Here is a 54,879-nt window from a genome sequence, read left to right on the forward strand (position 1 = left end):
ATGTCGGCAGCAGGGGTGGGGTCGGCGGTTGCTGGCGGTCGGCGCGCGTGACGCGAACCCCCTTATGGGGTGAGTCGACGCGCGCGAGGGGTGAGAAGCGCAGCGAGCCTGCGAGCGAGCATCGCAAGCGGTTGGGGAGGGCGAGGCCGTAATCACCGCCAGGGGTAGTGGTCTACTGCTGAACTACCGACGCAACGACGAACCCACTCACAGCCGACGCAACGACGAACCCCACTCACAGCAGACGCAACGACTAACTCCCGACCGAGAACCCAACCCCACGCTAATCCCACCGAACCCCATCACGCGCCTTTTTCAGCCGGCAGGAACACCCGAACCCGTGAACCGTCGCGCCGTCGCCGCCGGCCTGCTCGTCGCGCTCGCGCTCGCGGCGGCGTGGCTCTCCTCGCCCGACCTGCTGCTCTCGCGGCTCGCCTGGCTCACCGCGGACCCCCTCCGGTTCGCCGTCGCGCTCCTCCTGCTCGCGGCCGTCCGTCCGGTCCTCGCGTGGCCCACCTCCCTGCTCGCCGTGCTGGCCGGCTACGGCTACGGGCTCGCCGGAGCGCCGTTCGCGCTGCTGCTCATCACGCTCACCAGCGTCCCGCCGTACCTCCTCGCGCTCCGTGGCCGCGACGGCTGGGGCGAGGGACGCGCCTCGGTGCTGGCACGGCGGGCGGCCGAGGCCGGCGAACGCGCCGTCTCGGTGGCGGGCGGGTTCCGCTCGGTCGCCGCCTCCCGGCTCGTCCCGACGCCCTCCGACGCCGTCAGCGTCGCCGCCGGACTCGCCGGCGTCCGCCTCCGGCCGTTCCTCGCCGGCACGGCGGTCGGCGAGGTCCCCTGGGCCGTCGCCGGGACGGTCGCCGGTGCGTCCGCGGGACGGCTCGCGGCAGGCGGTGTGAGCGCGGTGTTCGACCCGCGGCTCGTCGTCGCCGCGGCGCTCGCGGGCCTGTTGCTGCTCGCGGGGCCGGCGTTCCGCCGTTACGCGTCCTCGCGGTCCTGACGCGCTGTTCCGTCCGGAGTCGAGTCCGCGTCGGCCGCACGCACCATCACGAGCGCATCGCCGTCGGGGTAGAACCCCGGCCGCTCGGCCGAGACGACGAAGCCGAGGCTCCGGTAGAGCGCGATCGCCGCCTCGTTCCCAGAGTCGACGAACAGCGTCACCGGACCGTCCGTCGCGGCGATCGCCCGGCTGAGGAGGCCCCGGGCGCGCCCCTCGCGCCGATGGTCCGGGTGGACGACCAGTTCGGCCAGGTGGACGCCGGCGGCGGTCGGCTCGCCGGTCGTGGCCGCCGCGGCCGACCCCGTCGGCCCATCGGGTCCGCCGCCTTCCCCGATCGACCCGGTTCCGACCGGCAGGAGGTAGCCCACCGGCACGTCCCCCCCGGCGGTGCTCACCAGCACTTGGCCGGTCATGAGCCCGTAGGCGAGGAGGCCGGGGCTCGGCTCCCGGAGGTGTCCCTGGAGCCCGCGGAGGAGGGGTTCGTCGGCCGGCGTCCCTTCCCGGATGTGGCCGCCGGGGGTCACACGAACGGGACGGCGAGCGCCACGCCGGCGAGGCCGCCGGCGAGCGTGGCGAGGAAGTTGACGGTCTGGTTCGTCAGCGACTCGCCCTCGACGGTCGCGCCGAGGACGCTGTCGACCGTCATGCCGACCACGCCAGCGAGGGTGACGACGACGAGCGCCGGGAGCGGGTCGCCCAGCGACATCAGCGACGCGGCGATGCCGCCGACGAGGGCCGCGCCCGCGAGCCCAGCCACCTCGCCCTGCCAGGTGATCGCGCCGTCGGTTCCCGGCTCGACGCGCTCGAAGGTCGTGACGAGCCGCGGGTCGTCGTACAGGCCGCCGAACTCCGAGGAGAGCGTGTCGGCCATGGCGGCCGCGACCGAGCCGGCGAAGGCGAACGCGAGCAGCGTCGGCGCGACGTCGGCCAGCGGGAGCGTCGGGTCGAGTAGCCGGTCGGCCGCGGCCGAGCCGACGACCGCGAACAGCGCGACGGCGGCGTTACCAAGCACGTTTCCGGTGCCGCGCGCGCCGTCGTTCTCCTCGGCGACGCCGCGGGCGCGCTTCTCCTCGTAGCGGTACTTCGTGGCGAGCGCGCCGACCGAGAAAAACGAGATGAGCACGGCGAACCAGCCGTAGCCGCCGAGCACGACCGAGAGCGCCGCGAGGAGGACGCCGGTGAGCATCCCCGGGACGGAGGCGGCATCGAGGGCGTAGGAGACCCAGCCGAGCGCGACGGCGAGCCCGAGCCCGACCGCGACGAGGCTCGCCGGCACGGTCCCGGTGAGCACGTGGAACAGCCAGAGGAGGAAGCCGACCGAGATCATCACGAGCGGGTCGTCGCGGCCGAAGAGGATCGAGCGCAGCAGGGCCGCGACGAGCGTGCCGACGGCCGCGAGGAAGGCGAACTCCGGAACGGCCCGGACGGCGAACTCGCCCGCGACGGCCGCGACGAACGCCTGGCCGGCGCTGCCCGCGAGCGTCCCGGCGGTCACGAACCCGACGACGAGGGCGAACTCGTCGGTCGTCCGCTCGCGGACGAGTTCCCGGCCGAGGTTCCCGAACGCGAGCGTGAGCACGGCGGCTGCGAAGACGGTGTCGGGCATCGGCGGGGCCGAGGGAAAGTCCACGGTCAGCACGCCGAGGCCGGCGGCCGCGAGCGCGAAGCCGGCGAGCCCGTTGAGCCGCCGGTCCTCGCGGTCGCCCGGCCGGGCGAACAGCTCGAAGAGGAAGCCGTCCTCGATGACGAAGACGGCGAGGACGGCGACGGCGGCGAAGGGCGCGGCGGCGGCCGGTCCGAGCACCGGGGCTGCGAGGACGAGCGTCCCGACGGCGGCGAACGCCCCGGCGCGCCGGAGTCGGTGAGTCACGTGGTGCGGTATCGCGGACGGCCACTTAACGGTCCCGACATGATACCCCCGGTACAGTCCCGCGCTGGGCCGTGCTTTCGGTGGTTCTCGTGCGGGCCTGTATTGCACCGACGACGCGGGAAGGCCGGGTGGACGGTGCACACGGGGAGCCGATGACCGACGCTGAATACGGGGAGACCTACCGGCTGGCGAGCGTGACCGCGAGCTTCGGAGGGCGAGCGGACGCGTGCGAGGGACGAGCGTCGCAGGCTCGCGAACGGAGCGAGCGAAGCGCACAGCGAGGCGCAGGAGCCGAACGATGCGGGGGCTTTCGGGGCGGTCGTCACGACTCCCGGGACAGTACTGAGTGCCCCATATCGACCGCCGATCGGCGCTCACCGGACGGAGCCCCGCGAACTCCCGCGACAGAATAGACTTTTCCCGAACCCGCAACCACACTGGACGTAGTGGGACTGTACGACCGGTACCTCGCGCTCCGCCACCGCCTCCACGACGAAGCCCCGCCGCGACACGTCGCGCTGGTCATCACCGAGCGCGACCTGCTCGAACAGGGTGCCTACGCGACGCTCGAGGACGTCCTCGGCTGGGCGTTCGAGTACGGCGCCGAGCGCGTCACCGTCTCCGTCTCGGTGCTCGACGAGGCGGTCGTGGACACGCTCGCCCGCGAACTCGCGGAGGTCGACTCGCCCCGGCGCGTCGCGGTCAGGACGCCCGAGGACACCGCCCGGGCCGACGCGCCGGTCCGGGTGAACATCGGCCTCGGCGGGAAGCGGGAGTTCGCCGCCGCTGTCCGGGAGATCGCCGAGGCCGTCGAGGCCGGGGACCTCTCGCCCGAGGACGTCGACGAGGCCGACATCGAGGAGCGACTGGTGTTCCCCGAGGAGCCCGACCTGGTGGTGAAGACGGGAGCGGAACGGCTCTCGGACTTCCTCATCTGGCAGTCGGTGTACTCGGAGCTCTATTTTACGGACGTGAACTGGCGCGACTTCCGGCTACGTGATTACCTGCGGGCGGTGCTGGACTACCAGAACCGGCAGCGACGGTTCGGGCGGTAGGTGGGAACAGCGCTGTTGGACACGTTCCGGCTCCCGACAGATGCGTCGTTGGCCCCGGTCGGAACGGCTCGAAAGCCCCCGGCCCCTTTCAGTCCCACCCCGTGGGACGGTCGGGTCGTCGCGGTGGCTCCCCACGCCTCCCCGGCGGGCGCGGCTCGCTCCCACGGGTCGCTCGCGATCGCGCCCGCCGCATCCCCCCGACCGTCAGCCGGGCGGCGTCACAGTGGACTACCCGCGGCGTGCGCACTCGGTAGTCAAGGTCGCGTCGCGTAGTTGGGAAACCGGCAGGGTGGGAACGGAAGGGGCCGCGGGGGCTTCCGAGACGTTCCGATTCCCCGCGAACGCTGAACGATCCAGTGCAGACGCAAACCGCGAGCCACGGAAACCGCAAGCGATAGCACGGCCACTACGAACGACGAGGGAGAAATGTCGTGGTTCGTCCTCGTCGTCGCCGGCCTGTTCGAGATCGCCTGGGCCATCGGCCTGGAGTACTCCGAGGGGCTCACAAAGCCGCTCCCGACCGCCGGAACCGCCCTCGCGCTCGTCGTCAGCATGGTGCTGCTCGCACAGGCCGTGCGGGACCTCCCCATCGGCACGGCCTACGCGGTCTGGACCGGCATCGGCGTGGTCGGGACCGCGACGCTCGGCATCGTGCTGTTCGACGAACCGGCGTCGCTCGCGCGCGTCTCGTTCATCATCGTCATCGTCGTCGGCGGCGTGGCGCTCCTCCTGTACCTCCTCCCGCCGCTCCTGCTCGTCGCCGGCGGCTACGCGTTCGTCCGCTCGGGCGGCATCGTAACCGCGATGGCCGTCAGCGGCGGGGCGAGCGTGGCGGCGGGGTACACACCGGTGATGATTCTCGGCGCGTTCCTCGTCACCACCTCCGCCAGCACGTCCGCCGGCATCAGGGTCGCCGCCTCCCCATCCGGTATCCTCGGCGTCGCGGCCGCGTTGGTGTACCCGCTGGTCTTCGGCGCGCTCGGCGGGATGCTGGCGAAGCGACGTCTCCAGACGGCTGATGAGACCGGAGCCACTCGGGAGTCCGCGTTCGACCGCCCCTGATCAGTCCGCCGTCTCGCCGCTCGACTCCAGGACCTCCTCCATCTCTGCCGCGTCGCCGCTCGGCAGCGTCTCGCGCAGCCGACCGGCGACCGCGCGGGCGGCCTCCGTCTCGGTCGCCGCGAGCGAGCGGACGAGCGCGACGGCGCGTTTCGTCCGGGCGCGCCGCCAGGACTCCTCGCGGGCCTCGTACGTCCGGATGCCACGCAGCAGGTCGACCTTGGAGAACTCCGGCCAGTACGGCGTACAGAAGAACACCGCAGCCTCGTTGCCGTTGGCGTGCCACGGCAGGAAGTTCGAGGTGCGCTCGTCGCCGCCGGTCCGGATGATGAGGTCGACGTCGCGAACCGGGCTGCGGTAGAGGCGCGACTCGACCTCCGCGACGTCGACGTCGCTCGCGGCGAGGGAGCCGTCGGCCACGTCCTCGGCGACCTCGTGGACCGCGCCGAGCAGTTCGTTCCGGCCGCCGTAGGCGAGCGCGATGTTGAGGGTGAAGCCCTCGTGGCCGACCGTCCGGGCCTCGGCGTAGTCCACCGCCTCGCGCACGCGCTCCGGGAGCATCCCGACGTCGCCGAGCGCGCGGACCCGCACCTCCTGCTCGTGGACGCGGTCGGCGTCGGCGAACTCCCGGAGTTTCCCCTCGAGCAGGTCGAAGAGGGGCTGGAGTTGCTCCTCCGGTCGCTCGAAGTTCTCCGTCGAGAACGCGTACAGGGTGAGCTCCTCGACGCCGAGTTCGGCACACCAGTCGAGCACGCGCTCGGTCGTGTCCGCGCCGGCCTGATAGCCCTCGGCGGTGTCCTCGCCCTGCTTGCGGGCGTACCGGCGGTTGCCGTCCTGGATGATGGCGACGTGTTTCGGCGCGCCGGAGATCTCGCGGCGGAGCAGCCCCTCGTACGCGCGCTCGAACGCGGTCCGGAGGCGGGCGGGGACGTTCACGCTGCCCTCACGTGATGCCCCGAAGGATATGTGTCTTTTGAGAACAGTCCGTGCGGTCGCCGCCCGTGGCCCGTCATCGGGCTAGCCAGGCAGCCGGGCGACCTTCGTTACGTCGCCGATAACACCCGCCCAACGTCCGCCCGCCGAGTCACTCGGTGCCGGCCGGGTCGGCGACCGATTCGACGACCTCGAGGTCGCCGGTGAGCTGACGGTGGACGTACGGCATGTCGATCCCTTCCGCGTCGAAGCGCTCCTTCACGGCCTGCACGTACGCCGAGCGCACGCCGACGAAGTCCGCGCGGTCCGGGTCCTCGATCCAGAAGCGCGACTGGAGGCCGACCGCCGAGTCGCCGAGTTCGGTCACGCGGACCGACGGCGCGGGGTCCTCGAGGACTCCCTCGGTGGCCTCGGCCTCCTCGATCAGGCAGTCGGTCGCGTGGTCGATGTCGTCGTCGTAGCCGATGCCGAAGACGAACGTCTGGCGGAGCGTGTCGGACGCGACCGGGTTCGTGACCGCGTTGTTCGCCAGTTCGCCGTTCGGCACGGTGATCCGCTCGTTGTCGAACGTCCGGATCCGCGAGACGCGGAGGTCGATGTCCTCGACCCGGCCCGCTGTGTCGTTCCACTCGATCCAGTCGCCCACCTCGAAGGGTCTGTCCTTGAGGATGAACACCCCGGCCACGAAGTTGCCGATGAGGTCCTGGGCGGCAAAGCCGACGGCGAGCGCGAGCGCGCCGCCGAGCGCGGCAAAGGCGGTCAGCGACGCGCCGGGGACGCCGACGCTGAACGCCACCGCGACCGCCGCGAACAGCACGAGTCCGCCCGCGACGCTGTCGGCGAGACCGAGCACGCCCTCGTCGAACCCGCGGGCCGACAGCGACCGTTTCACCAGCGGGACGAACGCGACCCTGCCGACGACGTAGACGACGACGAACGCGAGCACGAAGAACAGCGCCCGTCTGACGTACGCCTCGACGTTCGTGAACAGCGCCCCGGCGTCGAACCCCAGCTGCAGAACGAGCGTTTGCATCGGCCCCGGCTTCGCGCGGTCTTTTAAAGAAGCTGGCGGCGGCGCTGCCGGCGTCGACGGCGAGGGCGACGGTGGCAAGGGAAGCAGCGGCGGTGGAGTACGGCGGTGGAGACGGCGACGGTGACAGGCCGTTCCCAGTCGCTCACGGCGACAGCGGGCCGTCCCGCGAGGCCACGCCACGGAACCGCTCGCCGTGGACGTCCTCGCGGTCGAGCGCGCCGAAGAGTCGGCCGTGGAGCCAACCGAGGTCATCCCTCGGGCCGTCGCCACCCGTCGGGTCGGCGGCCTCCACGTCCCCGCGCCGGTGGCGATCCGGAAGGAAGCGGTCGTACACGGGGAGGCGTTCGTACAGCGGGACGCCGCCGGACTCGGCGATCTCCTCGAGTTCACGGAGCGCGGGCCACTCGTAGTCCGGGTTGATGTAGTCGTCCGTCACGGGCGAGACGCCGCCCAGGTCGTCGACGCCGCAGTCGAGCAGGTCGCGGACGGGCGCGAGGTTCGGGGGCGCTTGCACCGACACCGCCCCGGGCAGCGCGGCGCGGGCCATCGAAACGACGCGGCGCATCGTTTCGGTCGAGGGGGCGTCGTAGTCCGAACGCTCGTTCGGCACGACCGGCTGGACGATGACCTCCTGGACGTGGCCGTAGCGCTCGTGGAGCGCCCGAACGGCGAGCAGCGACTCGGCGCGGTCCCGCCACCCCTCGCCGATGCCGACGAGGATGCCGGTGGTGAACGGGACGCGCGCCTCGCCGGCCGCGCGGATGGTGGCGAGCCGCTGGCCGGGCGTCTTCCGGCGGGCGCCGGCGTGGGCGTCCACGTCGGCGGTCGTCTCCAGCATCACGCCCATCGAGACGTTCACGTCGCGGAGGCGCTCGAACTCCGCGCGGGTGAGGTCGCCCGGGTTCGAGTGCGGGAGCAGCCCCTCCTCCAGCGCGATCTCGCAGGCGCGGACGTGGTAGTCGACGATGGAGTCGTGGCCCCACTCCGCTAGCTGGTCGTGGATGGCCGCGTAGCGGTCGTCCGGTTTGTCGCCGAAGGTGAACAGCGCCTCGGTACAGCCGGCGTCCGCGCCGATGCGACACTGCTCGCGAACCTCCTCGGGGCTCATGAGGCTCGCCTCGCCGGGGACGTCGTAGTAGGTGCAGTAGGTGCAGGTGTACCGGCAGGCGGTGGTGAGCGGCAGGAAGACGTTCCGCGCGAACGTGAGCTCCGGGGCCGGGTCGACGTCTTCGGGCGTGACCGTGAGGAGGTCGTCGACCTCGTCGGAGTCGACCGTCACGTCGACGTCGTACCGTGCGGCGTCGGGGAACACGTTTCGGTGTGGCCGTCGGATCGTGAAAAAGGGACTCGGTCGCGGAGATGACGGGGACCGGAAGCCCGCCCGGCTCACGAGCACTCACCCGAGCGCCGCGGGGGCTTTCCAGGCGTGCGACACGACGGCAGACCAATCCACGAAATCGAGCGCCCGAGCCGCCTCCATCGAGAGAATCGGGCGACGTTCGAAACCCGACTCCACACAGTTTATCACCCGCTCGTCGCAACACTTGCCCATGAACTTCGATCTACCCGCCGAACACCGGATGATCCGGGACCAGGTTCGGGAGTTCTGCGAGGAGGAGATCGCCCCCATCGCCCAGGAGATCGAGGACGAGCACCGCTTCCCGGCCGAGGTGTTCGACCAGCTCGCCGACCTCGACATGCTCGGCGTCCCCATCGACGAGGCGTACGGCGGGCTCGGCGGCGACCAGCTCATGTACGCGCTCGTGACCGAGGAGCTCGGCCGCGTCTCGGGCGGCATCGGGCTCTCGTACGCCGCGCACGTCTCGCTCGCATCCAAGCCCATCGAGCTGTTCGGCACCGACGAGCAGAAGGAGCGCTGGCTTCGCCCGCTCGCCGAGGGCGAGTACCTCGGCTCGTGGGCGCTCACCGAACCCGGCTCGGGCTCGGACGCCTCGAACATGGAGACCACCGCCGAGAAGGAGGGCGACGAGTGGGTCATCGACGGCACCAAGCAGTTCATCACCAACGCGAACGTCGCCGGCTCCGTGCTCGTGAAGGCCGTCACCGACCCCGAGGCGGGCTACGACGGCATCTCGACGTTCATCGTGGACCCGGAGGCGGACGACGGGTTCGAGGTGACGACCGTGTGGGACAAGATGGGCCTCAACTGTTCGCCCACCTGCGAGATCCAGTTCGACGACGTCCGGCTGCCCGAGGACCGCCTGCTCGGCGAGGCGGGCGAGGGGTGGAAACAGACGATGAAGACGCTCGACGGCGGGCGCGTCTCCATCGCCGCGCTGTCGGTCGGGCTCGCGCAGGGGGCTTACGAGGCCGCCGAGTCCTACGCCGGCGAGCGCGAGCAGTTCGGCCAACCCATCTCGAAGTTCGACGCAATCCGCGACAAGCTGGTGGACATGCACCGCAAGACCGAGCGCGCCCGACTGTTGACCCACAAGTCCGCCAGCCTGTACGATCGGGGCGAGTCGGTCACCCGCGAGTCGGCGCTCGCCAAACTCGACGCCAGCGAGGCGGCCCGCGAGGTCGCCGAGGACGCCGTCCAGGTGCTGGGCGGCTACGGCTACACCACCGACTTCGCTCCCCAGCGATTCTACCGCGACGCGAAGCTGATGGAGATCGGCGAAGGCACGAGCGAGATCCAGCACGTGGTCATCGGCCGCGAACTCGGGCTCTGATCCGGGTCCCGTCGCCGGTCGACCGCTCGTCGTTCTCCCGTCCGTCGCCCGATCCGTCCCCGACGAGAACGTTATCAGCGGCGATACCGATGGGGGTAGCCTTTTCCCTCACCCGCGGTCCTGTCAGCCCGAACCGGGAATGGGAGTCGACATGGTCGCGTGGCTCGCCGCCGCATCCCTCCTCGCTGCGGTCGTCAGTCTCGCCGTCGTCCCGAGCGTTCACCGCGCGACGCGCGGCAGCCCCGGCTACGTCCGGACGCTGGCCACCGGCTCGCTCGTCGCCGCGGCCCTCTGGTCGGTCGCCCACTGCTTCGCGCTGACGGCCGACACCCTCGCCGCACAGGAGACGTGGGCCACCATCGGCATCGCGGTCGGCGCGCCGCTGGTCACCTGCTGGTTCGCGCTCGCCTACCGACTCTTCCGGCCCGAGGAGCGGCTCGGCCGCCGCGAGGTCGCGTTCCTCGCCGCCGAACCGCTGGTCACGGCGGTCGGCGTGCTGACCGGGACCGGCTGGTTCTTCGATGGCCGCCGGCTCCTCGGGCGGAGCGACGGGACCTTGCTCGTGCTGGAGCCGGGAGTCGGGCTCCACCTGCACACGCTCTACACCGCGGGGCTCGGGATCGCCGGGACGGCGCTGCTGGTCCGCAGCGCCGACCGGGGCGGGACCGGGACGCGGGGCCGCGTCGGCCTGCTGGTCGCCGGCGCGATCGTGCCGGGGCTCACCTGGAGCGTCTGGCTGCTGGGGCTGCCCGGCGCGCTGGCACCGGATTACACGCCCGTCGCGCTCGGCTTCTCGGCGGTCTGCATCCACGTCGCCACGAGACAGTACTGGCTGTTCGGTCCCCAGTCGGCCGCGCGAAACGCGGTGTTCGACGGGCTGCGGGACGCGGTCGTCGTGGTCGACGACCGGGGGACGCTCACCGACGCGAACCCGGCCGCGCGGGAGACGTTCGACGTGACCGACGCGGACCTGGGGCGGGACGCGGCGACCGTCCTCCCGAGCGACGTCCCGGTCGAACGGGACGGGGACGACGAGTTCGGCACCGTCAAACACCGTGTCGACGGGCGCTCCCGCTATCTGGAACCGCGCTGGCGGTCGCTCCCCTCGGCCGGCGGCGGGACGGTGATCTCCTTCCGGGACGTCACGGAACGGACGCAGGTCGAGCGCCGGTACCGCTCGTACGTCGAGCACAGCCACGACGTTGTGGTCGTCACGGACGCGGACGGCGTCCTCGAGTACGTCAGCCCGGCCATCGAACACGTCCTGGGGTACGAGCAGGACGCAGCCGCCGGGAAGTCGCTCACCGACTACATCCACCCCGACGACACGCAGGACGTCGCGGCGTCGCTCGCGGAGTCGCTCGACAGCCCCGGCGAGGGCGTCCGGGTGACGTTCCGCGCGCGCCACGCCGACGGCGGGTGGCGGACGCTGGAGGGCGTCGGCGTGAACGGCTTCGACGACCCCGACATCGGCGGGTTCCTCGTCACGCTCCGTGACACGACCACGAGGGACCGCTACGACCAGCGGCTGCGGGTGCTCACCCGGGTGCTCAGACACGACCTCCGGAACGAACTCAACGTGGTGATGGGCTACGCCAGTTCGCTCGCGGACGCCGACAGGGAGCCGGTGGCACACAAGGGGACCACCATCCGGCGCGCGGCAGAGCGGCTCGCGGACCTGGGCGAGCGCGTCCGCGGCGTCGACAGGACGCTCCGGGACGCCGACCACGGCGGTCGACCGCTGTACGTCGACGAGGTCGTCGAGGCCGTCGCGGACCTGGCCACCGACCGGCACCCCGCCGCGACGGTGACGACCGACTGCGAGGAGGGGGTCGCGGCCTACGCGGACGGGCTGCTCGCCACGGCGCTGTGGAACGTCGTCGAGAACGGCATCGTCCACAACGACGGGCCCTCGCCGACCGTCTCGGTCGCCGTCGACGCCGACGAACGCGCCGTCGAACTCGTCGTCCGCGACGACGGCCCCGGCATTCCCGCCGGCGAGCGCTCGGCAGTCGAAGCGGGCCACGAGACCCAGCTCGAACACGCGAGCGGGCTCGGGCTCTGGCTCGTCCGCTGGGTGCTCGACGGCGTCGACGGCGAGTTACGCTTCCCGGACACCGACGCCGGCGGCGCGGTGGTGTTGCGGCTCCGCGCGGCTGACCCGGCGGACGCCGACAGCGTCCGGATGCCGACGCCGGCCGAGTGGACGAAACCCGGCGCGCGCTCGCCGGCGGACGCTCCGATGGAGGGTCAGCGCGGCACCGACTGACCGACGAGCACCAGCGGCTCCCAGTCGCCCCGGTCGACGACGTCGGTCCCCGCGTCGAACGCACGTTCGTGGAGCGCCCGCAGCGCCGCGAGTTCGGCGTCGCCGCCGTCGATCGCGGCCCCGAACTCGGGCCACACCCGCGGCGGCACGAGCAGGTAGTGGACGTCGCCCTCGCGTGCGACGAGCGGGTCGTGCGAGAACGAGCGGCGGTACTCGAAGACGAGGTCGGTGACGCCGGGATACGTCGTCACGGACTCGTGGAGCCGGGCGGCGGCCGTTCGAACCGTCCCTCCGTCGAGGCCGCGTTCGGCGGCGACCGCGGGAACGTGTCTCGCCAGCACCGACGGCACCGTCGGGCCGTCCCCGACTCCTCCGTCGCCGTCATCGGCCCTCTCGGCGGCCTTACCGCCCTGGCTGTCCCCACAACGCTCCCCGTCCACGTCCGTCATGCCGGGTCGTTGCCGTCGCGCCGGCATGAAGCGTCCGGTGGGTCGAAGTACCCCGCCGGCAGACGGAAGGTATGAGCACGCGGGAGCGCCGGGGAGCCCCGGCCAGACTCGTCGTCGGCGAATGCATCGTCGACCTCCACCCGTCCGGGGCGGGGGGCGTCGGCGACGCGACGGCCTACACCCGTCGGGCCGGCGGTGCCCCGGCAAACGTCGCCGTGGGACTGGCACGCCTGGGCGCCACGCCGCTGTTCAGGACGCGACTCGGTGACGACGGCTTCGGTGCGTTCCTCGCGGACGCGCTCGCGACCGAGGGCGTTCCGGACGAACTCGTCGAACGCGACCCCGACGCGCCGACCGGCCTCGCGGTCGTCGGCCGCGACGACGCCGGCGACCGCTCGTTCTCGCTCTATCTCGAGGGAACGGCGAGCACGCGGTTCGAATCGGGCGTCCCAGCGAACTCGACGCTCGCGGGCGTCGACTGGGTCCACGTCGGCGGCGTCCTGCTGGCGTTCGAGCCGGCCCGTTCGGCGCTGTTCGACCTGCTCGACCGGGTCCCGCGGGACGCGACCGTCTCGGTCGACCCGAACGCCCGCCCGGGGCTCTGGACCGAGTTCGACTACGTCGACACGCTCGACCGGCTGCTGGGGGTCGCGGACGTCGTCGTCGCGTCGCCGGAGGACCTCCACCCCGCCGGTTTCGCCGGAGAGGGGCCGGAACTGGCGGCCGACGTCCTCGATGCCGGCCCGCACACGGCGCTCGTCACGCGTGGTGCCGAGGGGGCCTGCGGGTGCGCGACCGACGCCGCACCGTGGGGGCCCGCGGACGGTGAGCACGCAGGCTTCGCCGTCGACGTCGTCGACACGACCGGCGCGGGCGACGCGTTCACGGCGGGCGCGATCGAGGCGCTCTCGGGCGGTCGCTCGCTGGCCGAGACGCTCGCGTTCGCAAACGCCGTCGGCGCGGCGTCGACGACCGCGGAGGGCGCGATGGCCGCGCTGCCCGACCGCGACGCGGTCGACGCGATGCTGGCCGGGGACTGACGGGCGGCACCCGTCGACGGGCGACCGCCTCGCCACGTTCTTGCCGTCCGGGTCGGAACGGAACGCCATGCGCAGTCCCCACGAACGACGGACGCGGGCGGCGAGGGTCCGCCTCCGCGAGCGCGGCGACGACTGTCTGGTGCTGTTCCCGAGCACGAACCTCCTGTACCTCTCCGGGTTCGAGGAACAGCCGGGCGAGCGGCACCTGCTGCTGTTCGTTCCCGCGGCGGTGGACGGCGACGCCGACGCGGATGCCGCCGGGGCCGACGCGGCCGTCGCCGGGGCGGACGCGGACACCGCCGGGGTCGAAGCCGCCGACCTCGACGCGAGCGGCGCGACCCGCGACCCGGTCTTTCTCGTCCCCGAACTGTACGGCGAGCAGGTTCGCCGGGAGTCGTGGGTGCCCGACGTCCGGACGTGGGCCGACGACGAGGACCCGCGGGCGGCGGTCGCCGCGGTGCTCGCTGACCTCGGTGTGGATGACGGGCGCGTCCTCCTCGACGACACGATGCACGCCCGGTTCACGCTCGACCTCCGGGAAGCGCTCCCCGACGCCGAGTTCGGCCTGGCCTCCGAGGTGCTCTCGGAGCTCCGCGTCCGCAAGGACGACGCGGAACTCGACGCGATGGCCCGCGCGGGCGACGTCGCCGACGCCGTGATCGAGGACCTCAGGGCCCGCGACGGCGACGTGGTCGGCGACACCGAAGCCGAGTTGGCCGAGTACGTCGAGGACCGCCTCGCACACCACGGCGGGGCGGGCGTCTCCTTCGAGACCATCGTCGGCTCCGGGCCGAACGGTGCGATGCCACACCACGCCCACGGCGAGCGGGAGATCGGGGCCGGCGAGCCGGTCGTGCTCGACTTCGGGACGCGGGTCGACGGCTACCCCTCCGACCAGACCCGGACGCTCGTGTTCGGCGCCGACGAGGTGGAACCGAGCGCGACGGTCCGCGAGGTCCACGACGTCGTCCGCGAGGCACAGCGGGCGGGCGTCGACGCGGTCGAACCGGGCGTCACCGCGGGCGCGGTCGACGCGGCCGCCCGCGAGGTCATCGAGGACGCGGGCTACGGCGGGGAGTTCATCCACCGGACGGGCCACGGCGTCGGTCTCGACGTCCACGAGGAGCCGTACGTCGTCGCCGGCAGCGATCGGGAACTGGCCGAAGGGATGACCTTCAGCGTCGAACCCGGCGTCTACCTGCCCGACGAGTTCGGCGTGCGGATCGAGGACCTGGTGGTGGTGACCGAGGACGGGTGCGAACGGCTCAACCACACCGACCGCGGCTGGCGCCCCTGAGCCGACGCGGACGACTCCCGGCCGAGCGGTTTAGGCGAACCAAAACATATCAGTAATCAGAGTGTTTATTCGGGACGGGGACGTAGCTGAGCCATGGTCGCCCTCGAGTCGGTTCTGGTCGTCGCTGTCGCCGGGTTGGTGACGGCGCTGGCGACCGGACTCGGCGCCCTCCCGTTCTTCGTCGTCGAGGACCTCTCCGACAGGTGGAACGTCGCGCTGTGGGGGCTCGCCTCGGGGATCATGGTCGCGGCCTCCGTGTTCGGCCTCGTGTTCGAGGGGCTGGCGGAGGGGACGCCGTTCCGCGTCGGCGTCGGTGCCGTCGCGGGGGTCGCGCTCGTCGCGGTTGCCCGCGACGTGGTGATGGACGCCGACATCGACCCGAAGGAGTACGAGGAGGCGGACTTCAGGAAACTGGTGCTCATCCTCGGCGTGCTCACGGTCCACTCGTTCCCCGAGGGCGTCGCGGTCGGCGTCTCGTTCGCGGACCTGGGCCTGGACGGAGGGTTGCAGGTGCTGGGGCTCTCGGTGCCGCTGCTCGCGGTGGTCATGACGCTCGCCATCTCGATCCACAACGTCCCGGAGGGCGTCGCCGTGTCGATTCCGCTCCGGTCGATCGGGATCTCCCCGCCGCGGATGGTCTGGTGGGCCGTGTTCTCCAGCCTCCCGCAGCCGATCGGCGCGGTCATCGCGTTCGCGTTCGTCAGATACGCGCGAGCGTTCCTGCCGGCGGGCTTCGGCTTCGCCGCGGGCGCGATGGTGTACCTCGTGCTCTCGGAGTTCGTGCCGGAGGCGCTCGAGACCGGCGCGGACCTCCCGAGCGGCGGGAAGCGGGAACTGACCGCGGGCATCGTCGTCGGCGTCCTGGCCATGGTTCCGCTGCTGTGGATCTAGCGTAGGGCCGTGGCACCAGCACCCCTGTGTGAGAAAACGCTTCGTGGTTCAACTGCGGCCTGCACCAGCGTCAGTGCCGCGAGCGAGGGAGGCGAGACGAAGCCGCGCCGACTGCTGCTCGCGGCGTTTTGGCATGAACGGGTTTTGCGGGGGTTCGACGAGCGCGGGCCGGCGGAGCCGGCCCGCGTGAGGAGGACCCCCGTCAAAAGAGGTTCAGTGCGAGTGACCCATCGCGTCCTGGAGGCTCTGCCCGAAGCGCTCCTCGAACAGTTCCTCGGCCTTCGCGTTGATCTCCTCGACGTCGGCGGGCGTCTCGCCCTGCGAGTGGTGCGCGAGCGCGTGGGCCTGCTGTGCGAACGCCTGCAACACGACGTCGCTGATGACGCGGCTCGGCTCCTCGCCCTGTTCGGCCATCATGTCGACGAGCCCCGCGGGCAGGTCGACGGTGTCGGTGTCGCCGTCCGGTCCCTCGACGGTGTAGGTTTCCGAATCAACCATGGCTCGTTGCTGGCGTGCCGGACCTAAAGGTCCGTGGGTATCGTGCGTCGATTCTGCTGGGTTGAGTTGGTTCGACACCCGACCGGACGTCTCGGAAGCCCCCGCGGCGCTGCGGTCGCGCGCCTCGTTGCGCTTCTCGCACTCGCTCGCTTCGCTCGGTCGCGCTGCGGTGCGTACGTCGTCGGGCTTCCCGCAGCGCCACGGCCCCTTCCAGTCCCGCCCGTGGCCGGTCGTGCCCGTCGTCGCGGGCGAATGGCTGGTGAGCACGAGCCGTGGGAAGTCAGTAGCCGTCGCGGGCGAAAGTCTGGTGGGTGCGAACCATCGGAAGTCGGCAGTCGTCGCGGTCGGAGGACGGTCGTAACGAAGTCGAGAGGCCGGTCAGTCGTCGGCAGCGGCCGTTTCGCCCGCCTTCGCCTCGGCGCGTTCCAGTTCCTCGAGGTAGCCGTCGGCGTCGATTGCGGCCTCACAGCCCATGCCGGCGGCGGTGACCGCCTGCTGGTAGTGGAAGTCGACGACGTCGCCCGCGCCGAAGATGCCCTCGACGTCGGTCCGGGTCTGCCCGGCCCCCGTCCCGCCGACGGTCTTGATGTACCCCTCGGCGTCCAGTTCGACGCCCGTGTCCGCGAGGTAGTCGGTGTTGGGCGTGTGGCCGATTGCGTAAAAGGCCGCGCCGACCTCGAACTCCCACTCCTCCGTCTCGGGGTCGTCGAGGCGGTCGGTCGGGTAGCCCTCCGGGTGGCGGACGAGCGTGGCGGACTCGACGCCCTCCTCGCGGGTGCCATGGAGTTCCGTGACCTCCGTGTTCAGCATGAGTTCGACGTCGCCGTCCTCGACGTGCTCCATCAGGCGGTCGATCCAGTAGTCCTCCGCGCGGAACTCGTCGCGCCGGTGGGCCAGGTAGACGGTGTCGGCGAACTTCGTGAGGAAGACGGCCTCCTCGCAGGCCGCGTCGCCGCCGCCGACGACGAGCATGTCCTCGCCGCGGAAGAAGGCACCGTCGCAGGTCGCACACGTCGAGAGCCCGTAGCCCATCAGCTCGTCCTCGCCCGGAATCCCGAGCGTCCGTGCCGAGGCCCCGGAGGCGGCGATGACCGCGTCCGCCGTGTACACGTCACCGTTCGTCAGCTCGACCCTGAACGGGTGCGAGGAGTCGTCGACCGACGCCACGACGCCGTTCTTCACCTCGGCGCCGAAGCGCTTCGCCTGCTCCTTGGTCCGGTTGATGAACTCCGCGCCGTTGACGCCCTCGGGGAAGCCGGGGAAGTTCTCAACCTCGGAGGTGAGCGTGAGCTGTCCGCCCGGCTCGTCGCCCTCGAAGACGAGGGGCTCGTTGTTCGACCGCGCGGCGTAGATGGCCGCCGTGAGGCCCGCGGAGCCGGTTCCCGCGACGATCAGCTTCCTGTGTTCGACGATGTCGGCCGCATCACTCATTGCTCACGGGTACTCGCCTGGCCGGTTTGTAGGTTGTGCTGTCCGGCGCGCGACCCGCATGCCCGTCACCGTCTCACACGCCGATTCGCCCTCCGCCCGCCGCCGAGCCGTTCACCCCGCACGCCGCGAGAATCCGAACTCCCCACGGCCGTACGAGCGGGTGTCGGCAAACGACGGTCGAACGACCGTCCGCCCCGCGACGCTCGGCACGACCGGCCACGGGTGGGACTGGAAGGGGCCGCCTCGCTCGGCGAACCCCGGACCCGGTGAGGCGGGGGCTTCCGCGGTCGTCGCGGTGGCGGTAGTGGTGAGGTGCCGGGTAGCTGAAACAGCAAATGCACGAGACACGGATGAGAGCCGAAGCACTCACCACCCTCCCGATACCACACACGAACCAGAAACCGATGCCGGCCGAACTCGACGAGAAGACGACCCGATACGGCGATATGCTCGCCGACGCGCTCGCCGAGGCCGAGGTGTGCGTCCCGGAGGGGACGCCGCTCCACGAGGCGGCGGTCGAGTGCCGGGAGATGGCCCTGTCGTACCTCGAGGACGGCCGGCACTTCCGGGCGGCCGACGACCCGGTGAATGCGCTCGCCGCCTACTCGTACGGCTACGGCTGGCTGGACTGTGGCGTCCGGCTGGGATTGTTTTCGGTCCCCGAGGACACTGAACTGTTCACCACCTGACCGCCACCGGACCTTTCCTCCCCTGTCCCGTAACGCCGACCATGGCGACCCTGCACTTCGACGAGATCCTCGTCCCGACGGACGCGAGCGAGACCGCCGACGCGGCGCTGGACGCCGCGCTCTCGCTGGCCTCGCGGACCGGCGCGCGCGTCCACCTGCTCTCGGTGGTGAACCCCTACGTGCTCTCGAAGGTGACCGACGTCGGCGAGAGCCGGTCGGAGGTCGAGTCGATCGTCGCCGAGGCCGCCGAGCGCGCCCGGGATGCCGGCGTCGGCGTCGAAACCGCCGTCGCCGAGGGGGCCCCCCACGAGGAGGTCGGGGCGTACGTCGACGAGCACGGCATCGACGTCGTCGTGATGGGTACCCACGGCCGATCCGGCGTCGGGCGGGCGCTCATGGGCAGCGTCACCGAGAAGGTCGTGCGGACGGTCGACGTGCCGGTGCTCACGATCCACGAACCGATCCCCTCGTTCGAGCCGAGTCGGATGCTGCTCCCGACCGACGGGAGCGACCCGGCCACGGCGGCAGAGCGCGTCGCGCTGTCGCTGGCCGACGAGTACGACGCGACCTTGGAGGCGCTGAGCGTCGTCGACAGCCTCCAGCTCGCGGCCGCCTCGGACCCCGCCGCCGGCGGCGAGGGCATGGCTCAGGTGACCGACCTGCTGAAAGAACAGGCCGAAACCGCGGTCCAGAACGTGGCGGCCGACGGGACGTCCGCCGGCGTCAGCGTCGAGACGACCGTCGGGGAGGGCCGCCCGCACGAGCGCATCCTCGCCGCCGCCGAGGAGCACGACGCCGACGTCATCGTCGTCGGCACGCACGGACGGAGCGGCGTCCAGCGGTTCGTCCTGGGCAGCGTCGCCGAGAAGGTGCTGCGACTCGCGGATCGACCCGTGCTCGTCGTTCCGGCAGCGAACTCGGACGGGACCGCGGCGTGACGTCCTCGGGCGATCCGGCTACTCGAACCGGTAGGTCGGCCCGTCGTCGCCGTCCTCCACCGCGACCCCGAGCGCCTCGATGTCCTCCCGGAGCGCGTCGGCGCGCTCGTAGTTGCCCGCGGCCCGCTCCTCCTCGCGCACGTCGAGCACGAGTTCGACCAGGTCGCCGGCGAGGTCGACGTCGCCGTCCGCCTCGCGGCCGAGTTCGAGGCCGAACACGTCGCCGCCGAGTTCCTCGAACGTCTCGACTGCCCGTCGCAGCCCCCGGTAGTCGTAGCCGTCGGCCGCCTCGTCGGCGACGAGGTCGACCGCCTCGACGTGCCGGTTCACCGCCGAGGCGAGCTCCAGCAGCGCGTTCGAGGCCGTCCGCACGTCGAAGTCGTCGTTCATCGCCGCGGTGAACTCCTCCCTGGTCGTCTCGACGGCCTCCCGGAGCGCCTCGTCCGTGGCCTTCGTCCGCGCGTCGACCGAGTCGCAGCCGTCGACGGCGGCCTCGTAGGCGCGTTCGAGGCGCTCCCAGCGCTCCGCGGCTTCTTCCATTGCGTCGGCCGAGAACGTCTGGTCGCCGCGGTACTGCGCGCCGAGGTAGAACGTGCGGACGACGTTGACGCCGAACTCGTCGAGCGCGTCGCGCACGGTGAAGAAGTTACCGAGGCTGGAGGACATCTTGTCCTCGGTCGTCCGCAGGAGGCCGTTGTGGAGCCAGTACCGGGCGAACGTGTGTTCGGTGGCCGCCTCGCTCTGGGCGATCTCGTTCTCGTGGTGGGGGAACACGAGGTCGCGCCCGCCCATGTGGATGTCCAGCGTCTCGCCCAGATGCGTCATCGACATGGCCGAGCACTCGATGTGCCAGCCGGGCCGGCCCGCGCCCCACGGCGAGTCCCAGGTCTCGCCCGACGGGAGGTCGCCCCCGTGCTCGTGTTTCCGGTGTTCGCGGATCGCGTCCTCGCCGACGCCGTCGGCCTTCCACAGCGCGAAGTCCGAGGGGTGACGCTTCTCGGCGAGTTCGTCGGGATCGGCGTCCGATTCGAGTTCCCCGAGCTTCTGGTTCGAGAGGTCGCCGTAGCGGTCGAACCGGGTGACGTCGAAGTACACCGAGCCGTTCGCCTCGTAGGCGTAGCCGCGCTCGACGAGCGTCTCCACGAGGTCGATGATCTCCGGGACGTGCTCGGAGACGCGGGGGTACACCTCCGCGCGCAGGAGGTTGAGCCGGCGCATCTCTTCGATGACCTCGCCGGTGAAGTGGCGGGCGACGTCGGCCTCGGCGTCCCAGCCCTCGCGCTCGCCGACGCGGGCGGCGATCTTCTCGTTCACGTCGGTGACGTTCTCGACGTGCCGGACGTCGTAGCCGAGGTGTGCGAGCCAGCGGTGGACGACGTCCGCGTGGAACCAGAGGCGCGCGTGGCCGAGGTGCGGGTCGTCCGAGACCGTCAGCCCACAGACGTACAGCAGGACCTCGTCGTCGGCTGCGGCTTCGAACTCCCGGCTGTCACCCGTCAGGGTGTCGGTCACGGACAGGGTCATTCGGTCGCCGCTACGCGTGCCTCCGGGTTAAACCGTCGAACTTCTCGCGGCCCGGGTCCCCGGTCCGTCCCGGTCAACGATGCCCGTTCGAGCGGTCCGACCCCGTCGGCGCTCCCCGGGGCGCGGTTCCTTTATCACGCTGAGTCGGCTACGGGGGTGCGTGGACTCCCCGTTCGACGTTCTCCACGTCGACCCCGACGCGAGCGACCGTGAGATCGATCTGGCGTACCGCGAACGCGTGCTGGAGTCCCACCCGGACCAGGGGGGCTCGGCCGAGGAGTTTCAGCTCGTTCGGGCCGCCTACGAGGCGATCAGGGCCGCCGCCGGCGAGGACGACGGGCGGGCGACCCTGGAGGAGCGCGACGAGCCGAGCCGCGACGAGACGTCCCGGGTCGAGTACCTCAACTACGAGGTGCTCTCGGACCACGGCTGGGCGGTCGGGGACGACGACCTGTTCGAGAAGGCGTCGGCCGCGGACCTCGACCCGACCGACCACGGCCGGTTCGTCGTCGAACCCGACGAGTCGCTGCTCGAAGCCGCCGAGAACCGCGGGTACGCCTGGCCGTACGCCTGCCGCGGCGGGGCGTGTGCGAACTGCGCCGTCGCGGTGACCGAGGGCGAACTGACCCAGCCCATCGACCACATCCTCCCGCCCGAGATCAGCGACCGCGGCATCCGGCTCTCCTGTAACGGGATGCCGCTGACCGACGAACTGCGCGTCGTCTACAACGTCAAACACCTGGCCGACCTCGACGACCTCCGCCTGCCGCCACACCCGTTCGAGCGGGCGTATCCGACCGACTGAGCGGGGAGCCGAATGCGGGGAGCCGGACCGATCGCGAACCGGAAAGGGGAGGCCGACTACGCGTCCAGCGCCGCCTCGACCGCCCGGAGCGCCGTCGCCCCGTCGCGCCGCCCGACGACCACGACGAGTTCACCGTCCCCGAGACCCGTCGCCACCACGTCAACTTCGGCCGTACGGAGACGGCCCAGCGCCGCCTCCAGCGCCCGCGCGTCCACCTCGCCCGCCGCGACGACGGCGGTCAGGTCGCCGCCGTCGGCGGTGAACCCGGTGCCGGCGACCGCGAGCAGTTCGTCGTCGTCACTCCCCGCCGGGCCGACCCCGCCGTGCATCGTGACCCGCGCGTCGGCGTCGACGGCGGGCGGGTCCAGGTTCGCCCCGAACCGGCGGAGCGCGGTCGCCACGGCGTCCGTCTCGGCGTCGATGTCGAGCGTCTCGGCGGCGGCGGCGTAGTTCACCACGCCGGCGCGCAGCGCGTCGAACAGGTACGGCCGGGCCCGGACTGCGGCGCGGGCGTCCTCCGCGACTGTCATACCTCGGGCTCGAACGCGCCCGCGATAACACCGACGGTTTCTCGGGTGGCGGCCGACGCGTGAACGGGGTCAGCGGACGGGCGGCTCGCCGGGCCGGCGGGAAGCGGGGGCCGACCGACCGCCACTGAAGCGAACTTCTGTACGAACCCGTACAGAAAGGTGATTCAGATTACCGTTTTGGGGGCGGAGGTCCATCGTTCACCTGCATGAGACCGGATCACCTGAACACCGACGACGCGCTCCTGGTGTCGCGCCGGGGGCCGAAGACCGACGGCTCGGTCCTGGTATCGCTCGCGGTCACACTGGCGGTCGTGTTCGGCGTCCTCGCCGCGTCGGCGCCCGCCGTCGCCGCCGCCGCCGTCGTGCTCGTCGCCGCCGGCTTCCTCCTCGCGGAGGTTCGCCGGCGGGCGCGTGCCGGCGTCGGCCGACGGCGACGACGGCTCTGCGTCCCGAAAACGTCGGTCTGCGTGACGGTCTGAGACGACGACTGCACGGTCCACGGCCGACCGCCCGCACGGTCGACCGCCCGCACGACCGCCACGGAACCGACAGCGGTCCCCGCTGACCCCCTCCGCTCGCCCGCCCGATTCGTGGCCCCGCCGCGCTCCTCCTCACCAGACCGGCTCGAGCGTCTCCCGCGTCCCGCCGGCGACGACCCGTTCGACGTGGGGCGCGACAGCGTGAGCGGCCGCCTCGAACCGCTCTTTGGCCGATGGCGTCGAGGAGAGCTGGACCGTCACGGGGCTCTCGACCGCGGTCGAGAACCCGCGCGCGATGGTCTCCAGCCAGTAGGTCGTCGCGTACTCCGGGTCACAGAGGGGAACGAGGAACCCGTCGACGACCTCGTCGAGCCGTGCCAGGTCGAGCCCGCGCCTCGCGCGCAGGTGACCGGGGTACGGGTCCGGGTGGGCCGTCAGGACGAACTCGCCGGGGACGCGGTCGGCGACGTCCTCGACGAACTCGGTGATGACGGCCGCACGCCAGTCTGTCCGCTCCTCGTGCTCGCTCGCGTCGAACAGGGCGGTACAGCGCTCGCACCGACAGAACCCCTCGCCGGGGAAGCCGACGGTCAGCAGCCTGACGTCGGGGCTCGCGGCGACACAGCGGTCCACGCAGTCGTGGATGCGGTCGCGGTACCCCTCGTCGGTCGGGCAGAGCCAGTTCCAGTCGAACTCGCGCCGGGCCGAACTCGCCCGATCGCCGTCGGCGTCCACGGCGAGCCGGTCGGGTTCGGCGCGCCCCGTCGCGGTGTCGCCGAAGCAGGCGACCGAGTTGATGGCGTCGGCGCGCGGGTCGACCGTCTCGCCGCTCACCCGCTTGACCGTGTAGTGAGCGACCTCGGGGTCGAGCGAGTCGACCGCGGCCGGGTCGTGCGTCGTGATGCCGTCCATACCGGCGGTTCGGGCGGGGGCCACTAAGTCGTGTCCCGGGGCGACCACGCGCCGTCGGCCGGAGCCGGCTCCGAAGGCGATAAGGTTCGCGCCCCCCTGCTCCCGTCCATGAGCCAGGCGCTGGTGATCGTCGCCCACGGGTCACACCTCAACCCCGATTCGAGCGCGCCGACCGTCGCGCACGCCGACACGATCAGAGCGACCGGCGCGTTCGACGAGGTCCGGACCGGCTTCTGGAAGGAGGAGCCGAGCCTCCGCGAGGTGCTCCGGACCGTGGCTGCCGAGGAGGTGTTCGTCGTCCCGATGTTCATCTCGGAGGGCTACTTCACCGAGCAGGTCATCCCCCGCGAGCTCCGGCTCGACGGCTGGGACGTGGCCGACTGGAACTCGGACGGCCTCTCGGCGGACGTCGCCACCTACGCCGCGAGCGACACCGGCCAGACGGTCCACTACTGCGGCCCGGTCGGCACCCACGAGTCGATGACGGACGTGCTGGTTCGCCGCGCCGAGTCGGTCACCGGCGACGCCGAGGTGGGCGAGGGGTTCGGGTTCGCCGTCGTCGGCCACGGCACCGAGCGCAACGAGAACTCCGCGAAGGCCATCGAGTACCACGCCGAGCGCGTCCGCGGTCTGGACCGCTTCGACGAGGTGCGGGCGCTCTACATGGACGAGGAGCCGGAGGTCGACGACCTCCCCGACTACTTCGAGAGCGAGGACGTCGTGCTCGTCCCGCTGTTCGTCGCCGACGGCTTCCACACCCAGGAGGACATCCCCGAGGACGTCGGCCTCACCGACGACTACCGCGAGGGGTACGACGTGCCCGCCGAGGTCGGTGGCCACCGCGTCTGGTACGCGGGCGCTGTCGGCACCGAGCCCCTGCTGGCCGACGTCGTGCTCGAGCGCGCCGCCGACGCGGGCGCCGACGTCGGCACCGCCGTCGAGGACGTGCGCGAGACGACCCGCGTCGCGGCCCCGGAGGCTGACGACTGAATGCGGGCCGCTCAGTTCGACGCGTTAGTCGACGCCGCGGGCGGTGAGCGCGGCGTCGACTTCGAGGGGCTCCGCGTCTCACGCGACCCCGAAGGCGGGTTCCGCTTCGAGACGCCCGCCGTGACGGCGACGGGCCTCTCCGAGGCGGAACTGCACGCCCACGCCGACGGCTCGCCACACGTCACGAACTGGTACTTCTGGGAGCGGGACGTGAAGCGGCGCGACTCGCCGCGGCGCGCGTTCCTCCGACGCGCCGAGGCCGCCGACTCGCGGCAGGTCGCGGACAGGTACGACGCGCTCCGCGGGGGCCTGGTCACCGAGTGGGGGCAACTCCGCATCGAGGCGACGCTCTCGGACCACGGCGCGCGACGCTACGACCTCCGCCACGTCGACGACGCCGACCGCGGGGGCTCCGACCTCGAGGCCCACGAGGACCCGTTCGACGCCCGCGAGATCGCCACGCTCGACGACGACGGGCGCTACCGGCCGCTCAAGACCGCCCCGTCGCTCCCGAGCGGGTGGGTGTTCCCCTCGCTGGACTGGCACGCCGTGCTGGAGGCGGTGGAGGCGTTCTACCCGGTGACCGTGGCGAACTGGTACCGCGAGCGCGAGGGCGAACTGGACGTGAGCCACTGGCGGGAGACGGCCGAGCGCCAGACCGGCATCTACGACGTGATCGAGGAACTCCCGCGCGAATCCGTCGAGCACGTCGCGAGCGCCTGCTGTGTCGACTCGCAGTGTCTGAAGCGCCGCGAGTGGGAGTACGACGAGGGCGACGAACTCGCCGCCGACGGCGGGACGGGGGCGTTCCCGTGCCGGGAGCCGTGCTCGCTCGTGGTCGCTGCCTCCCGGAAGTGGACGACCCTCGAGCGCGAGGAGGAGCGCGAGTTCGGCATCTCGCTGACGCCGAGCGAGGCCGAGCAGGTGGGCGAGATCGTCGACGCCGTCGCGGACGGCCGGGTCGAGGAGATCCGCGAGGCGGACGTGGGCGAGGGCGCGAACCGCTACCGCGCGCGCTACCTGCGGGCAAAGCACATGGGCGAGGACGGGACGCTCGACTGGACGGACGGGAACGAGACCGACTCCTGACTCGGGGCCCGGCGTCGCGACGAGCAGCCGAGCCGGCCGGGTACGAACCGTCGACCTGGCCGGGGAGGAGCGGCCGGCGTCTCAGGTCCGGAGCACGTACGCCGCGCCACAGACCGAGAGCACGACCGCCAGCAGGCCCATCGCCACGGCGAAGCTGTTCAGCGTGAGGACGGCGATCACGCCCGCGAGCAGCGCGGTCAGGGCGAACGCCGCGAGCAGCAGCGAGACGGACTCGTCGCCGGGCCACCTGCTCCCGTCGCCCAGCCGCCGTCCCTGGTCCGGGCCCCCGGACTGGCCGGACCCCTGATCGGTCCCGCGCTTGGGCGGCTGTGAGAGGGCGTCGTCCACGTCGACGCCCGCCGTTCTCTCGCGCGGCTCCAGCGCGAGGTCCACGTCCGCGCCGTCGGCACCGTGGCCGGTGATCACTTCGAGGCCGCCGCCGACCGGTTCGGGGACGTCCGCGGCGTCGACGTGGACGTGGCGCGTCTCCCCCTCGTCGACGAAGTGGTTGGCCGCGCTCACGGAGGTCAGGTCCGCGAGCCGGTCCCGAAAGCGGACGTGGACGTGCACCGCCTTGCCCCGGTTGTCCAGCGCGAGCGTGAACGAGCCGCTGCTCGTGAACGACGCGGGAGCGTCCACGCCGTTGAGGCGGTCGCGGTTGAGGACGACGCGCAGCGGCTCCGAGGACACGTCGGGGGATTACGGTAAACCGGCAAAAAGGTTCGCGTGGTCGCCTCGCGGGCGGTCGGCGGCTCAGGCCTCCCGCATGTCCGGCGGGAGGAGGTTCGGGATGCCGTCCTCGATGGGGTACGCCTCGCCACAGTCCGTGCAGGTGAGCGTCCCCGAGATGATCTCCCCGTCGTCCTCCTCGTCGCGTTCCTCGACCGAGAGCTCCAGGTCGTGCTTGTCGAGCGGGCAGCAGACGATGTCCAGCAGGGACTCCTTCATTGTCGGCCAGTGGGCCCGGACCCGTCAAAAGCCTACGGGTTCGACCGGGCGACGCGCGGCTACTCCCAGGGGTTCGCGCGGACGACCGTCTCCGCGCGGTCGGGGCCGACGCCGACGGCGTACACCGGCGCCTCCACTTGCTCCTCGGCGTACCCGAGGTACTCCCGTGCGGCGTCGGGGATCGCCTCGTAACCCGTCTCGGCCACGTCGGCCCAGTCGACCTCGGGCCACGGCTCGAACTCGCGGAGGATCGGCTCACAGCGGGCCCACTCCTCGGTCGTGGACGGGACCGTCTCGATCGTCTCCCCGTCGAGGTCGTACGCGTGGCCGACGTGCACCTCGTCGAGGCCCGCGAGCACGTCGACGTGGTTGACGGCGATCCCGGTGAACCCGTTCGCGCGGGAGGCGTGCCGGAGCATCGGGACGTCGAGCCAGCCGATGCGGCGCGGACGCCCGGTGACGGTGCCGAACTCGCCGCCCTTCTCGCGGATGAAGTCCGCGAGCTCCTCGTCCGGCCCCTCGAGTTCCGTCGGGAGCGGCCCCTCGCCGACCCGCGAGAGGTACGCCTTCACGACGCCGACGACCTCGCCCCGGCCGGTGACGGTCGGGCCGACGCCGGAGCCGACCGCGGCAGCGCCGGCCGTCGGGTTCGAGGAGGTGACGTACGGGTAGTTGCCGTGGTCGACGTCGATGGAGGTGCCCTGTGCGCCCTCGAACATGAGGTTCTTCCCGGCCTCGCGCCGCTCGTGGAGGAAGTCGCCGCAGTCGACGGTCATGCCCTCCTCGCGGAGGCGCTCGCCGACGGCGGCGAACTCCTCGTGGAGCGCCTCGACGTCGCACTCCTCGCCCGCCTCGAGGCCGTACACGTCCTCGATGAGCGCGCGCTTTTGGGGGACGGCGTACTCCAGGCGCTCGCGGAGGACTTCCGGGTCGAGCAGGTCGCCGATCCGGACGCCCCGGCGGCCGGCCTTGTCCTCGTAGGTCGGGCCGATGCCGCGGCCGGTGGTGCCCACCTTCACCCCCGAGTCGGCCTTCGCCTCCTCCTCGATGCCGTCGAGGCGGCGGTGGTACGGGAGAATGACGTGCGCGCGGCGGGCGACGCGGACGTCGGGGTCGAGCCCCTTCCCGCGGAGCTCGTCGAGCTCGTCGAACAGCGTCCGCGGGTTGACGACACAGCCGTTGCCGAGCACGCCGACCTTCCCGCGGACCGCGCCCGAGGGGACGAGCGAGAGCGCGTACTCCTCCCCGCCTTCGACCACGGTGTGGCCGGCGTTGTCACCGCCCTGATACCGGACGACGACGTCGGCCTCCCCGCCCCAGAGGTCGACGAGGGCGCCCTTCCCCTCGTCGCCGAGCTGGGAGCCGACGATAGTTACGGTCATACCGTCGCCCACTTCCCCGGCGGCCGGTAAACCGATTACGGTCCCGACGCGCTGAGTATCCACGTTCACGCATCGAGTCCCGCTGTTCTCGCCGGAAATGTCCCCACACATGTATCAGTCCGCGCCGCCGCCGGCGTCCCGTCCGGGGATACCTGTCGGTGCGGGTTGCCTGCCGAACCCCCTGCTGCCGCGGAACCCTGACACGACCGCCGGGAACGGAACTGTTAACCTGTACCACCCGAAACGTCGCCCAATATCGGTCGTAACCGGCCGGTTCCGCCCGCTTTCTGCACGGCCCCGTCCCGCGACGGAGGGTAACTTTTAAACCCCGCACGCACAAGTTAACATGTGGCATGATAGATCGACTTGAGAAGGAGGTGGACATGCTGGAGCGACACCTCCAAGTCCTCCGGATGGTCATCGAGAACGAACCGATCGGCATCGTGAAGATGTCGAACGAGACGGGCTACCCGCATCACAAGGTACGCTACTCGCTGCGCGTTCTCGAGGAGGAGAACCTCATCGAGCCGTCCAGCCAGGGCGCCATCACGACCGAGCGCACCGTGGAGTTCGTCGACGAACTGGACGACAAACTCGACGACATCATCGACAAGATCGGCGGCATGCGCATCGACAACCCGCCGGAAGTCGAGAACTGACCCGACTTCGAACTCCGAGCCTATAGCTCCGGCACGTTCACGTGGAACTCACCCTCCCGTGACTCGACGAGACACAGGTGGAACCCCCGCTTGCGGGAGAGCTTCACGAAGCTTTTGTTCTTGTTGCGGTTGAGCAGGCCGCCGCCGGTCGCGTCCGCGACCGCTTCGAGCGCGCCCGGTTCGAAGAACGACGACGTGACGTGGAAGGCGGCCGCCAGCCCGTCGTTCTGGTCCGCGACGCTGCTTGCGCCACCCACGAGCCCGTCGAGCATCGACTCCGTCGTGGCGGTCCGCGAGTCGGTGACGTTGGCGACCACGAGCGGGTCGCCCATCCGGTCGCGCAACACGACGTCGAACGAGCGCTCCTCGTTCTTCTTGCCCTGCTCGTCGACGAGGTCGACGACCGCGTCGAGTTCGGCGCGGTCGATCTTCGGGATGGCGTCGTACAGCGCGCGCATCGACGACCGGCTCCCCGTCTCTCGAATCTCGTACAGCAGGGTCCGGACGACCCACTCGACGAAGCCGTACTCGATGGTGTCCTCGAGCCATTCGCCGTAGGCGGTCCCGCCGACGACGGCGTCCGCGGCGTCGAACTCGGTGTGGACCTCCAGCCGGAGGTTCTCGTCGACCTCCTCGCGGGTGGCGTTGCCCGCGTGGACCTTCTCCAGGGTCCCTTCGCCCTTCGACTCGTATCTGACGAACAGGTTCGTTCCTTCGAGCGCGCGCGACGGGGAGATCGACCGGCCGCCGGCCGCGTCCGACGATCCGGCCGATTCCGAGAGCTGCGAGCGCGCGTCGGCCAGGTCCGACTGGAGCGTCTCGATCCGGCCTTCGAGCCGTTCGTTCTCCTCGGTGAGCCGCTCGACCTCGCTACGGGCCGTCGAAAGCTCCTCCCGCGTGGAGGCGAGCTCCTCGGCCGCGTTCTCCTTGGCGCTCCGCGCCCGCTGCAGGTCCCGCCGCAGCGTCGCGCTCTCGACGGCGTCACCGTCCTCCCCGGACGCGTCGTCGTCCTCGCCGGACTCGGACTCAGCGGCACGATCGGCCTCCGGAGGACGCTCGGATTCCGGGGACGGCTCGGGCTCTGATCGCCGCCCGGACCGCGCGTCGTCGGTTCCCGACGCGGCCGTGGCGCTCCCGTCGGTTCGGTTCCGTCGCGCCGCGCTCGACGGTCGGTCGGCCGCACTCGTCGACGCCGACCGTCCCTGCGCGTCGGCCCCGTCGGGGTCGGCCGCCCGGGTCTCGTCGGGGTCGAGCGAGGGGATGGCGGTCGTCTCCCGCCACTGCTCCTCGGCGGAGAAGGGGTCGGACTCGGCGGCCGCGACGGCGTCGGTCGGCTCGGCGTCGCGCTGTCGCTTTCGCTCCTTGCTCTCCTCCCGTCGCGCGGGGCGTTCGCTCGCGGCCGTGGCGGAGCCGTCGTCGTCCTCGTCCGACGCCGACACGGCCGCCGGCGACGCGTCGGCGGACCCGGCCTCGGCCGCGGGCTCCTCGTCGACGTCGTCTGGTTCCGCGTCGACCCCGGCTTCGGGTTCGGACTCGCTCCCTGACGGGGTGCTCGGGGCCGTGGTCTCCTCGGTGTGCTCCCGTTCGGCAGCGTCCCGCCCAGTCGCCGTCTCGCCGACCGCCTCGCCGCCCCCCGCGTCCGGGTCGATGGTGACGCTCCCGGGGCCAGCGTCCCCGGCGTCGGCGGCCTCGTCCGACGCGTCCGCTTCGCTCGGCTCCTCGGCCTCGTTCGAACTCGCGGCTTCCTCCGGGTCCTCGGCCTCGTCGATCGCCGCCGCGGTGCCGCCGCCGCCGCCGCCCGCCGTCCCGAGGTCGCTCCCGCCCGAGTCGTCAGGTTCCGGTTCCGCGGCGGACTCCGGCTCCGTATCGAGCGTCGGATCGGGGTCCGGCTCGGGTTCGGGCTCCGGAACGTCGATCACGTCCACGTCGACCGTCCTGACCTCGTAGATGCCGACCTCGTCGTCGGCGCGTTCGAACGCCTCGTCGTCGGTGAGCAGCTCGCGCTGGGTGCCGACGAACGCGCACGCGAGCCGACGGCCGCCGTGGTAGACGACGTAGTAGTCGCCCGAGAGGACGTTCTCGGAGAGCTCGACGAAGCCGGTGAAGTTGCCGGCAGAGAGCGTAGCGTCGGCCTCCGAGAGCGGGGTGTCGTTCGTGTAGTACTTCGCTTTGGTCTCCCCGCCGCGTTCGCGCATCGCAAACAGCAGCGGGAGCGAGGGGTCTGGCGCGGCGTATGCCGTCCCGTCGGCGTCCTCGAAGGACTCGATGGTCCCGTCGGCGGCGCCGACGACGCGACCGTTCAGCACGAACAGCCACGCCGTCCCGTCGGTGACCGCGCCCGTGAACTCGCGGTCGGCGAGTTCGTGAAGGCCGCCGTATCCCCCCGAATACGGCTCGGAACTCCAGCCGGTCACCGTCTCGATTGTCTCGCTATCCATTGCCGGTAGTTCGCTTCGTCCCACGCAAATACGTTTCGTTCGGTGTGACGGGCGTCTTGCGTCGGGGCGTGGCCGTTGGCCGCTTGTTTTCGACCGTCGTGACCGCCGACTGAACGGTCCGGTCAGCCCGCGACCGCGTAGGTGAACAGGAAGCCGAAGTAGAGCAGGACGAGCGCGCCGAGCGCGAGGATCTGGAAGCGCCGCAGGTCGGCCGCCTCGCCCTCGCTCGCGGCGTCGTAGGCGGCCCGCTCCGCCTCGGAGAGGTCCCCGTGGTCGAGGCCGACGTGGAGGTCGCGGTGTCGTTCCCGGGCGAACGGCGCGCCACAGCGTGGGCACTCGTACACCGTCGCGTCCGCCGGTACGTCGGTCCTCGGTGCGGCGTCCCGGGATCGGACGTCAGCGTCGCCGGTCATACGAACGGCGGCACACCCCCGGGGCGCGTGAGGATCCACAGGCTGACCATCGTGTACAGCACCATCGCGGCCGTGACGCCGTACTGGCTCCGGATCGCCTGCAATCGGTCCGGGAACAGGTCGTAGGCGACCGCGTGTGCGACCCAGACCGCGAGCAGGTGCCCCGCCAGCACGGCCGCGATGCCGACCCCGCCGAACCAGCCGGGGACGACGAGCTGTGGCGGCGAGGGCGGCGGAGCGAGCGGCGAGGCGAGCACGACCGCGAGCGTCGGCGCGAGCGCGAGCACGGAGCCGAGGTTGTGCGCGAGGTGATAGCCCGCCGCGATGGCGAGCAGCGAGGGGGCGAACCGGCGGCCGAGCGCGGCCGTCGAGACGAACGTGTCCGCGTAGCGGCGTGCGGCACGGACCGCCCCGAAGTACGCGCCGAGAAACAGCGCGAACCCGGCGACCATGCCGACGGCGTAGATCGCGAGCGGCGGGACGCCCGCGAGGAACAGGGCGCGGGCGAACTCGGCCCAGAGGTCGGTGCCGGCGAAGCCGTCGAACGTCGTGACGAACAGCACCGCGATGACGAAGGCCACGTCGCTCCGGTCCCGCAGCCAGCCGGCGTCCGTGAGTCCCGTCCCGGGGAGCCTGAGTCGGAGCCCGTCGTCGGTTCGAGCGAGCGGCGCGACGCGGCCGTAGGCCGCGAGCAGGCGCGACACCGGGTCGGCGTTGCCGAACCAGTCGTCGGCACCGACGGCGACGCTGCCGGCGAGCGAGAGGAGGCCGTAGCCCAGGACGACGAGGGTCAACAGGCGCGGGTCGTCCGCCAGCGGCGTCACGACTTCGAGATACACCAGGGCGAGGAGCCCGACGACGGCGGGCCAGCGCCCGAGGGAGTCGGGATATGACCTGTCGAGCGACGGGAGCGCGAGCGCGATCGTCCGGAACGGGTTCACGACGGGCCAGCTGTTGGTAAACAGGTAGGCGGTGGCGACGAACGCGCCCCACCACGCGATCCAGACGAGCAGCACCGCGGCGTTCCGCCCGCCGACGTCCGGCCCGAGGAGGCCGGTGACGACGACGAGCGCGAGGCCGACGAGGCCGAGCGCCCTGCCGGCGAGCGTCGCCAGCCTGCCGGGGTCGAGCACCGGCCGCCGCCAGCCGTCCAGCCGCCGGATGTACGCCCGGTCGGTGACGAAGGAGGCGAGCAGGAACGACGCGCCGATGACGCCCCCGCCGGTGGCGAGAAACAGCCACGTCGGCACCGTGAGACTGCCGGCACCGGCACCGCGGACGCCGCCGGCGTGTGCGAGCGCGCTGCCCGCGAGCGCGAGCAGGCCCAGGAACGCTGCCCCGATCAGGCTCGCTCGAGGTCGCGGGAGGGCGCGGTCGGTCATCGCCGGCGGTAGGGACGGCGGTCGGGAGTAGCTTCCGGAATCGCCCCGGCGTTCGACTGCCGTGCCAACCCGGAGTCGACGCGTTCGAGATCGGTCGGACGCGTGGTCCGGGGCGGTCGGCCGCCGATCACTCCAGTTCCTCGCGGAGGATCGTCCGGTGACAGCGCTTCTTCGCCGTGTTCTCGTAGCAGACGAGCGCGACGTCATCGCCGCCATTCAGTGCCGTGCGGATGGCCGCGAGCGCCTCGGCCGCATCGTCGGACGCCGAGAGGTACTCGCGGTACCGCTCGGCGAAGTCGACCTCGTCCCAGGCGGCGTTGTGCGCCTCCTCGTCGCAGAGGCCGGCCATCTTCAGATCGTCCTCGGCCCGCTTCACGTCGTCCAGGAGCGGCTCGGGCGGCCCGAGCGCGGGCCGGTTCTCGTCGATCGCGCCGGCGAACCACCGCGTCGGCCGGCGGACGACGCCGACCAGCCGCGTCCCCGCCGGGAGCTCCGCGAGGTCGTGCTGGAGCGCGGCGACGTACGTGTCGTGGAGCGCCACGGGGACTGCTGGGGCGCTCTCGGGCAAAAGAGTTCGTGACGATTCGGTTCAAAGCGACGGGAACCAAACCAGTTCGGTCGTGTCGGTGGCGGTCGATCGCTCGCTGCGGTCCGGCGACTACACGCGCTTCGAGCGCGCCTCGCGCACGCCCGCGCCGTCCCGGACCATGTCCTCACACGAGGGACAGACGCGGACGGTCGACATCCCCTCCGGGGCGAACACGCGGACGTATCGTTCGGTCACGAACGAGCTACAGTTCCCACACTCCGGCATGTTCGGCCACTTCTCGTGAGCCACCGTAGTCCTGTCGGATTTCGTGTGAGACAGTCCCAGCCGATCGGGTGGCCGACGCAGATGGAGGGGTTTTTGGTCCGCCACGGGCAACCCGGAGACATGGCTACGGAAACGGAAGACGCCCACGACGACGGGCACCACCTGCCGGCGGTCCAGGACTGGCCGCGCGGGTTCGGCGAAGCCTCGTGGTGGCCGTTCGTCACCGCCGTCGGCGGTGGCGGCATCTACGTCGGTGCCGCGCTGTTCCTGATGGGCACCGCGGGAATCGTCCCGACGCTGGCCGGGCCGGTCACGCTCGTCGGCAGCGTCGGCCTGTTCCTCGTCGGGGTGTACGGCTGGCTGTATCACGCCTTCGTCGCCGAGTTCTGGGAGCGCGGCGCGAACGAACACGGCGCGTCGAAGCTCCGCTGGGGCATGCTCGCGTTCCTCGGCTCGGAACTGGGCACGTTCAGCGCCGGCTTCGTCTACTTCTTCTTCATCCGCGCGAACACGTGGCCGCCCGAGGGCGCGGAGTTCCCGACGCTGCTCGGCTCGCTCGTCATCGTCAACACGGCGATCCTGCTGCTCTCGTCGGTGACGCTCCACTTCGCCCACGAGGCCATCCGTGAGAACAACCGCGGCCGGTTCCTCGGCCTCCTCGGCACGACGCTGTTGCTCGGGGTCGTCTTCATCGGTGGGCAGGTGTACGAGTACTACGAGTTCATCCTGCACGAGGAGTTCACGCTCACCAGCGGCGTGTTCGGCTCGGCGTTCTACGGGCTGACGGGGCTCCACGGCCTCCACGTCACGCTTGGCGCGGTGCTGCTGGGGATCGTGTTCGTCCGGGCCCTCAGGGGGCAGTACTCGGCCGAACGGCACGTCTCGGTGACGACTGCCTCGATGTACTGGCACTTCGTCGACGCCATCTGGGTGCTGCTCGTCGTCGTGCTGTACGTCGGCGCCGAACTCACGGGCACGCTGGGATAGGTCCGAACTCGTCGGTCCCCGAGTTCCTCCTCCTCCGACCGTTCTGGTAGTCCGTTCGAACAGGGTGAGGTGCCCACTCGCGGCGGCCGTCACGACACCGAACGCGACACGTCCGGAAACGTTCGAGACGGTCCCCACCGGATCGGGGACGCCCCGCGACACGAACGCCGGACCACGTTCACGTCCGTCGATCGTCACGAACGCTCAGCGGACCTTTATTGCCATACGGAGCCACACACGGCACGATGGAACTGCGCCGACTCGTCCGGGGGAGCGTGGAGTGGTCGCGGCTCGAGTCGATCGCTCACGAACTCGCCGAGCGCTACGGCGGCGAGACGGCCCACGTCACGTTTCTCGACGCGGACAACTGGCTCTCGACCCCCTTCGTGCTCGACGTCGGCGACGCGACCTACTTCGTGAAGGTCATCACGAGACAGAACTCGCTGGTCCACGCGCTGTTCACCACCGGGCGGAACCTCGGCGCGTTCACCTCCGGCACCGAGGGGTTCTTCGAGCACTTCGGCACGCCCTACCAGATGGCCGAACACGAACTCGACGCCACGCGCCGGATGCGCGACATCGGCCTCAACGCCCCCGAGCCGGTCGAGGCGCTGGAGATGGACGGCCTCGGCGTGCTCGTGCTGGAGTACCTCCCCGCGTTCCGCCCGCTGGACGAACTCGACGTCGAGCGCGAGCGCGAACTCGCCCCGGAGCTGTTCCGGGCGCTCCACACGATGCACGAGCACGGGCTGGCCCACGGCGACCTCCGGGCCGAGAACGTGCTCATCCTCGACGGCGACCTCTACTTCATCGACGCGACGAACGTCCGCGGCGCGGTCGGCGACGAGGGCGAAACGGGCGACGGAGGCGGAGAATCCGACGACGGCGGGACCGGTGGCACCGGCGGAGGCGGAACTGCCGAGCGCGCCGGGAGCGCCGACCCGGCCGACGCGGTACCGGCGGAGCCGACCGGCGCGGGCGAGGCCGGCGAGGACGCTCGCCGGTACGATCTGGCCTGCGGGCTGGCCGCGCTTGAGCCGCTCATCGGGGCCGCCGACGCCGTCGAGGCGGCGCTGTCGGCGTACCCGTTCGCGGACCTGCTCGGCGCCCGCGAGTACCTCGATTTCGTCCGCGTGCGTCCGGACCACGACTTCGACGGGCCGGCGCTGAAAGGGGAGATCGAGAAGCGTGCGGACGCAGACGAGGCCGGCGAGGCGACGTAGGACCTCGCCCCGCCGGCCGTCGGAGCCGCCCGTCCGCCTCGGCCACCGCGCCGTCGGTCGGCGGAGGGGGCGGCTCAGTCCTCGGTCACGTCGATGGTGATCGGTCCCTCCTCGTCCATCGCGTCCTCGCGCCCCTCGACGCCGAGATACCGCTCCAGGGACGCGACGTTCCACGCGTTCGCCTTCCAGAACGCGTCGAACACGACGCCCAGCACGGGGATCGACCCGCCGACGACGTCGACGCTGACCGTGCCGAGCATCTTCACGAGCGTCGTGAGCGGCACGCCCAGGTACGCCGCCTCGGCGACGATGTACAGCGAGATGCCGGCGGCGACGACGTCGCCCCCGCCGGGCACGACGCCGAGGATCGGGTCGAGTCCGATCTCGAAGTCGGTTCCCGGGACCCGTACCGCCTCGTCCATGAGGCCCGCGACCGTCCGGACGCGTTCGAGCGCCGCTTCGTCGGCCCGGTCCAGCGCTTCCCGCGTTGCCTGGTCCATGGCCGATAGCGACGCTCCGCGGGAAAAGGGTTGTCGGCAGGCTGGCCGCCGATTTGTGACCACGACCGGGTGGGCGGTTCGAACCGGGGCGCCGTCCGTTTCCCGCACCTATATGAGCACCCTCGCGCAAGATTTGCACATGAGTCGAAGCTCTACGGGCGCGTCCCAGCACTACATCGGCGGCGAGTGGACTGACGGCACGGGAGAGGAGACGTTCGAAAGTGAGAACCCGGCGACGGGCGAGTCGCTCGGCACGTTCCGGCGCGGGACGCCGGCCGACGTCGACGCCGCGCTGGCCGAGGCCGAGGACGCCTTCGAGGAGTGGCGCGACCTCTCGCACATCGACCGCGCGGAGTACCTCTGGGACATCTACCACGAGCTGCGCGAGCGCACCGACGAACTCGGCGAGATCGTCACCAAGGAGTGTGGCAAGGAGATCAGCGAGGGGAAGGCCGACGTCGTCGAGGCCGCACACATGGTCGAGTGGGCCGCGGGCGACGCCCGCCACCCGAAGGGCGACGTGGTCCCCTCCGAGATCCCCAGCAAGGACGCCTACATGCGGCGCAAACCGCGCGGCGTCATCGGCTGTATCACGCCGTGGAACTTCCCGGTCGCCATCCCGTTCTGGCACATGGCGGTCTCGCTCGTCGAGGGCAACACGGTCGTCTGGAAGCCCGCCGAGCAGACGCCGTGGTGTGGCCAGGTCATCGCCGAGATGTTCGAGGACGCGGGCATCCCCGACGGCGTGTTCAACATGGTCCAGGGCTTCGGCGACGCGGGCAACGAGATCGTCGAGGACGACCGCGTCGGCACCGTGCTGTTCACCGGCTCGGCCGAGGTCGGCCACGAGATCGCCTCGAAGGTCGGCGGCGAACCCGGCAAGCTCGCGGCCTGTGAGATGGGCGGCAAGAACGGCATCGTGATCACCGAGAACGCCGACCTCGACACGGCGGTCCACTCGGCGGTCATGTCGAGCTTCAAGACGACCGGCCAGCGCTGTGTCTCCTCCGAGCGGCTCATCGTCCACGAGGACGTCTACGACGAGTTCAAAGAACGCTACGTCGAGAACGCGAAGTCGGTCGCCGTCGGCGACCCCCTCGACGAGAACACGTTCATGGGGCCGCTCATCGAACCCGAGCACAGGGAGAAGGTGGCGAAGTACAACCAGCTCGCCAAGGACGAGGGCGTGAACGTGCTCGTCGACCGCGAGGAACTCGACGCCGACGAGATTCCCGACGGGCACGAGGACGGCCACTGGGTCGGCCCGTTCGTCTACGAGGCCGACGCGAAAGCCGACCTCCGGTGCACCCACGAGGAGGTGTTCGGCCCGCACGTCGCCCTGCTCAAGTACTCTGGCGACATCGAGGAGGCCGTCGAGATCCACAACGACACGGACTACGGGCTCGCGGGCGCGATCATCTCGGAGGACTACCGGCAGATCAACTACTTCCGCGACAACGCCGAGGTCGGGCTCGCGTACGGCAACCTTCCCTGCATCGGCGCGGAGGTCCAGCTCCCGTTCGGCGGCGTGAAGAAGTCCGGGAACGGCTACCCGAGCGCCCGGGAAGTGATCGAGGCCGTCACCGAGCGCACCGCCTGGACGCTCAACAACAGCTACGAGATCGAGATGGCACAGGGCCTCTCGGCCGACATCAAGACGAGGGAAGAGTAGTCGCCGAGCGCGGACGGTCGAACGTTTCCCGATCGCCGGTTTTCTCCCCGTCCGTTCGGTCCCGACGTCACGATCGGGTGAACTCCTCCCGAACCGACTCCAGTTGCCTGCGCGTGTTGACGTTGCTGGTGGACCGGTCCAGCGGGACGTCGTCCGGGACCGACGCCGGGGAGACGGTGTGGACGCTCTCGAGCCCCGCCAGCAGCGCCCGCGGGCCCGCCGTCCGCGGGAGCAGACGGTGCAGCGAGGCGACGGGCTCCCGCCGATAGACGGCGTGGAGCGGGTTGAGGGTTCCATCCGGGTGCTCGATCGCGACCGCGTCGACCCGGCCCCCGTCGATCGCCGGACGGTCGCGGTCGAGCCGCGCCAGCAGCCACGACACCGCGCGCTCGTCGAGCAACGGCATGTCGCAGCCGCAACAGAACAGCCAGGGGTCCCCGACGGCGGCCGCGGCGCCGACGATTCCCGCCAGGGGTCCCTCGTACTCCGGGTCGTCGCGGACGAACGCAACCTCGCCGTCCCGCAGGGCGTCGGCGTACCGCGCGCGCTGCTCGGGAGTCCGGACGGCGACGACCGGACGCCGGTCCGTGACCCGAGCCAGGACGGCGACGATCCGGCCCAGCACGGGTTCGGAGCCGACCCCCGCGAGCGCCTTGTCGTCCCCTTCGGCCCCGAAGCGGCTGCTCTCGCCGCCAGCGAGGACGACTCCCCGGACCGATTCTGACTCGCCGTGCGTCACTGGCATCGACGCCTCCGTTCTCGACCGGAAAGACCCGTTCGGCACATCGCTCAGTTGGGCTCCCCCCTCGGGTCCGACGTCGGCTCGACGGCGACGGTCGACGTTCCGCCCCGGAGAAGCGGGTCTGCGGCGGCCGCGGGGAGGTGAACCGTCCCCCGGCGGCCGCGCTCGTCGAGGGCCACGACGGTTTCGACGGCGACCGCGCCGGCGGAGACGACGACCGGCTCGCCCGCGTCGACCCCCCGGTCGGCGGCGTCGGCGGGGTGCATCCGCAGCGGTCGGTTTCCTCCGGCGTCCTCGTCCGGGAACTCGCTCGCCCGCCCGCCGGCGATCAGGTGGAGTCCGTCGGCCGGCCCGACCTCGGGGACCGGTCCCGCCGTCCCGAAGGCGGCGCGCCCGTCGGGCGTCTCGAACGACTCGCGGTAGAGCACGCCGTCGTCGTCCTCGAACGGCCACCGCCGTCCCTCGGCGTCGATGTCGGCGTACGAGAGGCCTTGGTGGGTCGGCGCGACACGCGAAAGCTCGTCGAACACGGCCGACACGTCGGCGTACTCGAAGTACCCGTCCGTCGGGAACAGTCGCCGCCCGAGGTCCCGGAGGACGGTGAAGTCGGTCCGGGCGTCCCCCGGCGGCCCGCTCGTCCGCCGGAGCCGCTGGACGCGACGTTCGAGGTTCGTGACGGTCCCCGTCTTCTCGACGCCCGCCGCCGCCGGCAGGAGCACGTCGGCGTGGCGGGTGGTCGCGCTCGGCGCGACCTCGAGGACGACGAGCGCGTCGAGGGCGTCGAGCCGCCGCCCGATCCAGTCGGGGTCGCGCTTCGAGACGGCCGGGTTCTCCCCGACGACGAGCGCGCCGTGGACTCCGTCGCCGAACGCCGAGAGCAGTTCAGTCGCCGTCTTCCCCGGCGTGGCAGGCGGCGCGACGCCCCACGCCGCTTCGATCCTGTCGCGCGCGTCGGGGTCGGTGACCGGCCGGTGGCCCGGGAGCCGGTCCGGAACGCAGCCGGCGTCCGTCGCGCCCTGCTCGTTGACGAGCCCGCGGAGGACGAACAGCCCCGTCCCGCGGCGACCGACGTTCCCGGTCACCAGCAGCAGATCGAGAAGCGATCCGGCCGCCGTCGCTCCGTTCCTGGCGTCCACCTCGTCCGCGCCGTCCACGGGGTCCGCGCCATCCACGTGGTCCGTACCGTCCACCTCCTCCGTGCCGCCCTCGATGCCCGTGCCGGAGAGCGCGGCGACGCGGTCGGCGTCCGCGACGAGTTCCGCGACGCGGGCGATGGTCGACTCGTCGACCCCCGTCGCCGACACGGCGGCCTCGCGGTCCAGGTCGGCGACCGACGCCGCGAACCGGTCGTACCCCCGCGTCCGTTCGGCGACGAACGCCTCGTCGACGGCGTCCCCGCCGTCGAGCAGGTGCGCGTTCAGGAGGTCGAACGCCGTCGCGTCCGTCCCGGGACGTGGAGCGAGGTGGACGTCGGCCAGCCGGGTCGTCCGGTTCCCGACCGGGTCGACGTGGACGAGCGTCGTCCCGTCCGCGACCGCCGGCCGGACGAAACCGTCGAAGGCGACGGGCTGTCGCTCCGCCGGGTTCGCGCCGGCGACGATGAGGAGGTCGGCCTCCCCCAGGTCAGCCAGCCCGTTCGTCGTCGCCGGCCAGCCGACCCGCTCGCGGAGCGCCCGCGCGGTCGAGACGTGACACAGCCTGGCCCGGTTGTCCACGTTGTTCGTCCCGAGCGTCCGCGCGAGCTTCCCTAGCAGGTAGTTCTCCTCGTTGGTGCTGTGTGGCGCGCCGAGGAACGCCAGCCCGTCGGGCCCGTGGGCGGCGAGCACCGCCTCCAGCCCCGCGATGGCGCGGTCGTAGGCGGTCTCCCACGACACGGCCCGGAGGTCGCCGTCGTGGCGGACCCGCGGCCGCACGAGACGCTCGTCGCCGACGTCGAAGGCGTCGATGCCCGTCCGGCAGAGCCGCCCGTTCGGGTTGGCGGCGCCGACGACGCCCCGGGCGCGCGAGTCCTCGCCCGGTTCGAGTCGGCAGCCGACCGCACAGCCCGGACAGACCGTCGGCGGTGACGGCCGGTCGCTCATCGGCCCACCACCCTATCGGCTCCCCAGCCGGTGGCCCAGAGCCCGCAGGAGTGCGAGGAGGTAGCCGAGGCCGGCGCGGGCGTCCCGGTCCCTGAGTCCGGCGAGCGCGCCGAGCGGGCCGACGGGCTCGGCCGCCTCGCCCGCCTCCCCGACGGCACCGAGCAGGTCGTTCAGTCCCTCCACCGCCTCCGCGTCGAGGTCCAGCGCCGAGAGCGTCCCCGCGAGGGCGACGAGTTCCTCCAGGCTGCCGTCACGCTGGAGCGTCAGAACCACGTCGAGCGCCTCGACCAGTTCCGCCCCGTTCGCGCCGACCTCCTCGGCGAGCGCGGCCGCCTCCTCGGTCGAGAGCCCGTCGGCGGCCGCGACGAGGTTCGCGGTCGAGTCGGTGAGCCGGTCGAGTTCGTCCTCGTCGGCGCTGGCGACCACCAGAATCGCCGTGGCGAGCAGGTCCGACAGTTCGTCGCTGGCGTCGATCGCCGCCGCGAGCCGGTCGCCGTGTTCCGCGATCGCCTCCCGGACCGCCGCCTCGCCGTCGCCGGCCTCGCTGCCGTCGCCGGCCCCGTCCACGCTCCCGGTCTCTCCCCGGTTCGTTGCCGACTCCGGGTACGTATCGCGCGGCTCCGCCATCGTCAGTCGTCCCCCGTCCCGGTCCCGACGTCGCCGGCCCCGATCGGCTCCGAGTCGCCCTCGTACGGGCCGATCCTGACGGCAGACACCTTGTACTCCGGCGTGGCCGCGTCCGGATCGAGGTGTTCCTCGTCGGTCAGCCGGTTGACGGCGCTCTCGGCGAAGTGGATCGGCACGAACACGGTGTCGGTGCCGACCCGATCGGTCACCTGGGCCGGGACGACGATCTCGCCGCGGCGCGAGGCGACCGTGACCATGTCGCCGGGGTCGATGCCGTGGTTCGCGGCCGTCTCCGGGTGGACCTCGACGAAGTCGCTCGGCGCGTACTCCATCAGCCCCTCCTCCCGGTGGGTCATCGTCCCCGTGTGGTACTGGTAGAGGACGCGCCCGGTCGTGAGCGTGAACGGGTACTCCTCGTCGGGCGTCTCGGCCGGTTCGCTGTAGCCGACGCCGTGGAGGGTCGCCCTGCCGTCCTCGGTGTCGAACGAGTCCTCGTAGAGCCGCTCGGTTCCCGGGTGGTCCTCGTCCGGGCAGGGCCACTGGAGGCCGCCCTCCTCCCTGACGCGCTCGTGTGTCACGCCGCCGTAGATGGGCGTCAGCGAGTTCACCTCGTCCATGACTTCCGCGGTCGACTCGTAGTCCCAGTCCCGTCCCATCCGGTTCGCCAGGTCCTGCAGGATCTCCCAGTCGGGTCGGGAGTCGCCCTTCGGCTCCATCACCGCGTTGACCATCTGGACGGTCCGGTCGGTGTTGGTGAACGTGCCCGTCTTCTCGACGAACGAGCACGCGGGCAGGACGACGTCGGCGTACTCGGCGGTCTCGGTGACGAACAGGTCCTGGACGACGAGGAACTCGAGGTCCCGCAGGACCCGTTCGGCGTGGTTGACGCCGGGTTCCGAGAGCGCCGCGTTCTCGCCGATGACGTACATCCCGCGGAGGTCGCCCCGGTCGGCCGCCAGGAACATCTGGGTGGTGTAGTAGCCGTACTCCGGCGAGATGTCGCAGTCCCAGGCGTCCTCGAACCGCGCGCGGACATCGTCGTCCGCGAGGTCCTGATAGCCGGGGAAGTTGTCCGGGAGCGGCCCCATGTCCCCGCCGCCGCCCTGGACGTTGTTCTGGCCCCGGAACGGCGAGACGCCCGCGCCCGGCTTGCCGAGGTTGCCGGTGATCGCCGCGAGGTTCGCCATCGCCAGCACGTTCTCGGTCCCGTGGGAGTGCTCCGTGAGCCCCAGCGTCCAGCCGAACACGCAGGCGTCCGCGTCGGCGATGGTTTCGGCCGCCGCCTCGATCTCCTCGGGCGGGACGCCCGTCACCGCCTCGACGCGTTCGGGCGTGAACTCCCGGACGGCCGCCGCGACGTCCGCGAACCCGGTCGTCCGCTCGGCAACGAACGACTCGTCGTACAGGCCGTTCTCGACGACGTGCCGGATGATGCCGTTGATCCAGACCGCGTCGTAGCCGGGTCGCACCCTGCTGTACTGGGTGGCGTACTCGGCGATCTGGACCTCGCGCGGGTCGAACACCAGCAGGTCCGCGCCGTCCCGGACGTTCTGCTTGATCCGCGTGGCGAGCACCGGGTGGGCCTCGGTCGTGTTCGACCCCGTCAGCAGGATGCAGTCGGCGAGTTCGAGGTCCTCGGTGCTGATCGAGGCCGCGCCGTAGCCGAACGTCCGGGCGAGGCCGGCGACCGTCGAGGAGTGACAGAGCCGGTTGCAGTTGTCGACGCTGTTGGTGCCGAGCACCTGCCGGGCGAACTTCCCCATCAGGTAGTTCTCCTCGTTGGTCGCCTTCGAGGAGGCGATCACGGAGAGGGCGTCCCCGCCGTGCGCCTCGCGGATCGACCCGAACCCCTCGGCGACGCGCGCGAGCGCCTCGTCCCACGTCGCCTCGCGGAACTCGTCGTCCCCGTCGCGCACCAGCGGCGACGTCAGCCGGTCGTCCGAGTTCACGAAGTCGTAGCCGAACTTCCCCTTCACGCACGTCGAGATGCCGTTGACCGGGGCGTCCTCCTCGGCGGTGGGTCGCGCCGCAAGCACCTCCTCGCCGTCGGAGTAGAGGTCGAACCGACAGCCGACGGCACAGTAGCCGCAGGTGGTGTCCTCGACGGTGAGTTCCTCCAGCCGACGGTCGCCGATCGACCGCGCGATCTCGAACAGTTTCCCCTCCGGGAGCGTCTCGGCGGCGACGCCCTCGGCGACCTGCTCGACGTTCTTCAGCGCCTTCGCCCTCGCCCGCCGCATGTAGCCCGCGACCCCGTCGAGGTCGCCGTCGCTCACGGCCAGTCACCCCCGTCGTCCCACACGCCGGCTCCCGGCGTTCCGTTCACGTCGGGCGCCCCGTCGGCGTCGGATCCGTCCTCGCTCGCGTTTCCGGCCGCGTCGCCCGCCTTCCCGTCCCCGCCGCTCGTCGGCTCCGCGCGCTTCTTCGGCGTCATCGGGCCGGACCGCTCGCCGGCGCGTTCGGACGTCTCCCCGACGCTGTTCGCCTGCGTGAAGCCGGGCAGCGGGATCGTCGTCGCGTCCACGATTCCGTCCTCGACGAGCGCGCCGGTCGGGCAGACGGTCGCGCAGTGGCCACAGGAGACGCACGTCGAGTCGGCCATCGTCTCCGCGTCGCTCTGGAAGCCGATGCGGGTGTCGCTCCCGGAGCCCTCCATCCGCAGGACGCCCTCGACCTGCACGTCGTTGCAGGCCTCGACACAGCGGTTACAGAGGATGCACTTGTTGCGGTCGATCGCGATGAACGGGGAGGTGTCGTCGAGCGGTTCGTACTCGTCCCGGTCGTCGAACACCCCGTAGCGCGGCTCCTCGACGCCCGCCTCGATGGCGGCGTCCTGGAGCTCACAGCGCCCGTTCTTCCCGCAGGTCGTACACCGAAGGTTGTGGTCCGAGAGCACCAGATCGAGGTTCACGTCCCGCGCCTCCGCGGCGTCGGTCGCGCCGGTCCGGACGGTCAGCCCGTCCTCGGCAGGGAAGCTACAGGCCGGGACGACGCCGTGTTCGTCGGTCGCCACCATGCACGTGCGACACTCGCTCCGGGGGCCGATTCCCTCCCTGCCGTAGTGGCACAGCGCGGCGACGTGCTCGTCGGTCTCGACCGCCTCGACGGCATCGAGCAGCGTCGCGCCCGACTCCAGCGACACGGCGGTGCCGTCCACCGTCACGGTCGCGGGCCCGTCGCTCCCGACGGCCGGGTCGGTCGCGGTCCCCGGCGCGATTCCCTCGGTCAGCGGCGGCACGTCGACGTCCCGCTCGTCGGAGCGCACGTCAGGTCACCTCCGCCGGCTCGACACACTGGCCCGCGGGACAGCGCCCGTCCGCGTGGGCCGCGAACTCCGATTCGAACGCCGCGAGCGCGGTTCGGGCCGGTCGCCCCGCCCGGACGCCGAACGAACAGAGACTGGACGTGGCCATCACCCGGCCGAGTTCCTCGATGCCGTCGGCGTCGTACTCGCCGTCGTAGACCGCCCGCAGGAGCGCCGTGAGCTGTGTCGTCCCCTCGCGGCACGGCACGCAGCGGCCGCAGTTCCCCTCGGCCGCGAACCGCGCGCGTCGTCCGACGAACTCGACGACGCAGCTGTCCTCCGCGAGCACGTGAACCGTGCCGTCGGTCCCCAGGTTCGCGGCCGACAGCGCCTCGGGGTCGACGCCGACGTCGAGGTCGCGCGTGAGCCCGCCGAAGCGGCCGCCCACGCAGGCGGCCTTGACCGTCCCCTCCACCTCGACCGCGTCGACCGCGTCGGCCAGGCTGTCGCTCTCCCGCAGTTCCACCGTCGCCGGCGCGGCCACGTCGCCGGTCACGGTCACCACCCGTGTTTCCGGCTCCCGTCCGTCCCTGAGCGCGATCGCGAGCTGGGCGAGCGTCCGGGAGGTGTGGACCAGCGTCGGCCGGCCGTGGAGTCCGACCTCCTCGGGGCCGGGCGGCCGGAGGCGGGCCTCCAGCCGGTGGTTGCCTTCGATCGCTTCCAGCGCCATCGTCGGTTCGGCGGCCCGGTACTCCGGCGGCCCGGCGACCACGTCGATGGGGGCCGGCGGGTCCGGGTACGTTGTTGCCGCCTCCCGGGCGGTTTCGACGGCCCGCTCGTCCGCGGCGGACGCGTACACGACGAGCCGTTCGGCGTCCACGGCCCGGGCGAGGGCGGTCGCCCCGTCGAGGACCTCGAAGGGCGCGCCGGCGAGCAGGAGCGCGTCCGCGGGGTTCCCGTGCCCGTTCACGACGACTGCGGCGTCGCCGTCACCGTCACGAACGGTCCCCCACGTCTCCGCGAGGAACGCGTCCTGGCAGCGGTCGCCCCAGCCTCGTCCGCGGAGGCGAGTCCCGGCGTCCAGCACCGCGGCGGGGTCGGGATTTCCGAACCCGCCCGCAGCCTCGTGGTCGGCCGGGTTCGTCGGGCGTCGCCACCCGCAGGCCGCAAGCACCGAACGATTCCCAACACCGAACCCGGGCAACTCCGGGACGGGGAGCCGCGTCGCGTCGGGGTCGTGCTCGACGACGGCGTCCGGATCGGCCGTCGTCACGTCCCCGGCCTCCGCGACCGTCGAAACGATCGTCTTCGCGCGCTCGGGCGGACACCGCGCGTGGAAGCCGGTCCGGCCCCGGCGCGTGACCGAGAGGAGCGGCTCGACGGCGGGGACGCCGGTCGACCCGACCGCGAGGACCGTCGCGTCGGCGTCGGAACCCCGCAGTTCGGCTCCCTGAGCGGTCCCGGAGACCCGGACGACCGGGTCCCCCGCTGTCGATGTGAGTGTCATTTGCTACCGTCTCACGGGAAGTGGGCGCTTCAGTATGTTAAATCATCGGGGGTGGAATGAGCTTCAGTAATTACTCCGCGAGAAACGATCGTCGTTCGCGGCCGGGAGCCCATCGGCTCACGAGTCAGTCGCGTCGAGCCCGTCCCACCCTATGACACGGATGCATTCCTCCTCCGGGACGCGCTCGTCGGCGGTTCGATCGCGGGGGACGCCGGTGTGGTAGCCGGGTGCGGGAGTGGGAGCGGAAGCAGTCCGGCTACCGGTCCCGCGGCGGATGGGCCAGTGGCCGTCGCCGCGGCACGCCCGCGTCCCCGCGCCGCCGTCGGGAAACTCCCGACGTCCCGCGAGCCGGACCGATATCGGACCCGGAGCGGTCGCGATACCGCCGGGCACACTGGGGAACGCGCCCGGCGGCGCGGGTCGCCCCCGTGGGCGACTGCGTCGCGTATCCGGTTCGCGGCGTCTCGTGAGGGGGAACTGCGACACTTCACTGTACCGCCCACGTTCTCGAAACTGATTCTTTCCGGCGCCACGGGCCGGCTTTTTGCCACGCGCCGTGCTCGTTCCCGTCATGTTCGAACGGCTGTTCACGAACGCGGCGGCCCGCGACTGGGATCAGTCCCCCTCCGGCACGGTCAGGGTCGCCGTCGTGGGGCTGGGCAACTACGCGCGCTCGGTCTCGCTGCCGGCGATGGCGGACGCGACGTACTGCGAACCGACGGTCGCCGTGAGCGGCAGCGCCCGGGCGCGAACGGCCGCCTCGGAGGAGTTCGGTCTCACCGCCCTCGACTACGACGCCTACGAGGCCGGCGGGGCGGCCGGGGAGTACGACGCGGTGTACGTGGCGACGGCGAACCGGCTCCACCTCCCGCACGTCGAGACGGCCGCGGGCCTAGGCAAGGCCGTCCTCTGTGAGAAGCCGCTGGAGGCGACCGTCGAACGGACGGAGCGGCTCGTCACGGCCTGCGAGTCGGCGGACGTCCCGCTGATGACCGCCTACCGGATGCAGGCCGACCCGGTGATGCGTCGGCTTCGGGAGTTAGTCCGCGCCGGCGGCATCGGCGACCCCGTCCGCGCGTCGGGCGACTTCACGTTCCCGCTGCTCGCGGGCGGCGGCGACCCGGACCAGTGGCGGCTCGACGCCGACCTCGCTGGCGGGGGCGCGCTCTTCGACGTCGGCGTCTACCCCCTGAACACGACGCGCTTCCTCCTCGATGCCGACCCGCTGGCCGCGTGGGGCCACGTCAGGTCCACGAGCCCGCCGTTCGCGGACGTGGACGAGCACGTGGAGTTCGGCGTCGACTTCGGCGACTGCGTCGGGAACTTCTCCGCGTCCTTCTCGGGTCACCCCTCGACGACCCTGCGGCTCCAGGGGAGCGAGGGGACCGTCGACGTGACCGACGCTTTCGAGCCCGGAGTCGAGCGCACGGTCGCCGTCGAGACGGACGCCGGCCGGGCGACCGTCGAGGGCGTCGGCGCGGACGAGACGCGCGAGGAGTTCGACTACTTCGCACACGCGGTGCTGACGGGCGCGGCGATCGAACCCGACGGCGCGGACGGCCTGGCCGACGTGCGAACGATGGCGACGGTGCTGGAGTCGGCAGAGCGAGGTGCGCGTGTCCGGTTGTCCCAGTGACCGTACGGGCGGGTGTCGGGGACAGCGACGGACCGACGACTCCGGGCGTCGAAAGGGAAGCAGGACGGTGGAGCGAAGGCGAAGGCGGGAGGTTGGGGCGAGGTTCGCGCCGCGACGGACCCCGACGTTCGCGGCGCAGCCGTGTGCGGTCAGCCACGGCGGTTGCGCGGTGGCGGCGTGTCGTTGTGTTGCCGAGTCACGACGAGAAAAGCGTCGTATCGTCGGCACTGGGTGCTACTGCGGTTTCACTGATAAACCCTCCGGGTCGGGAAGGAGTCGGTCGCGGGGAGCGAACTCAGTAGTCGCGCCGGTCGCGGAGCGCGGGGAACTCCTCGCGGACGCGTCTCACCCGGTCGGGGTCGACCTCCGCGGTCACGAGCGCGGGCTCGTCCGCGGTGGAGGCCAGCGTCGTCCCCCACGGATCGTACACGGTCGAGCGGCCCAGCAGTTCCGCGTCGGGAGCCGAGCCAGCGCCGTTGATCGTCGCCACGTAGGCGAGGTTCTCGACGGCACGCGCCCGCGGGAGCGTCTCCCAGTGCTCGACGCGCGGGTACGGCCAGGCGCTCGGAACGAGCACGAGCGTCGCGCCGGCGTCCATCAGCGATCGAAACTGCTCGGGGAACCGGAGATCGTAGCAGGTGGTGACGCCGACGGAGAAGCCGAGCATGTCCACCACCGGCAGCGCCTCGCCGGGCGTGAGCAGTCGGGTCTCGGCCGACTCGTAGCCGAACAGGTGGTGTTTCCGGTAGATCGCCCGGCGCTCGCCGTCGGCGTCGAAGAGCACCGCGGTGTTGGCCAGCCCCTCCCTTGCGGGGACGTCGACGCCCGCCTCGGCGGAAGCGGCGAGGTCCTCGATGATGCTCCCGGCCAGGAGCGCCACCCCGTGGTCGGCGGCCGCGACCGACAGTTCCGAGAGCGTCGGCCCCGTGACCGACTCGGCCGCCCGGGAGTAGGCGTCGAACGCGAAGTAGCCGACGTTCCACAGTTCCGGCAGGGCGACGAGGTCCGCGCCGCGCCCGGCGGCGTCCGCGACCGCGGCGAGCGCCCGGTCGCGGTTCCCGCCCACGTCGCCGTGCTCGACGCCGAGCTGGGTGAGTGCGAGCTTCACGACTCGGCCACCTCCGCACGCAGGGCCGCCTCCAGGCCCTCGAGTTCGGCCTCGAAGCGCCGCTCGAAGAACCGTTCGACGCCCGGCAGCTTCCCCTCGACGACGAACTCGTTGTCGAGGCGCGTCCCGCCGTCAGGGAGGGGTTCGACCGTGTGCTCGCCGGTGACCCGGAACGCCGCGGAGGTGCCGACGAACCGCACGTGGCGTGGCGGGTCGCGCTCGACCTCCTCGGTCTCGACGGCGATGGTCGAGCGGACGACCGGGATCGGCAGGCGAACGTGCCAGGTGGCGTCGCCGTCGCCGTGCAGTTCGTAGTCGTCGACGACGCTGATGGCACCGGCGCGCTTGGCCGGGTCGGCGATGAACGACCAGACCGCCTCGGGCGGCGCGGCGAACTCGAACGTCCGGCGGACGCGCACGGTCATTCCTACCCGGTCCTTCGAGCGGGGAGCGAAAAAGGCGCGGGGTTGCAGCTCACGTTGGCGGACGTCGCTACCCGGAACGGGTACAGTCGCCGTGGAAGGATGCGGCTGCCGGGGATGGATACGGCCGAGTAGGGGAGCGGGGACGGGCGGCCGCGACCGGCCGGTCAGGCCAGTTCCACGCGCCAGGTCGTCGAGCGCGCCCGGCCCCACTTCTCGATGTCCATCTCCTCGGACTTCTCCGCGAGCTGTGGCAGCCGGGAGCCGACCTGCTTGGACGAGAGGCCGATGGCCTTGGCGATGTTCTTCGCCCGGAAGTACTCCTCGCCGCGCGAGACGCTGTCGCGGAGGTACGCGAGGATCCGTTTCTCCTCGGATGTGTAGTCCGTCATCGCTGCTCTTGCCCCCGCGTTGGGGGCGAGCGTGCTTAACGCTTTACGGAGTCCGACTCGCGGGCGACACGGGACCGACCCGCGGACGGGTACGAGGTGGCCCTCGCCCGCGCCCGGGTTCGGCTCAGGCGTACACGTGGACGGCGGTCACGGCGAGACCGCCCGCGAGCATCGCCAGCGCGAACCCCCAGGCCATCACCTGCTGGGTTCCGCCCGCGACCATCAGGCCGGCGCCGACCGTCACGAGCGCGCCGAAGACGAGCGCGAGCCCGGTCCCCATGTCGGAGGAGACGGATTCGGATGTCATGTCCGAGCGCTACGGGGGCGCGCACTTAGTTCGTCCGATCCCGGCGGAACGAGACGACGAACACGCCCGGACGCCGACGAAGCCGACTCCTCCCGTCGGTCCGTCCACGCACTTGCACGGCTCGGACCCAGTAGCACGGCTCGACCACACCGCACGTCCGCTGCGCGTCAGTTCGAAGATTTAACTCGGCCCCGCACCTGCCGACGGCCATGAGCGACGCGCGTGGACTCGGGCCGACCGCCGCGACCGCGAAGGCGATCGCGGCCGTCCTGGTCGTGCTGGTCGGCTCCGTTGGGGGTGCGTTCGCGCTGGGGCTCGTCGGCGCGCCGTCGGTCGTCGGCGTCGAGAACCGGTTCGGCGCGGTGACCGAGTCCACCTCACAGATCGAGACGGAGCTGACGGTCCACAACCCGAACCCCGTCGGGGTCCAGCTCGGCGGAATGACGATCGACTACTCGGTGCGGATGAACGAGGTGCTGATGGCACAGGGGACGAAGGAGGGCGTCGCGGTCGAGACGGGCAACAGCACGCTCCCGTTCCGGACCGGCATGAACAACTCGCAGATTCCGGCCTGGTGGGTGAGCCACGTCTCGAACGACGAGCACACGACGCTCCGAGTCGACGCGAGCGTCCACTCCTCGCTGCTCGGGCGGACGTTCGGCGCACCGAAGGTGACCCGCGAGGTGAACACGAGCGTCATCTCGGCGTTCCGGACCGAGGAGGCCCGGCCCATCGAGGCCGACGCAGCCGCGGTGACCAACCCCGTGATGGTCCTGAACCGGACGGAGGCATCGTGGGGGACCGTCGACGAGGAGACGACCGAGATCAGGATGACCCTCCACCTCTACAACCCGAAGCCGTACCCGGTGACGCTCTCCTCGCTCGGGTACGACATCACGATGAACGACATCGGGGTGGGTGAGGGCGAGGCGGGCCGGACGACGACCATCCCGCCGGGCGAAACCGTTCCCGTGCGGGCGACGACCCACATCGACACCGGGACGCTCGACGAGTGGTGGGTGTCCCACCTCGAACGAAATCAGGTGACGGACCTCCGTATGGAGCTGTTCCTGACGTTCGACCTGTCGGCGGCGGGCGCGGGCGAACGGCGGATCGAACTCGACGAGTTCAATCGGACCGTCGAGACGGACCTGTTCGGGACGAAGAACGCGAGCGACGGCTCGGGCGGCGCGGGTGAGGACGGTTCCGGCAGCAGCGGTGACGGCGACGACGGGGGTGGTTCGGACGCGCCCGGAACCGAAACGTCGACCGGAACCGCGACGGCGACGCCGTCCGGCGGCGAATCGACGGCGACGGCGACGCCGACTGCAACTCCGGGGGGCGGAACCTCGACGGCGACCGACGACGGCCTGCTGTAGGGCGGCTCGGTCACCCCGGAGCCCCCGTCCCGCTATTTGCATCCGCCGACAGGGCTTTATCCCCGGCGGGGTCAGGGAGTGTATGCGTCGGAGTATCACCGCTCCTGATCGAGTTCTCGGACGGTAACGTAGACGTCACCACCGACGGCGACGCGATTCTGGTCGAGGTCGCTGGCCGCGCCTGCGAACTGAGTAGGGACGACGCCGCCGACCTCCAGGACGCCATCGCCGACGCGCTGACCGAGCGCCGGGAGTTCTTCCGAACGGCCGGCGAGTATCGCACGGACGGCAGCTACGTCGTCTCGCGGAAGGCGGCGGACTCGGCCGGCAACGCGAAGGTGTTCGCCTCCTTCGAGGAACTACGCCGGCTGTACGACCGCCTGCCCGACGAGTTCTCCGCCGAGGACGTCGGCCGGACCGGCATCACCGGCTCGCGCCGCCACATGCTGATCCGGCACTTCGCGGAGCACCCGGAGTTCGGCTGTTCCATCGCGCGGCGGAACCCGCTGACCGGCGAGAAGGACGTGGGTGAGGGGTAAACGCGCGTAACGAGTGAACGCGGTTGACGAGTGAACGAACGAACCCGGCGAGACGAACGAGACGGGTGGACCTGACGGGGGCGAGCGGTAGCGAGCCCCCCGAGCGTGGGGCGCGGCCGGCGGCCGAGTCGTAAGACGAACGACGGCGAGAGCGAGCGCCGCCGGCCAGCCGGGTCGAGTACCCGACTACTCGATGCTGACGTGTTCGTTCTCCTCGTTCAGCGAGAGGTTCGCGGCGACCTCGGCGATGCGCATCGCGTACTGGGCGGTCTCCTGGAGGCTGACGAGCACCTCGCGCACCCGCAGGAGCTGCTCGTTGTCCATCTCCGGGAGGTCCGTGAGGATGTCCTGCTCGCGGTCCTTTAGTTCGCGGAACAGGTAGCGCACCTCGATGGTGAGCGAGTAGTCGCGCTGGACGACCGCCTCGACGGCCATCGCGGTGATGTCGTCGACCTGGTCGGTCACCTCGCGGATCTTCCGCATCGTCGAGGACTCCACGTCGAGCGTGTGGTCGTCGGCCTCCATGACGATCTCCGCGATGTCCTCGGCGTTGTCCGCGATGAGTTCGAGGTTCTTGGCCACCGAGCGGTAGCCGATGAGCGGGAAGCCAGAGTCGAGCCCGACGGCGCGCGCGAGGTTCGGGTTCTGGTAGGCGGTGAACGTGAGCCGGAGGAGTAGGACGAAGATCTTGTTCGCCTGCCGCTCGCGGTTGAGCGCCCGCTGGGCGAGGTCCGGGTTGCCGTGGGCCAGCGCCTTCACGGCCTCGCCGCGCATCGTCGAGCCCGTGTTCTCCAGGCGGCCGAGCAGGTTGTCGAGCGTGAAGTCCTCGGGGTCGACCGAGCACCGGATGGCGATGTTTTCGGGCGTCTCCTCGATGACGCCCAGCCCCATCAGCTGCGTCTCGGCCTTGTAGACGGCGTTAATGTGGTCAGAGTCGAGCGCGCCCTCCTTCGTGGTGATGTTGATGACCCGCCGCCCGAGCACGTACTGGGCGAGGATGGCGCGTTCGAGCGCGTCCGCGTCGAGGTTGTCGGCGTGCAGCGTCGCCTCCGCGTCCTCGGTGCTCGCGGACTCGGGCAGGACCGTGAGCGTCCCCTTGCCGCCCATCCGCAGCGACACCTCGTCCCCCTTCTCGACGTTCTGTTCCTTCGCCCACTCGGCCGGCAGCGTCATCGCCAGCGTGGAGGGGCCCAGCCGCTGGACCTTGCGAGTTTCCATGTCGCTGGGATGCCCTTGTATGACCTTAACCTTGTCCCTACGTCCATTATACGCGTGGGTCCTTCCTAGGTGAGGACGACCCGAAATCGAGCGTCGGCGTCGGTGTGCTCCCCGGACGACGGTCGCCCGGCTCAGACGATCTTCAGCATCCGTCGCTCGAACCGGCCGACGCGGGCCTTCACCCAGCCCCGGAGCGCCTCGTCCAGTTCGGGGTCGTCGGTGTCGACCCGGAGGACGCGGAGGTCGTCCAGCTTGTCCCGGGACGCGACGATCTCCAGTTCGCAGCGGCGGATCACTGCCGGCGACAGCTGCGGGTTGCCGCGGCCGAACACGAACCCCTGCCCGCCGATGGGCGTGACGACGATGACGTTGTCCTCGCCGAGCGCGTCGAGGATCTCGGATTCGGTCGCGTCCGCGGCCACCACGCGCCCGTCCCGGTACACGTCGACGCCGATCGGCGAGCCCTCGAACGCCAGCTTCTCCTTTACCTCGCCGACGGTCGAGCCCGGCCCGAGCACCCACGTCGTCTCGGGTCGGGCACGCACGTCGTCGGCGACGCCCTCCGCGAGCGACTCGACGCTTCCGCCGCCGAGCTGTTTCGACGACTGGAGACGCTCGGCGACGGGGACGAACGCGACGGCGCGGAGTTCGGGGTTCACTTCGCCCCCGCGGTAGTCGTCCTCGTCGACGTCCATCACCTCCCGGCGTTCGCTCCGCTCGAACGTCGCCGCGACCGCGGCGGCGTCCTCGGGCGAGACGGCGAACACCGACGAGTACACCTTCACGCCCGCGGGGACGCCGAGCATCGGAACGTCGCTGCCCTCCAGGGCCGCCGCGACGTCCGCCGCGGTGCCGTCGCCGCCGACGAAGAGGACGAGGTCGGCGTCGGCCCCGAGGAACGCCTCGACCGCGGCGCGCGTGTCGCCGGGGCCGGTCTCCGCGGCTCCGGGCTCGCCGAGCCGTTCCGGTTCGAACCCGACGTCGCGGGCCGTGGCGTCGCCCATCGGCTCGCCCCAGGTGAGCAGGTGCGCGTCGGGTGCACGCTCGTGGAGCGCGGCGAGGGCTCGTCGGGCGCGCTCGGGGGATCGCGGCTCGGCTCCGCGGGCCCGCGCCTCGGCGACCTTCCCGTCGGTCCCCTTGAGGCCGACGCGGCCGCCCATCCCCGCGATGGGGTTACAGAGGAACCCGATTCGCATGGCTGTGGGGTCGCGCGGGCGGCGGAAAAACGGCGCGGTCAGTGGTCGACGTCGAACCCGGATCCCCGTCTCAGATACCCAGGCTGTAGGGCCACTGGACCGAGGAGAGCGCGAGGAACACGAGCGCGCCGCCGAGGATGGTCATGTTCTTCAGGAAGTGGGTCATCTCGTCCTGGGTCTGTTCCTCGGGGACCGCCCAGAAGTCGTGGAAGACGAACGCGGCGGCGAGCGCGAACAGCACGATCGCGCCGGCCGCCCACGGGACGAGCGCGCCGGCGGCGATGCCGAGGCCGCCGAACAGGAGCATCCCGCCCGAGAACAGCACGCCGAACCTGGGCGCGGGGAGTCCCTTCGCCTCGGCGTAGCCGGTCAACGCGTCGACGTTCTGGAAGTGGTTCAGGCCGTTGAACGCGAGTACCAGGCCGAACAGCAGCCGTCCGACGAGGAACGCCTCGGCTGCGCCGGGTCCATCGAACACGGTTCCGCCCTGCAGGATAACGGTAGCGTCCATGTGCGAGTTCCCCTACCGCACCGCGCTACTTATCCGTTTGCTGACACGGCGGTCACCGGGTTACGGCGATGTCACCGC

At 71.5% G+C, this 54,879-nt stretch carries 54 protein-coding genes; 21 read left to right on the forward strand and 33 right to left on the reverse strand.

The window, feature by feature from the left end:
- Positions 1-340 precede the first annotated feature (340 nt).
- Positions 341-1,000 carry a TVP38/TMEM64 family protein gene (locus tag RJT50_RS04840; protein ID WP_313694600.1) on the forward strand — a complete coding sequence of 220 codons (660 nt, stop codon included), beginning with the start codon at positions 341-343 and terminating at the stop codon, positions 998-1,000.
- Here the strand turns inward: RJT50_RS04840 and RJT50_RS04845 are convergent.
- Both RJT50_RS04845 and RJT50_RS04850 read right to left on the reverse strand, forming a co-directional pair.
- Positions 979-1,524, reverse strand: coding sequence for a GNAT family N-acetyltransferase (locus RJT50_RS04845; RefSeq protein WP_313694602.1), 546 nt, complete (start codon positions 1,522-1,524; stop codon positions 979-981). The genes RJT50_RS04840 and RJT50_RS04845 overlap by 22 nt on opposite strands.
- On the reverse strand, positions 1,521-2,870 hold the full coding sequence (locus RJT50_RS04850) for a DUF92 domain-containing protein (RefSeq protein ID WP_313694604.1): 1,350 nt from the start codon (positions 2,868-2,870) through the stop codon (positions 1,521-1,523). Before RJT50_RS04850 ends, RJT50_RS04845 begins: the two co-directional genes overlap by 4 nt.
- A gap of 446 nt (positions 2,871-3,316) precedes the next feature.
- Here RJT50_RS04850 and RJT50_RS04855 point away from each other — a divergent pair, with 446 nt between their 5' ends.
- Both RJT50_RS04855 and RJT50_RS18745 read left to right on the forward strand, forming a co-directional pair.
- Complete coding sequence (locus tag RJT50_RS04855; protein ID WP_313694605.1) at positions 3,317-3,925, forward strand: undecaprenyl diphosphate synthase family protein; 609 nt, start codon at positions 3,317-3,319, stop codon at positions 3,923-3,925.
- Positions 3,926-4,351: 426 nt separating this feature from the next.
- Positions 4,352-4,987, forward strand: coding sequence for a DMT family transporter (locus RJT50_RS18745; RefSeq protein WP_484494638.1), 636 nt, complete (start codon positions 4,352-4,354; stop codon positions 4,985-4,987).
- On the opposite strand, the gene uppS is transcribed toward RJT50_RS18745, so the two are convergent.
- The 3 genes from uppS to cofG form a co-directional block, all read right to left on the reverse strand.
- Positions 4,988-5,920 (reverse strand): polyprenyl diphosphate synthase, encoded by a 933-nt coding sequence (gene uppS / locus RJT50_RS04865; protein ID WP_313694607.1) that lies wholly within the window; start codon positions 5,918-5,920, stop codon positions 4,988-4,990. It abuts the gene before it with no gap.
- 148 nt (positions 5,921-6,068) lie between these two features.
- Positions 6,069-6,950 carry a mechanosensitive ion channel family protein gene (locus RJT50_RS04870; protein ID WP_313694608.1) on the reverse strand — a complete coding sequence of 294 codons (882 nt, stop codon included), beginning with the start codon at positions 6,948-6,950 and terminating at the stop codon, positions 6,069-6,071.
- 142 nt (positions 6,951-7,092) lie between these two features.
- Positions 7,093-8,262 carry a 7,8-didemethyl-8-hydroxy-5-deazariboflavin synthase subunit CofG gene (cofG, locus tag RJT50_RS04875; RefSeq protein WP_313694609.1) on the reverse strand — a complete coding sequence of 390 codons (1,170 nt, stop codon included), beginning with the start codon at positions 8,260-8,262 and terminating at the stop codon, positions 7,093-7,095.
- Between the two features lie 238 nt (positions 8,263-8,500).
- Here cofG and RJT50_RS04880 point away from each other — a divergent pair, with 238 nt between their 5' ends.
- On the forward strand, positions 8,501-9,643 hold the full coding sequence (locus RJT50_RS04880; RefSeq protein ID WP_313694611.1) for an acyl-CoA dehydrogenase family protein: 1,143 nt from the start codon (positions 8,501-8,503) through the stop codon (positions 9,641-9,643).
- Between the two features lie 151 nt (positions 9,644-9,794).
- Positions 9,795-11,912 (forward strand): PAS domain S-box protein, encoded by a 2,118-nt coding sequence (locus tag RJT50_RS04885; RefSeq protein WP_313694613.1) that lies wholly within the window; start codon positions 9,795-9,797, stop codon positions 11,910-11,912.
- Here the strand turns inward: RJT50_RS04885 and RJT50_RS04890 are convergent.
- A complete protein-coding gene (locus RJT50_RS04890; RefSeq protein ID WP_313694616.1) occupies positions 11,894-12,361 on the reverse strand; it encodes a DUF8048 family protein in 468 nt (155 codons plus the stop codon). The genes RJT50_RS04885 and RJT50_RS04890 overlap by 19 nt on opposite strands.
- 71 nt (positions 12,362-12,432) lie before the next feature.
- Between RJT50_RS04890 and RJT50_RS04895 the strand changes: the two genes are divergently transcribed.
- The 3 genes from RJT50_RS04895 to RJT50_RS04905 all read left to right on the forward strand — a co-directional run bounded on the left by RJT50_RS04895 (position 12,433) and on the right by RJT50_RS04905 (position 15,589).
- Entirely contained in the window at positions 12,433-13,401 is a 969-nt protein-coding gene (locus RJT50_RS04895) for a carbohydrate kinase family protein (RefSeq protein ID WP_313694618.1), read from the forward strand.
- A gap of 67 nt (positions 13,402-13,468) precedes the next feature.
- On the forward strand, positions 13,469-14,698 hold the full coding sequence (locus RJT50_RS04900; protein WP_313694621.1) for an aminopeptidase P family protein: 1,230 nt from the start codon (positions 13,469-13,471) through the stop codon (positions 14,696-14,698).
- Positions 14,699-14,791: 93 nt separating this feature from the next.
- The gene (locus RJT50_RS04905) at positions 14,792-15,589 is read left to right on the forward strand and encodes a ZIP family metal transporter (protein ID WP_313694624.1); all 798 of its coding nucleotides are present in this window, start codon (positions 14,792-14,794) and stop codon (positions 15,587-15,589) included.
- Positions 15,590-15,802: 213 nt separating this feature from the next.
- Here RJT50_RS04905 and RJT50_RS04910 read toward each other — a convergent pair whose 3' ends face one another.
- Positions 15,803-16,087 carry a DUF7545 family protein gene (locus RJT50_RS04910; protein WP_313694627.1) on the reverse strand — a complete coding sequence of 95 codons (285 nt, stop codon included), beginning with the start codon at positions 16,085-16,087 and terminating at the stop codon, positions 15,803-15,805.
- A 378-nt stretch (positions 16,088-16,465) separates the two neighbouring features.
- On the reverse strand, positions 16,466-17,518 hold the full coding sequence (locus RJT50_RS04915) for an NAD(P)/FAD-dependent oxidoreductase (protein ID WP_313694629.1): 1,053 nt from the start codon (positions 17,516-17,518) through the stop codon (positions 16,466-16,468).
- A gap of 404 nt (positions 17,519-17,922) precedes the next feature.
- Here RJT50_RS04915 and RJT50_RS04920 point away from each other — a divergent pair, with 404 nt between their 5' ends.
- On the forward strand, positions 17,923-18,207 hold the full coding sequence (locus tag RJT50_RS04920; RefSeq protein ID WP_313695927.1) for a DUF357 domain-containing protein: 285 nt from the start codon (positions 17,923-17,925) through the stop codon (positions 18,205-18,207).
- Between the two features lie 41 nt (positions 18,208-18,248).
- Positions 18,249-19,145 (forward strand): universal stress protein, encoded by an 897-nt coding sequence (locus RJT50_RS04925; RefSeq protein WP_313694631.1) that lies wholly within the window; start codon positions 18,249-18,251, stop codon positions 19,143-19,145.
- A gap of 18 nt (positions 19,146-19,163) precedes the next feature.
- Here the strand turns inward: RJT50_RS04925 and cysS are convergent, their stop codons facing one another.
- Positions 19,164-20,669 carry a cysteine--tRNA ligase gene (gene cysS, locus RJT50_RS04930; protein ID WP_313694633.1) on the reverse strand — a complete coding sequence of 502 codons (1,506 nt, stop codon included), beginning with the start codon at positions 20,667-20,669 and terminating at the stop codon, positions 19,164-19,166.
- Positions 20,670-20,829: 160 nt separating this feature from the next.
- Between cysS and fer the strand changes: the two genes are divergently transcribed.
- Entirely contained in the window at positions 20,830-21,474 is a 645-nt protein-coding gene (gene fer, locus RJT50_RS04935; protein ID WP_313694634.1) for a ferredoxin Fer, read from the forward strand.
- A gap of 56 nt (positions 21,475-21,530) precedes the next feature.
- Here fer and RJT50_RS04940 read toward each other — a convergent pair whose 3' ends face one another.
- Complete coding sequence (locus RJT50_RS04940) at positions 21,531-22,004, reverse strand: DUF7523 family protein (protein WP_313694636.1); 474 nt, start codon at positions 22,002-22,004, stop codon at positions 21,531-21,533.
- Positions 22,005-22,210: 206 nt separating this feature from the next.
- Here RJT50_RS04940 and RJT50_RS04945 point away from each other — a divergent pair, with 206 nt between their 5' ends.
- Positions 22,211-22,483: a hypothetical protein gene (locus RJT50_RS04945; protein WP_313694637.1), complete on the forward strand. Its 273-nt coding sequence runs from the start codon at positions 22,211-22,213 to the stop codon at positions 22,481-22,483.
- Positions 22,484-22,615: 132 nt separating this feature from the next.
- Here the strand turns inward: RJT50_RS04945 and RJT50_RS04950 are convergent, their stop codons facing one another.
- Complete coding sequence (locus RJT50_RS04950) at positions 22,616-23,395, reverse strand: hypothetical protein (protein WP_313694638.1); 780 nt, start codon at positions 23,393-23,395, stop codon at positions 22,616-22,618.
- Positions 23,396-23,503: 108 nt separating this feature from the next.
- On the opposite strand from RJT50_RS04950, the gene RJT50_RS04955 reads away from it, so the two are divergent.
- Complete coding sequence (locus tag RJT50_RS04955; protein ID WP_313694640.1) at positions 23,504-24,385, forward strand: CbiX/SirB N-terminal domain-containing protein; 882 nt, start codon at positions 23,504-23,506, stop codon at positions 24,383-24,385.
- The gene (locus RJT50_RS04960; RefSeq protein WP_313694642.1) at positions 24,386-25,474 is read left to right on the forward strand and encodes a DR2241 family protein; all 1,089 of its coding nucleotides are present in this window, start codon (positions 24,386-24,388) and stop codon (positions 25,472-25,474) included.
- Between the two features lie 81 nt (positions 25,475-25,555).
- Here RJT50_RS04960 and RJT50_RS04965 read toward each other — a convergent pair whose 3' ends face one another.
- The 3 genes from RJT50_RS04965 to RJT50_RS04975 form a co-directional block, all read right to left on the reverse strand.
- A complete protein-coding gene (locus tag RJT50_RS04965) occupies positions 25,556-26,164 on the reverse strand; it encodes a DUF7524 family protein (RefSeq protein WP_313694644.1) in 609 nt (202 codons plus the stop codon).
- Between the two features lie 63 nt (positions 26,165-26,227).
- The gene (locus tag RJT50_RS04970; protein WP_313694646.1) at positions 26,228-26,422 is read right to left on the reverse strand and encodes a methytransferase partner Trm112; all 195 of its coding nucleotides are present in this window, start codon (positions 26,420-26,422) and stop codon (positions 26,228-26,230) included.
- 59 nt (positions 26,423-26,481) lie between these two features.
- On the reverse strand, positions 26,482-27,804 hold the full coding sequence (locus RJT50_RS04975) for an adenylosuccinate synthase (RefSeq protein ID WP_313694648.1): 1,323 nt from the start codon (positions 27,802-27,804) through the stop codon (positions 26,482-26,484).
- A gap of 353 nt (positions 27,805-28,157) precedes the next feature.
- Between RJT50_RS04975 and RJT50_RS04980 the strand changes: the two genes are divergently transcribed.
- Positions 28,158-28,463: a hypothetical protein gene (locus tag RJT50_RS04980; protein ID WP_313694649.1), complete on the forward strand. Its 306-nt coding sequence runs from the start codon at positions 28,158-28,160 to the stop codon at positions 28,461-28,463.
- Between the two features lie 20 nt (positions 28,464-28,483).
- On the opposite strand, the gene RJT50_RS04985 is transcribed toward RJT50_RS04980, so the two are convergent.
- From RJT50_RS04985 to RJT50_RS05005, 5 genes are all read right to left on the reverse strand, one after another.
- Complete coding sequence (locus tag RJT50_RS04985) at positions 28,484-30,901, reverse strand: DUF7527 domain-containing protein (protein WP_313694650.1); 2,418 nt, start codon at positions 30,899-30,901, stop codon at positions 28,484-28,486.
- 122 nt (positions 30,902-31,023) lie between these two features.
- Positions 31,024-31,314, reverse strand: a complete 291-nt coding sequence (locus RJT50_RS04990) for a DUF7410 domain-containing protein (protein ID WP_313694651.1) — start codon at positions 31,312-31,314, stop codon at positions 31,024-31,026.
- Positions 31,311-32,696 carry a hypothetical protein gene (locus RJT50_RS04995; RefSeq protein ID WP_313694653.1) on the reverse strand — a complete coding sequence of 462 codons (1,386 nt, stop codon included), beginning with the start codon at positions 32,694-32,696 and terminating at the stop codon, positions 31,311-31,313. Before RJT50_RS04995 ends, RJT50_RS04990 begins: the two co-directional genes overlap by 4 nt.
- A gap of 127 nt (positions 32,697-32,823) precedes the next feature.
- Positions 32,824-33,237, reverse strand: coding sequence for a DUF488 family protein, N3 subclade (locus tag RJT50_RS05000; RefSeq protein ID WP_313694654.1), 414 nt, complete (start codon positions 33,235-33,237; stop codon positions 32,824-32,826).
- A 117-nt stretch (positions 33,238-33,354) separates the two neighbouring features.
- Positions 33,355-33,510, reverse strand: a complete 156-nt coding sequence (locus RJT50_RS05005) for a DUF7563 family protein (RefSeq protein WP_313694655.1) — start codon at positions 33,508-33,510, stop codon at positions 33,355-33,357.
- A gap of 120 nt (positions 33,511-33,630) precedes the next feature.
- Between RJT50_RS05005 and RJT50_RS05010 the strand changes: the two genes are divergently transcribed.
- Positions 33,631-34,497 (forward strand): cytochrome c oxidase subunit 3, encoded by an 867-nt coding sequence (locus RJT50_RS05010; protein WP_313694657.1) that lies wholly within the window; start codon positions 33,631-33,633, stop codon positions 34,495-34,497.
- Between the two features lie 245 nt (positions 34,498-34,742).
- Positions 34,743-35,720, forward strand: a complete 978-nt coding sequence (locus RJT50_RS05015) for an RIO1 family regulatory kinase/ATPase domain-containing protein (RefSeq protein ID WP_313694658.1) — start codon at positions 34,743-34,745, stop codon at positions 35,718-35,720.
- A gap of 74 nt (positions 35,721-35,794) precedes the next feature.
- Here RJT50_RS05015 and RJT50_RS05020 read toward each other — a convergent pair whose 3' ends face one another.
- Positions 35,795-36,220, reverse strand: coding sequence for a DUF4112 domain-containing protein (locus RJT50_RS05020; RefSeq protein ID WP_313694660.1), 426 nt, complete (start codon positions 36,218-36,220; stop codon positions 35,795-35,797).
- A 139-nt stretch (positions 36,221-36,359) separates the two neighbouring features.
- On the opposite strand from RJT50_RS05020, the gene RJT50_RS05025 reads away from it, so the two are divergent.
- Positions 36,360-37,892 carry an aldehyde dehydrogenase family protein gene (locus RJT50_RS05025; protein ID WP_313694661.1) on the forward strand — a complete coding sequence of 511 codons (1,533 nt, stop codon included), beginning with the start codon at positions 36,360-36,362 and terminating at the stop codon, positions 37,890-37,892.
- 67 nt (positions 37,893-37,959) lie between these two features.
- Here RJT50_RS05025 and mobA read toward each other — a convergent pair whose 3' ends face one another.
- From mobA to RJT50_RS05055, 6 genes are read right to left on the reverse strand one after another with little or no spacing between them, the layout of a single operon-like run.
- Positions 37,960-38,637, reverse strand: coding sequence for a molybdenum cofactor guanylyltransferase (mobA, locus tag RJT50_RS05030; RefSeq protein ID WP_313694664.1), 678 nt, complete (start codon positions 38,635-38,637; stop codon positions 37,960-37,962).
- A gap of 44 nt (positions 38,638-38,681) precedes the next feature.
- On the reverse strand, positions 38,682-40,715 hold the full coding sequence (locus RJT50_RS05035; protein ID WP_313694666.1) for a molybdopterin oxidoreductase family protein: 2,034 nt from the start codon (positions 40,713-40,715) through the stop codon (positions 38,682-38,684).
- A 12-nt stretch (positions 40,716-40,727) separates the two neighbouring features.
- Positions 40,728-41,342 (reverse strand): DUF1641 domain-containing protein, encoded by a 615-nt coding sequence (locus RJT50_RS05040; RefSeq protein WP_313694667.1) that lies wholly within the window; start codon positions 41,340-41,342, stop codon positions 40,728-40,730.
- Positions 41,343-41,344: 2 nt separating this feature from the next.
- Entirely contained in the window at positions 41,345-43,582 is a 2,238-nt protein-coding gene (gene fdhF / locus RJT50_RS05045; RefSeq protein WP_425499720.1) for a formate dehydrogenase subunit alpha, read from the reverse strand.
- 32 nt (positions 43,583-43,614) lie between these two features.
- Positions 43,615-44,607, reverse strand: coding sequence for a 2Fe-2S iron-sulfur cluster-binding protein (locus RJT50_RS05050; RefSeq protein WP_425499707.1), 993 nt, complete (start codon positions 44,605-44,607; stop codon positions 43,615-43,617).
- Between the two features lies 1 nt (position 44,608).
- A complete protein-coding gene (locus tag RJT50_RS05055; RefSeq protein WP_313694670.1) occupies positions 44,609-46,093 on the reverse strand; it encodes an NADH-ubiquinone oxidoreductase-F iron-sulfur binding region domain-containing protein in 1,485 nt (494 codons plus the stop codon).
- A 571-nt stretch (positions 46,094-46,664) separates the two neighbouring features.
- On the opposite strand from RJT50_RS05055, the gene gfo6 reads away from it, so the two are divergent.
- Positions 46,665-47,729, forward strand: a complete 1,065-nt coding sequence (gfo6, locus tag RJT50_RS05060) for a D-xylose 1-dehydrogenase Gfo6 (protein ID WP_313694671.1) — start codon at positions 46,665-46,667, stop codon at positions 47,727-47,729.
- 295 nt (positions 47,730-48,024) lie between these two features.
- Here the strand turns inward: gfo6 and RJT50_RS05065 are convergent, their stop codons facing one another.
- The 4 genes from RJT50_RS05065 to RJT50_RS05080 form a co-directional block, all read right to left on the reverse strand.
- Positions 48,025-48,837, reverse strand: coding sequence for a carbon-nitrogen family hydrolase (locus RJT50_RS05065; protein ID WP_313694673.1), 813 nt, complete (start codon positions 48,835-48,837; stop codon positions 48,025-48,027).
- On the reverse strand, positions 48,834-49,262 hold the full coding sequence (locus RJT50_RS05070) for an SRPBCC family protein (protein ID WP_313694675.1): 429 nt from the start codon (positions 49,260-49,262) through the stop codon (positions 48,834-48,836). The genes RJT50_RS05065 and RJT50_RS05070 overlap by 4 nt, the downstream gene beginning before the upstream one ends.
- Positions 49,263-49,426: 164 nt before the next feature.
- Positions 49,427-49,651 (reverse strand): DUF7123 family protein, encoded by a 225-nt coding sequence (locus RJT50_RS05075; RefSeq protein ID WP_313694677.1) that lies wholly within the window; start codon positions 49,649-49,651, stop codon positions 49,427-49,429.
- A gap of 124 nt (positions 49,652-49,775) precedes the next feature.
- Entirely contained in the window at positions 49,776-49,958 is a 183-nt protein-coding gene (locus RJT50_RS05080; RefSeq protein ID WP_313694679.1) for a DUF7525 family protein, read from the reverse strand.
- Between the two features lie 209 nt (positions 49,959-50,167).
- Between RJT50_RS05080 and RJT50_RS05085 the strand changes: the two genes are divergently transcribed.
- Together RJT50_RS05085 and RJT50_RS05090 are read left to right on the forward strand one after the other, a co-directional pair.
- On the forward strand, positions 50,168-51,337 hold the full coding sequence (locus tag RJT50_RS05085; protein ID WP_313694680.1) for an LEA/WHy family protein: 1,170 nt from the start codon (positions 50,168-50,170) through the stop codon (positions 51,335-51,337).
- A 188-nt stretch (positions 51,338-51,525) separates the two neighbouring features.
- Entirely contained in the window at positions 51,526-51,876 is a 351-nt protein-coding gene (locus RJT50_RS05090; RefSeq protein WP_313695928.1) for a DUF7528 family protein, read from the forward strand.
- 186 nt (positions 51,877-52,062) lie between these two features.
- Here the strand turns inward: RJT50_RS05090 and RJT50_RS05095 are convergent, their stop codons facing one another.
- The 3 genes from RJT50_RS05095 to RJT50_RS05105 all read right to left on the reverse strand — a co-directional run bounded on the left by RJT50_RS05095 (position 52,063) and on the right by RJT50_RS05105 (position 54,801).
- Positions 52,063-53,094, reverse strand: coding sequence for a PhoU domain-containing protein (locus RJT50_RS05095; RefSeq protein WP_313694681.1), 1,032 nt, complete (start codon positions 53,092-53,094; stop codon positions 52,063-52,065).
- Between the two features lie 131 nt (positions 53,095-53,225).
- The gene (locus RJT50_RS05100; RefSeq protein ID WP_313694684.1) at positions 53,226-54,290 is read right to left on the reverse strand and encodes an ATP-NAD kinase family protein; all 1,065 of its coding nucleotides are present in this window, start codon (positions 54,288-54,290) and stop codon (positions 53,226-53,228) included.
- Between the two features lie 70 nt (positions 54,291-54,360).
- A complete protein-coding gene (locus tag RJT50_RS05105) occupies positions 54,361-54,801 on the reverse strand; it encodes a DoxX family protein (RefSeq protein WP_313694686.1) in 441 nt (146 codons plus the stop codon).
- Positions 54,802-54,879 lie beyond the last annotated feature (78 nt).

It is taken from the genome of Halobaculum sp. XH14 (assembly GCF_032116555.1).
GTDB lineage: Archaea > Halobacteriota > Halobacteria > Halobacteriales > Haloferacaceae > Halorarum > Halorarum halobium.

Excerpts from the sequence above, each read along its gene's own strand:
- RJT50_RS18745 (WP_484494638.1), top strand. The coding sequence starts at position 4,352 with ATGTCGTGGTTCGTCCTCGTCGTCGCCGGCCTGTTCGAGATCGCCTGG.
- RJT50_RS04870 (WP_313694608.1), bottom strand. The coding sequence starts at position 6,950 with ATGCAAACGCTCGTTCTGCAGCTGGGGTTCGACGCCGGGGCGCTGTTC.
- RJT50_RS04880 (WP_313694611.1), top strand. The coding sequence starts at position 8,501 with ATGAACTTCGATCTACCCGCCGAACACCGGATGATCCGGGACCAGGTT.
- RJT50_RS04885 (WP_313694613.1), top strand. The coding sequence starts at position 9,795 with ATGGTCGCGTGGCTCGCCGCCGCATCCCTCCTCGCTGCGGTCGTCAGT.
- RJT50_RS04890 (WP_313694616.1), bottom strand. The coding sequence starts at position 12,361 with ATGACGGACGTGGACGGGGAGCGTTGTGGGGACAGCCAGGGCGGTAAG.
- RJT50_RS04895 (WP_313694618.1), top strand. The coding sequence starts at position 12,433 with ATGAGCACGCGGGAGCGCCGGGGAGCCCCGGCCAGACTCGTCGTCGGC.
- RJT50_RS04900 (WP_313694621.1), top strand. The coding sequence starts at position 13,469 with ATGCGCAGTCCCCACGAACGACGGACGCGGGCGGCGAGGGTCCGCCTC.
- RJT50_RS04905 (WP_313694624.1), top strand. The coding sequence starts at position 14,792 with ATGGTCGCCCTCGAGTCGGTTCTGGTCGTCGCTGTCGCCGGGTTGGTG.
- RJT50_RS04910 (WP_313694627.1), bottom strand. The coding sequence starts at position 16,087 with ATGGTTGATTCGGAAACCTACACCGTCGAGGGACCGGACGGCGACACC.
- RJT50_RS04915 (WP_313694629.1), bottom strand. The coding sequence starts at position 17,518 with ATGAGTGATGCGGCCGACATCGTCGAACACAGGAAGCTGATCGTCGCG.
- RJT50_RS04920 (WP_313695927.1), top strand. The coding sequence starts at position 17,923 with ATGCCGGCCGAACTCGACGAGAAGACGACCCGATACGGCGATATGCTC.
- RJT50_RS04925 (WP_313694631.1), top strand. The coding sequence starts at position 18,249 with ATGGCGACCCTGCACTTCGACGAGATCCTCGTCCCGACGGACGCGAGC.
- cysS (WP_313694633.1), bottom strand. The coding sequence starts at position 20,669 with ATGACCCTGTCCGTGACCGACACCCTGACGGGTGACAGCCGGGAGTTC.
- RJT50_RS04940 (WP_313694636.1), bottom strand. The coding sequence starts at position 22,004 with ATGACAGTCGCGGAGGACGCCCGCGCCGCAGTCCGGGCCCGGCCGTAC.
- RJT50_RS04945 (WP_313694637.1), top strand. The coding sequence starts at position 22,211 with ATGAGACCGGATCACCTGAACACCGACGACGCGCTCCTGGTGTCGCGC.
- RJT50_RS04950 (WP_313694638.1), bottom strand. The coding sequence starts at position 23,395 with ATGGACGGCATCACGACGCACGACCCGGCCGCGGTCGACTCGCTCGAC.
- RJT50_RS04955 (WP_313694640.1), top strand. The coding sequence starts at position 23,504 with ATGAGCCAGGCGCTGGTGATCGTCGCCCACGGGTCACACCTCAACCCC.
- RJT50_RS04960 (WP_313694642.1), top strand. The coding sequence starts at position 24,386 with ATGCGGGCCGCTCAGTTCGACGCGTTAGTCGACGCCGCGGGCGGTGAG.
- RJT50_RS04970 (WP_313694646.1), bottom strand. The coding sequence starts at position 26,422 with ATGAAGGAGTCCCTGCTGGACATCGTCTGCTGCCCGCTCGACAAGCAC.
- RJT50_RS04975 (WP_313694648.1), bottom strand. The coding sequence starts at position 27,804 with ATGACCGTAACTATCGTCGGCTCCCAGCTCGGCGACGAGGGGAAGGGC.
- RJT50_RS04980 (WP_313694649.1), top strand. The coding sequence starts at position 28,158 with ATGATAGATCGACTTGAGAAGGAGGTGGACATGCTGGAGCGACACCTC.
- RJT50_RS04985 (WP_313694650.1), bottom strand. The coding sequence starts at position 30,901 with ATGGATAGCGAGACAATCGAGACGGTGACCGGCTGGAGTTCCGAGCCG.
- RJT50_RS04990 (WP_313694651.1), bottom strand. The coding sequence starts at position 31,314 with ATGACCGGCGACGCTGACGTCCGATCCCGGGACGCCGCACCGAGGACC.
- RJT50_RS04995 (WP_313694653.1), bottom strand. The coding sequence starts at position 32,696 with ATGACCGACCGCGCCCTCCCGCGACCTCGAGCGAGCCTGATCGGGGCA.
- RJT50_RS05005 (WP_313694655.1), bottom strand. The coding sequence starts at position 33,510 with ATGCCGGAGTGTGGGAACTGTAGCTCGTTCGTGACCGAACGATACGTC.
- RJT50_RS05010 (WP_313694657.1), top strand. The coding sequence starts at position 33,631 with ATGGCTACGGAAACGGAAGACGCCCACGACGACGGGCACCACCTGCCG.
- RJT50_RS05015 (WP_313694658.1), top strand. The coding sequence starts at position 34,743 with ATGGAACTGCGCCGACTCGTCCGGGGGAGCGTGGAGTGGTCGCGGCTC.
- RJT50_RS05020 (WP_313694660.1), bottom strand. The coding sequence starts at position 36,220 with ATGGACCAGGCAACGCGGGAAGCGCTGGACCGGGCCGACGAAGCGGCG.
- RJT50_RS05025 (WP_313694661.1), top strand. The coding sequence starts at position 36,360 with ATGAGTCGAAGCTCTACGGGCGCGTCCCAGCACTACATCGGCGGCGAG.
- mobA (WP_313694664.1), bottom strand. The coding sequence starts at position 38,637 with ATGCCAGTGACGCACGGCGAGTCAGAATCGGTCCGGGGAGTCGTCCTC.
- RJT50_RS05035 (WP_313694666.1), bottom strand. The coding sequence starts at position 40,715 with ATGAGCGACCGGCCGTCACCGCCGACGGTCTGTCCGGGCTGTGCGGTC.
- RJT50_RS05040 (WP_313694667.1), bottom strand. The coding sequence starts at position 41,342 with ATGGCGGAGCCGCGCGATACGTACCCGGAGTCGGCAACGAACCGGGGA.
- fdhF (WP_425499720.1), bottom strand. The coding sequence starts at position 43,582 with ATGCGGCGGGCGAGGGCGAAGGCGCTGAAGAACGTCGAGCAGGTCGCC.
- RJT50_RS05055 (WP_313694670.1), bottom strand. The coding sequence starts at position 46,093 with ATGACACTCACATCGACAGCGGGGGACCCGGTCGTCCGGGTCTCCGGG.
- gfo6 (WP_313694671.1), top strand. The coding sequence starts at position 46,665 with ATGTTCGAACGGCTGTTCACGAACGCGGCGGCCCGCGACTGGGATCAG.
- RJT50_RS05070 (WP_313694675.1), bottom strand. The coding sequence starts at position 49,262 with ATGACCGTGCGCGTCCGCCGGACGTTCGAGTTCGCCGCGCCGCCCGAG.
- RJT50_RS05075 (WP_313694677.1), bottom strand. The coding sequence starts at position 49,651 with ATGACGGACTACACATCCGAGGAGAAACGGATCCTCGCGTACCTCCGC.
- RJT50_RS05080 (WP_313694679.1), bottom strand. The coding sequence starts at position 49,958 with ATGACATCCGAATCCGTCTCCTCCGACATGGGGACCGGGCTCGCGCTC.
- RJT50_RS05085 (WP_313694680.1), top strand. The coding sequence starts at position 50,168 with ATGAGCGACGCGCGTGGACTCGGGCCGACCGCCGCGACCGCGAAGGCG.
- RJT50_RS05095 (WP_313694681.1), bottom strand. The coding sequence starts at position 53,094 with ATGGAAACTCGCAAGGTCCAGCGGCTGGGCCCCTCCACGCTGGCGATG.
- RJT50_RS05100 (WP_313694684.1), bottom strand. The coding sequence starts at position 54,290 with ATGCGAATCGGGTTCCTCTGTAACCCCATCGCGGGGATGGGCGGCCGC.
- RJT50_RS05105 (WP_313694686.1), bottom strand. The coding sequence starts at position 54,801 with ATGGACGCTACCGTTATCCTGCAGGGCGGAACCGTGTTCGATGGACCC.